Here is a 57,039-nt window from a genome sequence, read left to right as displayed (position 1 = left end):
TCTCTTTCTCATCATCAGAGAAATATGCTTCACCTCGCCCTCCAACGCCTTTGTTGAAGCGCACTTGGTCTGTTATACTGAGGGTCTTGTCCAAGGCCGCTTGAACTTTAGCGTCGGTATAGGAGTAAATGGGGTCAAAATGCTTGACTAGGGCTGCCAACAATTTCTCTGACGTTTCGGAAAGATCCCTGAACGTCATCCAGAGCGGTGCGGTTTTACCCAATTCCTCACACTCCCTCGTATACCGCAACCACTTGCAATAAAAGCGGGAATACCAAATTGGCGCGACATGAACCAACGCGTATCGTTTCTCTTCCGCTGTCATATCCGTATAGAGTTTGCCTATGTCCATTACAAACTCAGAATTTGCCTCATCGGGCTCATTAGCCTCAAGCTTATTCATTGCGTTGATATAGCTTACAAGCGTAATCAATATGTTTCCCGTCTGAATACCGACACGGATATCAAACGTGTCTATCATATCCACAACAGGCCCATTGGGCTACATATGACAATGCATAACCGCTGCACGAGGCCGAGCTGCGGTACCAACATGCTGGTTGAAAATAGTTGGAAAATAGAGGTCTCGCGACTGTTCACAGCTGGCGTTTGGCGCGCGTTTGGGCGGCAAGCGCCCATGCCTCCTTATCCAGAATTCCGGCCTTGGGTTGCTGGGCGATGCCCTTTTCGGGCTTCAGCATCTCTACCGGCAAGGGCTTGTGATGGTCGTAACCGCGCGTGGCGAATTGCCATGGGAGGAGCCCCAGCATCACCACTGGGGGCAGAAGTCATTGACCGTTCTAGACGCCTTTGACGTCACTGTATTTGATTTTCAGGTTTTGGGCTGTGACTCTTTTTCCCTTGCGGCCCAGGTAGCGTTTTCGCAGGAAAAAGTAACCGCCGTTCTCATGCACAGGGGGAATGTCAGTGAATAGAGTTGAAGCGATCCAGTCCATTCAGGACAAACACCCCACTGCGGCCATCATATACAGTAATGGCCTGACCTCGCGCGAGGCCGCCCATTTCTGCCACCGCCCAGGAAATTATTATTTGCTGCATGGTATGGGCGAAGCCCTGAGCGTGGGAGTTGGCCTGAAACAGGCGCGCCCGGATATTGACGTTGTGGTAGTGGATGGAGACGGAAATGCCGCGATGGGCCTGGCCAGCAGTTGTATGCTGCCTTTGGAAGGCCTGACCTATTACGTCCTGGATAATCAGAGCTATGAAACGACAGGCGGACAACCCACTTTTTTCCTGGATGACAAAGTGCCCCAGGCAACCGTGATCAAAATCGCTACCGGCAAAGAAGACACTCCCAACCCACCCGCTCCAGAGCAAATTCAAGCAGAATTCAGCGCCTGGCTGGCCCGGAAATAGGCATGCCAGCTGCGCAACACCATTTGGAAAGAGCAAATCATGACCAATAAGATCTTTTCTATCGGCAACATTGACATGGGCGAAGGCCTGCCTTGCCATTTGATTGCGGAAATCGGGTTGAACCACAATGGCAGCGTTGATCTGGCCAAAAAGATGATTGACGCAGCCGTCTTGAGCGGCAGCTCGGTTGTAAAATTCCAGAAGCGCGAACCATCCGCGCTTGCCACCGCAGCCTTTCTTGATGCCCCTTTCCCCAAATGTCCTGCCTTTGGCAGAACGCAGCGGGATGTAAGGGAAAAACTGGAACTTGGGCTGGATGAATATATTGAGCTCAAGCGGTATGCCGAAAGTCTGGGCCAGATTTTCTGTTCCTCAGTATTTGACCTTGTCAGCCTGGAGTTCCTGCAAAAAGTCGACATCGACCTCATCAAGATTGCGTCTCACAGCCTGACGAATGCCCCACTTCTGGAAGCCATTGCCGATACCGGCAAACCGGTCATGCTTAGTCTTGGCGGCACTACCTGGCAGGAACGCGACAAGGCTGTTGAAATCCTGAAAGACAACCAACTGATGCTTTTCCACTGCGTCAGCGCCTACCCCACACCGGACAGCCAGGTAAAACTGGACACAATCCAAACCATCAAGGACCGCTATGGGCTGCCTGTCGGCTTTAGCGGCCACGAGGCTGGCACTGCCCTTTCCTTCGCGGCTGCAGCGCTTGGTGCTTGCGCAATCGAGCGCCATTTCACCCTGAACCGTGCCATGGTGGGGCTTGACCACACCATCAGCCTGCTACCGGATGAGTTTGCATCACTTGCCATGGACCTGAAGCGGTTGCATCAGGCGCGGGGAGTGGCTGAGCCGCTGCAAGCGGGCGAATTTGCTGCGCGGAACAACTATCATGTTTCCATCTGTTCCAGCCGGGCGCTAAAAAAAGGCCAGACAATCAGCGATGGCGACATTGTTTGCAAGCAACCCCTGACAGATGCAGCCGACTTTTTCACCGGCATGGAAGTTGACGCGATTCTGGGTCGTACGATGGTTGAAGACCTGCCGGCCGACACTCCGATCCCTCGCGCGCAGGTTAAATAAAAAGAAAGGTCGCGGAAACACCGCGACCTGTTGCATCAGCCTCTATATAGATAGGGGCGTGGCCTAATAAGTTGTTACGCGGTCATAGAGCTTCATTATGGAAGATGCTGGGATGCCGCGCGCAATGGCCAGCTCATAAATCTTTTCCTGCCCGCCATAACTGGATATCAACAGCCCCGTTTCAGCCCAGTCAAATTCTTCCAGACAATCAGGTGACCTTATTTCGATACCACGCCAAGTCCGTCCTTGTTTCATCTGATCTGAATCAACCGCTAGAAATTCAGCATCCCGAAAGCGTTCAAAGAAAGTAGTTCTTTGCAAAATATACTCGAGATGCATTCCCGCTCCCCAGATCGCGATCTGCGACATGGCCGGGAATTGCGAAATGCTTTTTTCCGCATCGATTAAAGCCTGGCTAAGGCTGGCCCTTACTGCATGAAGCCTGGAATAGTCTTCAAAATCCGCCGTAATCTCACCAACATGATCGTCCGGATAGGCAATGACACGATGCCCATTATAGTCCGCTGCATCCTGGCTTTCCGCGATACGCCAACCTGCCTGCATAAAGGTTTGACGAAGCGTATGCTTGCTGAAATGGGTCAGGTGCTGAGGCGAAAAGAACCCATGTATGTCGTTCGTAAATCCAAGTTCAAGCACAGGAACCTCGACAACAAGCGCAGTCTTTTCGTGGGAAAAATCCCTCAACACACGTAGAACGCCAACCGGATCTGGTAGATGCTCCAGAACATGGAACATTGTGAAAACATCCACCTGTTCATCCAAGCTGATCTCTTCAAAACGCCCCTGCAAAAACAGATATTCATCGCCAGGGTAATTCTTCTTCGCCCGTTCGATGGCCGGTCCGTCGAAATCAACCCCAATGAAGCGCCTGCCTACAGGAAGTTGTGCTAGGAACTGGCCTTCGTAACAACCGATATCCATATAGCTGAACGTCTCATTTTTCAGACCATTTTTGTCGAGCCACGCGATCTGTTCGTCATGACGGCCGCCACCGTCCCCGTACGATCTGCCGGCTTCTGAGAAAAGGACTTCAAACCCACGATCTGAATAGGCCGGGTTCATGAAAAGCGTAAGGCAATTGCGGCACTGAACCTGACAAACGTCAGCCTGCTTGGATACATCAGGATGATCTGTGAAAAACTGCAACCCAGGCAACGCTTCCACAGCGCGTGTCTGATCAGTGCTGCATACCGGGCAAGCACGTTCTGAAACATAGGTGCTGTCTTCCTTGCCCCAGCTGGCATGACTAAGTGCTGAAAACGACGCTTTCATGTCACGTCTCCCTTTTCTTTAAATATGCCTTCATGATGGACGTCACGGCTTCCCGGCCGCCATCATTCGTTAGCTTCCCGGTCGCGGTTTTGATCAGATGCTGACGCAAAGCGCTGTCGGAAATCAATTTCGATAGAACGGGGCCTATTTCTTCCAGGTCATCGACAGGCATTGCCACACCTGCCTCTTCCAAGGCCCGCCATTCGCCGTCGGACACCGTCCCCAAAGCATCATACACCACAGTCGGCAACCCGGCGTTTAGGCACTCGAAGAAACTGACACCATACGCCGCGACTGCCGCATCATAGGACGCGAGCTCACCGGCCAGATTTGGGGAGGCCTCCACAGGCTTCCAGTTTTGGTGGCCAAGCCCTTCAAGGGGATCAGCCGTACCGGGCCATATCACCCAGGAAACGGTGACGCTTCTGGGTAGTCCCGACATCAGTCCGGAAGCGAGCTGCTTCGCTCGTTCTCCGGCCAAGCCTGCGCCAGAAAGTACAATAACCCGCTTCACTTCACTCACCGTGTCTGGCCTCCGTACCACCCGCCTGAGCAGAAAATGATTCCACCCAAAGCTTGAAGGTTGAAAATCGGGTCGGCCGTTTACAAAGCTGGGCATCATGAGGAAATCTGGTTCAAGCCCAATGTCCGGATTGTCAATCGAGACAATGAAACAATCGCTATCGGCGTCTTTTTCTCTGTCTGCAAAATCGAAGTTGGCTCCCTTAAGGTCCTGAACCAAGATATCGGCGCCCTGAAGCTTGGAAAGCAATAGGCCCCTTACATCTGTGCCATCGGATATTCGAGCAACAGGAACACCCTGAAAATCCAGTTCCGGGAGTGCATCACATTTGACAAGGAATTCAAGCGATGCCGAATAGCAGTCCTGAAAAGCCCTTGCCAGAACAATCATGCGTGCCAGGTGACCAAGCCCTATGCCCTGCCCGGCTTCAACAACAAAGCAAACGGATGGCGGCTCTTCACCAACATGTTTTTGGTGCACATGGGCATTAATATCATGCCACCGCCCCTTCTGGAGCATGGAGATCACCCAAGATAAAGAGACAATCGTATCGCTGCTATGGCTTTCATACCAAGCATCATAAACAGCCTGCATAAACTGTAAATCTGAGTAGGTATCAATCGAAATGCGGTGCGTTACCGTCGCATATAAGGGATCTTCGGCAAAATAACAGATTCCGGTTGGGTCTACTTTGCCAGAATGATGGTAGGCGGACGCCAAATGTTCCTTTTCGTATGCTTCTGTCGAGGCCTGAGCAATCTTGTCCCAGAAACTCCGCCGATATACATCGAAGCCCTCATGAATATATCGGCCACCGTCGGGGGCGGGCGTCAATGTGACAAACTCGGCCCCAGGGTGCGCTAATAGTTCCTTGATCATACCGTCCAATGTCACAGGCTCAATCAGAGGGCAGTCTCCGCAGATATATACCAATAGATCCGGGTCATAGTCCCGCACAACGGCGTCTACCCGCCCCACGACATCATCAATGTCACCGCTATAAGAAAAGCAGTCGACACCCGCGCTTTCAGCCCACTCACGCAACTCGTCATTGAAAGTCTCGTCTGTGGTCGCAATCACAATTCCGGTGATATGGGGAACCGCTTGCAGCCGGCGGACGATATGACTGATCACCGGCTCTCCAAAGAGAGGACGAAGTTGCTTTTTCGGGAGCCTGCTGGAATTAAGCCTTGCACCGATAACAGCTAGGACTTGCTGGCCCATTGCGCCCTCACGCTCTTATTTGGCCTCAGGCCATCATCAGGGGACGCGCGCCAAGGTCGATCCTCGATCTCCGCAGCTGTAGGGGCCTTTTCCCCGCTGCCATCAATAAGTGTCCCCTGCCGATGGAACGCAATAACCGGGGCAATCTCCTCAGGCAGCCAGCAATGCCCTGTTTCATATTCTGCCCCTGCACCGTCGATATCCAAATGGAATTCAATGACACTGGCGCCCCATTTTTCAATCGCTCGAGATACAACAAGTGGATTGCGGCTGTGGTCTGACCACCCCACCTTACATCCAAATGCATCCCGCAGCGTGGCAATTGCAGACAGATTGCATTGTTCAAGGGGTGTTGGATAACCCGAAATGCAGTGTAACAGCGTCAGGTCACGGCCACCCGCTTGCTCAAAAACCTCAACTGCGTGTGCCACTTCCGCTAAATAAGCCATGCCGGTAGACATCACGAGAGGCTTGCCCGTTTGGGCACAGGCCCGGATCAGATCATCCCACGGCATTTCATAGGAAGCGATCTTGTAAAAGTCTACATAAGGCAACATTTCCTCGACCGCTTCCAAGTAGAAAGGCGTGCACGAAAACTGCATTCCCTTCTTGTGACTGCGCTCTGCCAACGGCTTTAGGAATTCAACAGGGAGTTCCCAATGTTTCCGGCGACGATGCTCTTCGCTGCATTTGAGGATTTCCGGAGCAAAAAGCTCATCGATCCGAAACAATTGGAATTTTACGGCATCGCAACCGATGTCAGCTGACACGTCGATAAAATCCATGCAGCGCTCAAGGCTCTGCGCATGGTTGCTGGACACCTCAGAGATAAATAATTCCTGGCTCAAAACGGCTATCCCAGGTTTCGACGAATGGTATCCGCCGCGAACTCTGCAACCTCCGCCCAAGAAACCCCACCTTGAGCGTCGATAAAGGTCGTGCCCGGCGCAAACGGAATCTTTTCCCGGTCACCAAAACACCACCATGGAGCAATCTGGGTCAACAAGACTGTTCTGGTTCCAATGGCTTGAGAAAAGATTGCCGGTGCACTTACCGCTGCAACAACAAAATCGCAATTGTTCATAATAGCCAGGTTAGCCTCAATATCCTTTTTCAAGTCCACGTCATCGAATTGAATAATGTCAACGCCGAACAACTCTTTTGCGCGCACCAATTCGTCAGCGCACTCCCCATACTGGAGATTTACGAAATCCACCTCATCTTTCAAAGCAAAGAGAGGACCCAACTCCTCAATACTGGCGTAGATTCCTGAGCGAAGGCCGGTCAGGTTACCACTTCGCCAGGCAATCCCAATCTTCGGTTTGCTGCCTGCTGCTGCCAATTTATCCTTGAATTTTTCATCCAGTTCAGGATCTGGTACCAGATACCCAGCCGGATGAGGTTTGATATTTGCAGTTTTAGTCCATTCAAAACGCGGGCAACTGGCGACCTCAATCGCATAGTCGATGGAAATTTCGCCTTTAGCCATATCCGATTCAATTTTTGGGAAAGACCGATAACGATAGTTGTGCGCAAAGGCATCCCGGTAGGCCTCGACAGTCGCGTTTGGAAAACGCCGCTGATAAATGGATACGAGCCTGTAGTCGCAACCAATATAAAGTTTTTCTACCTGCTCATAGAGGAAGGTCATATAGGTCCCGAACATAACTTCATCGCCAATACCCTGTTCCCCCAATATAAAGAGAGATTTTCCGGCCAGGTCCTGGCCTTTCCACTTCGGCACTTTATGCGTAAAGATTTGCGTTTGGTTCAGGCGGCGAGTGTGATCGAGCCTTCTGGTGTAATTATCCCAGGCTTTGTCAAGTTTACCAAAGTAAAACTGTAACTGTGCTGCACCAAGAAACGGTTCGGGATTTGAAGGATTAGCCCTCATGGCCCGTGCGTCCATTTTCAGCGCCTCCTCCAAACGCAGGTCAAAGGTCAATGACTGCGCGTAGTTGCTGAGGGCTTTATAATTGGTTGGGTCAACCCGCAGCGCCTCATCCAGAAACACGTAACTTGGCCCAATCCCGTCGCGAAAACGCACCATCGTAGCCAGGACATTCCATAAGTCGCCATGCTTTGGAAACCGCGGCAAAACAGCCTGCAACAGTTCTATACCCTCGTCATACCGTTCTGCGCCCGAATAGGCCGATGCGAGGTTGACGAAATGGGATGGGGTATCAGCATCCATCGCAATCAACTGGTGCCCGACTTTGATGGCAATGTCGTAAAATTCCATTTTTACCGCCAGCTCAAGCATGATGGCACAGATGTCAGGCGTAGGCTCATGATATTTGAGCGCCCGCTCTAACACTGCAATCGCCTTCTCGCGCACGCCCAGCTGTACCAGTGAGTGAGCCAGCAAAGTCAGGAGTCCCAAGTCGTTCGGTACCGCATCCCAGGCAATCAACAAATGCTTGGCTACGTTTCCCCAGTCCATCTTTTTAGCCGCCTTCTCGGCGGCCTTAAACGCCTTGATCGCCTCCGGCTTGGAAACAGTCTGAGGAGATTTCTGAATATTGAAATCCATCCCGAGTTGCTGCAGGTCTTCGTCATCCAGTTCAAGCCCGATATCGCTTGTATCAATTACAGGTAGCCCCTCCAATAGAGCGTCCTCTTCGGATTTCGTATTAGCTGGCACCGGCAAACTCCTTCTGTCTTTCCAATAGTCTGGCGATTGGCGTATTGATTATGCACCATCAAGTGGCGGATGCAAGCCAGGTGCCAATCAATTATTTTATGGCGTATTAAGATTAATGCCTTATGATATAGGCAGAAACTGTCCCTCTGGGTGACAAATAGAATACGACCATTGGGGAGGAATGAATGGCGTTAAAGCTTTCTTTAAAGCCTGATGAGAAACTGGTGATTAATGGCGCGGTAATTGCAAATGCCGACAGGAGGACGACGTTGATCGTCCACAACAAGGCCTCGATCTTACGAGAAAAGGATATTTTGCAGGAAGAAGACATTACGACACCAGCTCGGCGCATCTATTTCCCAATCATGCTGATGTATATGGATCAGGGACAAGTCGACAAATACTATGAAGAGTTTGTCGTACGCATGACGGAATTCATGAATGCTATCAGCACACCTGACGCTGTAGAACTTTGCGTTTCAATCAGCCGGGACGTAATGGAAAAGAACTATTATCGAGCACTAATGAACTGCAAAAAGCTGATCACTTTCGAGAAGACGAGACTTGGGGGAACGTGAGACAAGGTAGTAGAAGGTAGTAACGGAAAAGTAGATGTCATACCAAGCTTACCAGAAAGCTCAGCATTCGGCCGAAAACCCCAGCCAGGTGGAATATAGGCTTTTCGCTGAGGTCACCAACGCCCTTATCAAGGCTAAAGACCGAAACATCCGCGACAAGGAAATGGTAGAGGCGCTGGATTGGAACAGACGGATGTGGTCCGTACTATCGTCAGACTGCGGCACCGAAGGCAATGGCCTCCCCCCGCAGCTCCGCGCCGGTATCATCTCGCTGTCTATTTGGGTATCCAAGCATTCCTCCGCTGTTGTGCGCGGTGAAGAATCCATAGACGACCTGATCAACATCAATCGCACGATTATGGAAGGTCTTGCAGACCAGGCCAGGCTGCAACAACGCGCTCAAGAAGAAAACAATGATGCGCAACAGCAACCACAAGACCAAAAGCCAATCAACTCCCTCCTCTAGGCAACTTCTGCCCCATTCGGCAATTTTTGCCGAATTTTCATGACACTTTTTTCCTAGCCGGCATTTTTTGCCGCCCCACCCCAACAAGCCAGCCCGATACTTATCCGCACCGAGAAAGCTAAAAAGATAAGTATTTTCAATACTGTGGGCATTATTTTCCGAGCAATGGGAAAAATTGGCACACCCCATGCAATGTTGAATTTCGAAAGCAAAAGGCTTTCATGAGCAAAAGGCTCAAACGACATCTCAGAATGGAGAAACAACATGTCTTTTTCTGTTAACACCAATGCTGGTGCATTTGCAGCTCTGCAAAACCTCAACTCCACCACTAACATGCTCAACAAAACTCAGACCCAGATTAACACGGGCCTGAAGGTAGCGTCTGCCAAGGACAATGCGGCCGTATTCTCGATCGCGCAAAAACTGCGTGGCGACGTTTCCGGTTTGAATGCTGTGAAGTCCTCCCTGGACCGCGCGCTTTCTACCATTGACGTGGCCGTGGCGGCAGGTGAAGCAGTTTCCGACCTTCTCATTGAAATGAAAGAGAAGGCTGTGGCTGCAAAAGACGCTGGCCTTGACACTGCTAGCCGTACTGCCCTGAACGACGAGTTCACTGAGCTTCGCAGCCAGATCACATCGATCGTATCGAACGCTGAATTCAACGGCACCAACGCGGTTGACGGATCCAACGCAATTGTTGCGATCACTAACGACGATGGCTCCAACACGATCTCCATCCCTGCACAGGATCTGGCCCTCAGCGGCACCACTGTGACAGTATCTTCTGCAACGGCAATCGACACGTCCGCTAATGCATCCGCTGCAGTTGACCTCATCGAGGCCTCCATCTCCAACGTGAACACTTCGCTGTCCGCTCTTGGTGCTGGCGCAAAACGCCTGGAACTGCAGAAAGAGTTCGTAGGCAAGCTGTCTGACACCATCGAAGTTGGTATCGGTAACCTCGTTGACGCCGACCTGGCCAAGACAAGTGCGCAGCTGCAATCGCTGCAGGTTAAACAGCAGCTTGGTCTGCAAGCATTGTCGATCGCCAACCAGGCACCATCGACGGTACTCGGACTGTTCCGTTAAGCAGTTCCTCGAAATCACATTCTTTAAGGGGCCTCAGGGCCCCTTTTTTTATGCACACTTTTTGCCCTGAAACGGCAATCTTTGCCTGCAACTTCTGCCGCACCCCCTCCATCCGCGACTGAGAAATGCAAATTCTCCATAACTTTCAATGCATTAAAACTGGCACGCCCCTTGCGCTATCCAGAGCCAAGAGCAAAAGGCTCAGTTATTACTCTCAGAAAGGAGACCAGAGATGGCTTTTTCAGTTAACACCAATGCATCCGCCCTGTCCGCACTTCAAAACTTGAACAGCACAGATCGGATGCTCGGAAAAGTACAAACGCAGATTAACACGGGGCTTAAAGTGGCTTCATCGAAAGACAACGCAGCAGTATTCTCTATTGCACAGAGCCTTCGGGCAGATGTGTCAGGCTTGAATGCTGTGAAATCCTCTTTGGACCGCGCGATGTCGACAATCGATGTTGCTGTTGCCGCCGGCGAAGCCGTTTCCGACCTTCTCATCGAAATGAAAGAAAAGGCAGTGGCCGCAAAAGACGCAGGTCTTGACACTGCCAGCCGCACCGCACTGAATGACGAGTTCACAGAACTACGCAACCAAATCACATCCATTGTCGACAATGCGGAATTCAACGGAACAAATGCCGTTAATGGTAGCGCCGCTATCGTGGCCATTACCAACGACGACGGTTCCAATACAATTTCCATTCCTGCGCAGGACCTGGCCCTCAGCGGTACCACCGTGACGGTTTCCAGCGCCACTGCGATTGACACTGCAGCCAACGCGTCTGCAGCCGTGGATCTGATTGAAGCGTCGATCACAAATGTGAACCAGTCACTCTCTGAATTGGGCGCTGGCGCAAAACGTCTCGAACTGCAGCAGTCGTTTGCCAACAAGCTTTCAGATACGATCGAGGTCGGTATCGGCAACCTCGTTGACGCAGACATGGCAAAAGCATCTGCACAGCTGCAAGCGATGCAAGTGAAGCAGCAGCTGGGCCTGCAGGCGCTTTCAATTGCCAACCAAGCACCTCAAGCTGCCGTAAGTCTTTTCCAATAAAGCCATATCAGACATCCGGGCCGGCCTTTGGGCCGACCCGGCATTTTTTTCCCCTCCACTAGGCAAAAAGTCACCCCACTTCTCAAATGTGGAAAATTTTGCCTACCTATAAATTATACCTAAAATTGACCAAATCCAATATTTTCCATTGTTTACAAATAGTTAAATAAGTTTCCATTTTCCACCTAAGTGGCACTAATATTGCAAGTTAAGCGCTAGGACAAAAGGTCCTTAGGGCAAAATGCCCGTTAAATAACTCCAAAAAGGAGAAGCAAAATGGCTTTTTCGGTAAACACTAATGCGGGCGCGTTTGCTGCCCTGCAAAACCTTAATTCTACGAGTAGTAACCTCAATACGGTGCAAAGCCGTATTAATACGGGTTTGAAAGTAGCTTCTGCAAAAGACAATGCTGCCGTATTCTCGATCGCGCAAAAACTGCGTGGCGACGTTTCCGGTTTGAACGCTGTGAAGTCCTCCCTGGACCGCGCGCTTTCTACCATTGACGTGGCTGTGGCTGCAGGTGAAGCAGTTTCCGACCTTCTCATTGAAATGAAAGAGAAGGCTGTGGCTGCAAAAGACGCAGGCCTTGATACTGCCAGCCGTACCGCCCTGAATGACGAGTTCACTCAGCTTCGTGCCCAGATCACATCGATCGTATCGAACGCCGAATTCAACGGTACCAACGCGGTTGACGGCTCGAGCTCAATCGTTGCAATCACTAACGACGACGGCTCCAACACGATCTCCATTCCTGCACAGGACCTGGCCCTCAGCGGCACCACTGTGACCGTTTCCTCTGCTACGGCAATCGACACGGCTGCTAACGCATCCGCTGCGGTTGACCTCATTGAGGCATCCATTGGTAACGTGAACACGTCACTGTCTTCACTTGGCGCTGGTGCGAAACGTCTTGAGCTGCAGAAAGACTTCGTTGGCAAACTGTCTGATACCATCGAAGTTGGTATCGGTAACCTCGTTGACGCGGATCTGGCCAAAGAATCTGCAAGCTTGCAAGCACTGCAAGTGAAGCAGCAGCTTGGCCTGCAGGCACTGTCGATCGCCAACCAGGCGCCTTCGACCGTACTTGGGCTCTTCCGTTAATTTGAGCTGATCGGTGGGCCGCCATCCGGCACCCAAGGCGGCCCACCCTTCGCCCAGGCAAGAGCATGAACGTTAACGAAACAATGAAAACATCCATTGTTTCAGGAGTGGACCGATGACTGAGATTGGAAAAGTAGGCGGCAGCGCTCAGGTCCTAGACCTGCAAGGCGCAAAATCTGCCAAGCCAGCCTCGAATGACGTCGACCGCTATACAGGCATCAAGCCCCAAAGCGGGCCAACGTCAGGAGTTGAACCTCTTTCCGCTGTTGAGAAAAAGGTTCAGAATGCCAATGCTACACCGCTGGAGCGGGCGGCTGAGGCACTGCAAGGCTTCCTTCCGGAAGAGGAGCAGGCTCCGAATACGCGGCTGCGTATCGATAAAGACGACGAAACAGGACGGTTTGTTTACAAGAATATCGACACCGAAACCGGTGACGTAATCAAACAGTTCCCACCAGAATCGATCCTGGAGTTTCTGTCTTACTATCGGCATGTCGCTGGACTGGCAGTAGACGATAAAGCCTAGGCTTGAGTTAACCCATTTTAAACGGTTGATGCGCTAGCATTACTCAAGCCTAAGCTGAAGATGAATAGTTCTCCTGTATCTGCCCCAATGGGTGCGGAACAGGCTTTTTGCGTTTTCTCAAAGCTTGTCGTCCCCTCCCCCTTCTTCAAAAGCTTGGGCTGGACATCGAGAGCATATGCGCTACGTAAGTAGCAATTCGATTTGTCTGTTTCAGGAGTAGAAAAAATGAAATTTGCTGGCACCGAAAATTACGTCGCCACCGATGACCTCAAGGTTGCCGTGAATGCGGCTGCGACGCTAAGGCGCCCTCTCCTTATCAAAGGTGAACCAGGAACCGGAAAAACCGTTTTGGCTAACGAAGTGGCGGAAGCCTTTGGCTGTCGGCTTATTGAATGGCACATCAAATCCACCACAAAGGCGCAGCAGGGCCTTTATGAATATGATGCCGTTTCCCGCTTGCGAGACAGCCAGCTCGGCGACGAAAAAGTCAAGGATATCAATAACTACATCAAGAAGGGAAAGCTCTGGGAAGCCTTTACCTGCGATGAGACACCTGTCCTTCTCATTGATGAGATTGACAAAGCGGATATCGAATTTCCAAATGACCTCCTTCTGGAACTCGACCGAATGGAGTTTCATGTCTATGAAACCGGCGAGACTGTGAAGGCGAAAAATCGCCCCATCGTGATCATCACGTCCAACAACGAGAAAGAGCTACCAGATGCCTTCCTGCGTCGCTGCTTCTTCCATTTCATCAAATTTCCTGATGCGGAAACCATGAAAGATATCATCGCGGTTCACTATCCGGACATCCAGCAAAGTCTGGTCAAGGAAGCCCTGAATGTCTTCTTCGAGCTCCGGGAAGTCCCGGGCCTGAAGAAAAAACCATCAACCAGTGAGCTCCTGGACTGGCTCAAGCTCCTGATGGCCGAAGACCTGCCGCTGGATGTGCTAAAATCGAAAGACCCGAAAACCATTATCCCGCCGCTTCATGGTGCACTTCTCAAGAACGAGCAGGACGTGCATCTGTTTGAGCGACTTGCCTTCATGAACAGGCGCCAAGGGGCTTGACGGCCATGTTCAACAGCTTCTTTTACGATCTGAAAAACGGCGGTGTCCCGGTCAGCATCAAGGAGTATCTGACGCTTCTTGAAGCCATGAAGGCCGGCTGTGCAAACTACAGCGTGGAGGATTTCTACTATCTCGCCCGTTCAGCCTTCGTGAAGGATGAAAAGAACCTGGACAAGTTCGACCGTATCTTCGGCAAGACATTCGAAGGGATCGAGTTTATCGGCGATGAAGCTATGGAAATCCCTGAAGAATGGCTGGAAAAACTTGCTGAGCTCTATCTTTCGAAAGAAGAAATGGAGGAGATCAAGTCCCTCGGCAGCTGGGACGAGATCATGGAAACGCTGAAAAAGCGCCTTGAAGAGCAACAGGAGCGCCACCAAGGCGGCAACAAATGGATTGGTACTGCCGGCAGAAGCCCTTTCGGCGCCTATGGTTACAATCCCGAAGGCGTTCGGATCGGCCAGGACAAAGGCCGCCACGGTCGTGCTATCAAGGTCTGGGACAAGCGCGAATACAAGAACCTTGACGACAGCGTCGAACTTGGCACCCGCAATATCAAAGTAGCTCTCAGGAAACTTCGGCAGTTTGCCCGCGAAGGCGAAGCAAGCGAGCTGGACCTGGACGGCACCATCCGTGCGACAGCGCACCAGGGCTACCTGGACATCAAGATGGTTCCTGAACGGCACAACTCGGTAAAAGTGCTGCTGTTCTTTGACGTTGGCGGATCAATGGATCCGCATATCAAAGTGTGTGAGGAACTGTTTTCTGCCGCCAAGGCCGAATTCAAGCATATGGAATTCTTCTACTTCCACAATTGTCTTTACGAAAAGGTTTGGAAGGAAAACAGCCGCCGCTTCAACGACTTCATCTCCACTTTGGATGTCCTGCACACTTATCCGCACGACTATAAGGTCATTTTCGTTGGTGACGCTTCCATGAGCCCCTATGAGATCACCTATCCAGGGGGCTCGGTTGAGCATTGGAACGAAGAGTCCGGCGAGGTCTGGATGAACCGCCTTACACAGGTTTATCAACGGGCCGTATGGCTGAATCCCATCCCGGAAACGCACTGGGATTATTCACAATCTATCCAGATCATGAAAACGCTGATGGAAGACCGAATGTTCCCTCTGACCGTAAGCGGTATCGACCGCGCAATGCGCGAATTGCGCCGCTAACGCCCCTATCCCTCAAAAATAGCTTTAAACTTTAGATTGCGCTTATTAAATCTAAAGTATTATTTTGCAGATAACATATACTTTAGTGTATATGTGACGCAATTGGTATTTGATTTGCTTTGATTTCAACTAGAAGAAATCAAAGGAGCTACCAAATGCAATCTACGCAAACGCTGTTGAACAAGCTTCAACAGATGGAAAGTGCGGCGAATGGCGACATCGCATATATCCACGACCTGGAAAACCTCTATGAGCAACTGGCTGGCCAAGGCCTTGAACTAAGTCAGGATTTTCTCAGGGCCCGAAATATTTTCCGGGTAAAAAATGCACACTTGATGCAGCAACCCCGCCCTAAAATACTTCTGGGCTTGATCAATTCAGAACATTTTCCAAACTTTCACACTGTGCCATTGATGCGCGTCGCTGACGTTGTGTCCATCACTACAACAGTGCCAAAGAGCAATGAAGTCGACCGCCTCCACCTCACAATAGGAAACACGTCACTAAGTGACGCTATTGATCGGCTTCCCAGCGGATTTGGCCCGGACCTCTATTGGGACCCCCAGATATGTGGCGCGAGTGTGCTTCCAATTGGCCTCGAAAAGCTGCCTTTTCCAACTGTCGGCGGGCTGTGCCATCAACACCTGACGCTATCAATTGAAAACTTTTCCCACTTCTATGATTTTCTTTGCCCGCTTTCCGCGCGTTATGTTGAGCTCGTCGGAAACGCCTTTCCAGATAAGATAATCTTGGACCTGCCTTTCGGTGGCAATTGGGGGTCATTTAAAGACATTATCCCCCCACTCGACGACACAGAACGAGACATCGATCTTTTGCTTAGCTTCAGCAACAGTTCTGAAGGGGCGTATGGGGCCTTTCGCAAAAAGACCCATACATTGTTCGAGGCGTTCAAGAAAAAATATGGGAGCCGCTATAACCTCGTGGCGATTTCCGGACTGACGAGGACAGAATATATTCAACACCTGAGACGCAGTAAAATTGCTCTCAACTCTGTTGGACAGCATGGCCCCTATAATTACCGCACCTGTGAGATCATGAACGCGGGTGCCGCCATGATGCAATATGATGCAGTGTTTCCAATCGGTGACTTGAAGCTGGACCAATATTTTAGAGACGGTACTGAGGCCGTCTTGTTTGATGAAGGAAACTTTGAACACAAGCTGCTGGATTTGTTGGAAAATCCTGAGAAAGCCAAAGCTATTGCGCAGGCCGGACAGCACAGAATGAACACTGAATACAGCTACGAGAGCATCTATCGCATGCTCATTCAACAGGTTCAGGACAAGGCAGCGTCCACAAAGCCCAGGACCTTGACACGCGAGCAAGCAGTAAATCACAGGATTGCGGGCCTGTTCCACGCTCCGCAATCACACAAAAAGCCATATGCGCTATATCATGCAATGCTTCACTCGCTGCAGACACAAACTTCGATGGAGCATGCGCTCCTGGCTCAGTTTGACCTTTTGCGGGCAGACATTTTCACACCTCTGCTAATGAAAATCGTCAGGGATGACGCTCTGACCACAATGATCCAGCAACAAACGCTTTCCGGCTTGGACGGCCTCTATCAACGCATAGCCGAACCCACTATAGTCGACCGATGGAACGTAGTAATGCATCGTTTGCGACTGGGTGTATGTGATAATGACATGCTGGCACAAATCAGGGATGACCTGAAAGGCAGCGACCAGGCAGAACATCTGCTGAATGCCACCTCGCTGATATACATTCCCAAGGTTCCACAACTCGACACAGAAGCAGCAGCAAAAGCCGAACTAAACCATCTTTCGACCCAGTATTTGCTTGCAGGAAACGATGCCTCGCAGAAAGACAAAATCCTAAAGGCTTACATGTGTGAGATTGCCGACCTCGCACTTGCATACACGGGCCAGCGGCCCAAACCTATCGAGGGGCTTCGCCTGGCCTAAACAAAAAAAGGGGCTGACCAGCCCCTTTTTCTTGCCTTTTAGATCACCTGAGTCTCGCCCAACCCATCAATCCGCACTTGCCGTTCTTTCGAACGATATGCTGGCGGTCAGAGGACCGCGATTGCCAGCAATCTCGCGACCGGTAACGCGGCCTTCTCGCATCAGATTGCGCTGTTCCATCGCAGACCCGGCCAGGGCGTAATTCAGCTGAAGTGAGAATGTCAGCTCCTTGCCATCAAAGTCTGCCGGTAGCGCCGGAAAGTCGGCACGTTCCACAACGCGCCTGGCCGCGGAATTCAAAAGTGGACTGTCTGTGCGCTGCAGCAGGTCGGACGCCACCACATCCCCTGCCCGGTTGACTGTAACACGGAAGCTGGCGTACCCCTGATCACCTTTGCGGGCTGCAAAAACCGGATATGTCATCACCTTGTCAACGCTGCTTCCTGCGCTTTCAGCCCAGGCGTTAAGCCCACTGTCATGGCCTGCCTGCGCCGCCCCGCTAAACATGGTCGCGGCGGAAACTGCAGCAGCGATAGCGGTCTTTTTCATGAAACGGATAGTCATTGTATTCTCCTCGCTTTGGATTGTGTGTCGCTTGTGTTTCAAGTCCGGCTTTCTCTCACGCTGTTTTTGCTTTGCGCCGGTAAGGAGAGATTGGCAGATCAGAGGCGGAACGCGATGCCTACACGACGAGCGGAGGAGAAAATGCGATCTTCCGATAAACTCTGAGACAGAAGTTTATATCCATTTCACCTGGCCGTGACAGATCACAGTCTTACTGTCACAATAAGTCTAAATTTGCCTTTTATAGCTGTCGTCGAGTTTGCTAAAAGAAGGGCGATGTGCGCCCACATATCATTTCGAGTTCCGGGAAGGACTTTATGAAAAACATTGGATTGAAATCTGTGGCAATCGCGACAACCGCCTTGGCCACCACATTGTTCACTGCAAGCGCGCAGGCTGAAGACACCGGCACAGCTGAAACGTGGCTCGAAGAAGGCGCACGGGTCGTCGCGGAAAAGGCCGCCGAGCCGGTAAACACAAAACGGGCCAAGAATGTCATCCTCTTTGTTGGTGACGGAATGGGTATTTCAACGCTGACGGCTGGGCGCATTCTGGAAGGCCAGATGCAAGGCAAGTCTGGCGAGGAAAACTATCTCAGCTTCGAACGCTTCCCATATACGGCCCTTGTCAAAACCTACAATGTCGACGCACAGGTGCCAGACTCTGCCGGCACAGCATCTGCACTCAATACCGGCTCGAAAACGCGTATTGGCGTTATCAACACAGCACCAACCCAGCCAAACGGCCAGTGTGCCGGGGCAATGGAAACTGCGCTGACGCCGCTCGCCCACTATGCTGAGAAAATCGGCATGGCGACCGGAATTGTCAGCACCGCGCGCCTGACACACGCGACACCTGCCGCGGTCTATGCTCACAGCCCAAGTCGTGGCTGGGAAAATGATGGCGAACTTCCGGAAGAAGCTGTGGCAAACGGCTGTAGGGACATCGCACAACAAATACTAAACCCGATCGGCGGGAACGGCCTAGAAGTGGCGTTGGGCGGCGGGCGTCGCAACTTCCAACCCTTGGGCACAGGGGAAGGTCGCCGCAAGGACGGACGCGACCTGACCCAGGAATGGATGGCAAGCGATAGCAGTGCCGCCTATGTGGAAAACGAGCAAAGTCTGGCGCAGGTCGATATAGCCAACACATCGCGCCTCTTGGGCCTGTTCGACAACTCCCACATGCAGTTCGAAGCCCAGCGCGGTGACGAGCAACCAGACCTCGCCGAAATGACCGAAGTCGCCATCAAGATGCTGCAGAAAAATGACGGCGGCTATTATCTCATGGTTGAGGCCGGGCGGATTGATCACGGCCATCACGGGGGCAGCGCCAAAGCCGCGCTCTATGACACGGTTGCTCTGTCCAAGGCTGTACGCAAAGCCATGGAAATGGTGGATCTGGACGAGACGATGATCCTTGTAACCGCTGACCACAGCCATGTTTTCACCATGGCTGGCTACCCCAAGCGTGGTAACCCGATTTTCGGCCTTGTAACCGGGCCTGGTGAAACGGAGCCGACGTTGGCAAAAGATGGCAAGCCATACACCACACTGGCCTACCAGAACGGTCCTGGCGCCGTGCAGGGTGAGCGTAAGCATCTGACGGAAGAAGACATCGCGGCTCCAGACTTCCGCCCGCAAGCCCTGGTACCAACCCGCAGCGAAACCCACGGCGGCGAAGACGTTGGGCTGTTCGCCATCGGCCCGAGGGCCCATATCGTGCGCGGCACCATCGAGCAGAATGTTATCTTCCACATTATGGATTACGCCCTGGATCTCAGGAAGCGAGCTTCGGAATAGTCCCAGTCATAGGAAAACAAAAAAAGGGACCGACTACCGGTCCCTTTTTTAATGCCTGGCCGAAAGGCCTATTTGTCATATTTGGCGATTGCCTGGTTAAGGCCATCAATCAGCTTCTCGCCGATCTCACCACCGCTTCCGCTGACGCGCCCACGGATCACAGCCCGCATGGCGTCCAGGTGCGCCTTGATCAACTCCACCTGGTTATCCGTAATCTCATCCCTGGAATAGGAAAACCCATACAGGGAATCTGCGATGGTCGTAATCAGTGGATAGCCAAAGGTGCCGCCCTGCCCCTTCATATCGTGTGCGATATGGTTGATGGCTTCCAGGCTTTCCCGGCGTTTTTCCGGGCTGTCCACACAGCGTCCGTGCTGTTCCTGCAGCTTCACAATCAGGCCGGACACCCAGTCGGGATAATCCTCTGCCATCTTCTCAAGCGCGGCCTCAGCAGCTTCAAGCGCTTCGGCGGAAATAGAAACCTTGCCCGGCGCGAGGCCCGCTGTCTTTTCCTTCAGCCGGTTCTTGAACCGGTAAAAGCGTACGATGACCTTCTTTTTATCCACGGATAATCTCCACGCCTTCGCTCTTGTCGGTCAGGACACGGCGTTCAGGGCCCTCAAATTCCAGCTTCTGGCGGCGCCGATCCGGGCCAAAGAAGTCTTTTGTGTGCACGAACTGGCGTGGCCGTTCGATAATCGAAATCAGCTTGTCGCCAATGTTCTTGATGGTGAAGGGTTTGGCCAGCATGTCCGTAACGCCCATTTCCCGCGCCTGCAGGACGCGTTCAGGCTCGGAATAGCTGGTGATCATCACGAAAGGCACGAAACGGTCCGGGCTATCCTTATGGCGTCGCACCCAGCGCAGGAACATCATGCCGTCAATCGGGTGCATGTCCCAGTTGGAAATAACAATATCAATCTGCTGTACCCCTACCTTCATGGGCTCGTTCTTTACACGCTGAAGGAAATGGATCGCGTCACCGCCGTGCTCTACGGCGAACACATTGCCGACGCCAAGAACTTTCAGGGAATTTACCAGCAAGGAGCGGATGAACGGGCTATCTTCCGCCAACAATACATTTACCCGGTCAAAATCATAATCGCTCATACATGTGCCTTATTTGTCCTGCCTATTACAGGTTGCTAAACTTTTTTACCGCTAGTTTTGGCGCCCGGTCAATCTTTCGGTCAATCTTTTCGCTTACAGATCACAAGTTTATCCGGAATTGATAGCTGCTGCCAATTCCCCCAATCGTTCTCTCAGAACTCCCAGAATCTTTGGCCGCCGAGGGTCATCCGCGGCTGGTTCTCCCATCATCTCCGCGCGCTCTGCGGCTCGCGCCATACGCCAGGCGCCGATACCCCGCGCAGCTCCCTTAAGCTTATGGGCTGACGAACGCCAGCCCTCCCCTTCCGCAGCTTCCAGCGTGTCCAGATATAGCGGTGCATTTTCCAGAAATATTTTCAAAACGTCGCGGGCGAGATATTCGTCGCCACCAGTGTACCCAACCAAGTGCTTTCGGTCGAGCACGACAGATTCGTCCCAGTCTGACTCGGCCATCTAGCGCTTTTCCTTGCCAAGAACAGCGCGCCCGGCGCTCGTCAGCTTGCACACAAGCCAGTCTGGCTTGATCGGGTTGCGGTACCACGGCTCGCACCAGCCCTTTGAGAGGCAAGACCTAATGGTCTTGTCCTTGATCCGTTGGCCGTCCTGATCGAAAAGGGGCAGCTTGCCGCCCGGCTCGGAAAGTCCGCGTTCAAGGTATCTGCGCTGAGCGCTGCTTGGCTTCGCCTTGGTAGCAGACTGATGTTCCATTAGATCGCTCATAAATCCCCTTCCCCGTCATGAAAACGATCACGAACCGTCATATTGCCATAATCTTCGTTAAAATTCTGCTTTTCCGTCAAGGAACAAGCTGGCACGTGTTGACGTTCTGGTGTTATTCATGAACTGTAACAATAGAGTAAGTTATTTCAATGGGTGGCGGTAACGCCGGGGGCGGCATGTCGAAAGCGGAAATGGATTTCCCTGAAACAACGGATCAGGAACCTGAGGGTGGCACTGGTGAAACGCCTGTCGCCGACAGCGAAAAAGCAAAGAAAGCCATTCGGTCGCGCAACACCCGCCGTCTGATGCCTTTCATGCTGGCCAGCGTTTCCTCGCTGGGCTGGCTCGGGGCCGGGGCTTATTATCTTTCCAATGCGGGTACAAACCTTGCCGCGATGGCGCCCGAAGGTGCGGCGGCCATTATTGGTGGCCTCACGACCCCTGTGGCCATTTTCTGGCTGATTGCGCTTGCCTTCCAGCGCACAGACCCGCTTCTAGAGCGCCGTCTGGCCATGGCGCAAAGCCTTCACAAGGCCGTGGCGCCTGTCGAGCTGGCAGAACAGCGCCTGGGACAGCTGAACAAAGCGCTCAAGAAAGAACTGACCAACATTGAGGCCGTGGCCGATCTGGCCTCCGACCGCATCGACAACCTGGAAAAACGCTTCCAGGAACAGATCAGCAATCTCTTTTCCGCAACAGCTGACACAGAAGCCCGCACCAGCAGTATTCGGGAGATTCTGGAACGCGAACGCAGCAGCATGTCTGAGCTAACAACGGAAATTGAAGGCCGCTTCAATAACCTTGAAGCGATAGTCAAGGCCATGGCAGCAGACCTTTCCGGCGCTGGGGAAAATGCCGCAGGCACCGCCATCTCCGCCAAGGAGAAGATTGATGAAAGCCTGACAGCTCTTCACGGCGCGACGGATAACATGGAAGCCCGGCTCGACAGTGCCAGCAGTCATATCTCCAAGAAGGCCAGCGAAGTGCAGGAATTGACGGTAGATGTGGAGCTCAGGCTGCAGTCGGTCACCGACAATGTTCTCTCCGGCATGGACCGCTTCCGCCACGATGTGGAAGGCCTTGAAGGCCGGTCAGCTGAACTGTCTGAGCACATGAAAACACAGGCTAATGTTCTTAATGAACTGGCACAGTTGGCAGCAGCCGAATCTGCCAAGATTGAAGAGGCGCTCCGGTCGCACGTGGGCGAAGTGCGCACAGCCGCCACCGATGCCCTCGCCCACACCGAAGAAGTATCCACAATCGTTTCCGAACGCGCCCAGACCATGTCCGAGAAGATGACCGAGGCCGTCAGCCAGGCCAAGGCGATGCTGGATGAGGCCGGCAAATCACTTGAAGAACACTGCGAGGCCGCCCTTTCAACCAGCAAGTCGGTGAACGAGAAAACGCTCGCAACCACCGAGGAAACAGGCAAGGCCGTGCTTGAGCATGCCCGGCAGGTAGACCGCGTGTTGGATGACGGGCTTGAGCGCGCGCGCCGGGCACTGGATGAAACGATGGCCTCCATCACCAGCCATAGCGACACCGCAGCCGCCCAGGCCGAAGAAGTGGCATCACGGACACTGCAACATATCCGCCAGCTGCGCGCTGGTGTTGAAGAACAGCTTGAGGAGCTTGCCAAAGCTGGCGAAGCTGCAGGCACCCAACTTGGGGCCTCTGCTGACCAGATCGGCGCCAAAGCGGATGAGCTGACCGAAAAAGCTGGCGCCACCAGCCAGGAACTTGCGGGCGTACAGGATCAAATGAGCGCCCAGAGCCAGCAGATTGCAGAAGTGCTGAACGATACCCGCATGAAGCTGGCACGCTTGGAAGAGGATCTTTCGGCGCAGCGGGATGCGCTGAACAGTGCCTCGAACGATGCTGCCGAACGTGTGATTGAAGCAGCAGAACGGTTTGCAGCCCAGGGCAAGGAGCTTCAGGAAGCCGCAGAACGGGTTGGTGAAGACCTTGAAGGCAAGTCAGGCAACCTGGTGTCGATGGTTGAACATATGCGCGAAACGGGCAGCCAGACGGCTGAGAGCCTGTCGGCAGCATCAGACACGCTCAAGGAGCGTAACACAGACCTGCGGGCCGAACTGAAGGAATCAAGCGAAGCGCTTGGCACAGCCGCAGAGGCCTTCTCGGGCGAGCGGGCGCGCATCAAGGACGAAACCGAAGGTGTGGTGAAAAACCTCAACGAAGCCACGGATACCATGAGCAAAGAGGTAGATCGCTTCGCCATGAGCTCCATGGAAGCAGCGGCGCGGCTTGATGCCGCAAGCCAGTCACTGATGGACCAGACGGAACGGGCACAGACGGAAATGAAATCGTCCGTGGACGAAACGCGCACCGAACTGGCTGCCAGCATGGATGAAATCTCAAACAAGGCTGCCGAACGTATTACCTACCTGCGCGAAGAGATGCAGGCCACCCTCGCCCGCGTGCTGGAGGAATATCAGGACACTGCCGAACAGGCAGAAAAGGAAAGCGCGCTGCTTGCCATGCGCATCGGCACAGAGGCCGACAAGATCGCCAAACAGGCCAACCAGTTCATGGACCATACGGCAGAGATCGAAAAACGCATCGCCAGCGCAACCAAAAACGACTTCGCCCGCACATCCACGCTGCTGATGGAAAGCCTTCAGTCGACATCAATCGATATCAACAAGGCCATTTCCACCGACCTGCCGGACGATGTCTGGGAGGCCTATCTGGCCGGTGACCGGTCTGTCTTCATGCGACGCTCGCTCAAGATTGCGGACCGCAGCACACGCAAGACCATCGCCGACAAATTCAAGACAGACCCTGAGTTCCGAGAGGCCGTGACGCGATACTGTCGCGATTTCGAAGGCATGATGGAACGCGCCATGCTCGGGGACCGCGGCAGTGCCATGTCTGTCACGCTGATTTCATCTGATATGGGCAAGCTCTATATCCTCTTGGGCCAAGCGCTCAAGAAATTCAGCTAAACCCTTATAATTAAAGCGAGTACGGGAGGGGAGCCTATGCGCGCGCACATCATTGCGGCACTTGCCAGCTGCAGCCTTTTGGCAGGTTGTAGTACTGAAGAAGCCAAGGAAACAACCGCCGCTGAGCCACTTGAGAAAATCGAATGGCGGATGACCAGCACCTACCCAAGCACCCTTATTCAGCTTGGCACCATGGGCAAAAGGCTGGAACGGGAGCTGCATGAGATATCGGGCGGCAACATTACGCTCAAATTCTATGAGCCCGGTGTTATTGCTCCTCCCTTCGAGACCTTCGATGCCATCAGTTATGGCGCCATTGAAGCTGGCTGGTCCACCCCCGGCTACTGGGCAGGCAAGGACAGCGCCCTGCAGCTGTTCTCAAGCGTTCCCTTCGGCCCCTCGGCCCCGGAATATCTGGCCTGGATCGATTATGGCGGCGGACGTGAGCTGTTTGAAGAGGTCTATCACAAGCATAACATCCACAGCATCCTGTGCGGCATGACGCCGCCAGAAGCGTCCGGCTGGTTCAAGAAAGAGATCACCAGCATGGAGGATTTCAAGGGCCTCAAGATTCGCTTCTTTGGCCTTGGCGCCAAAGTGCTGGAAGAGATAGGCGCTTCCCCGCAACTGATCGCAGGCGGCGAGATTTACCAAGCGCTGGAACTGGGCACCATCGACGCCACTGAGTATGCCATGCCGGCCGTTGACTACCGCATGGGCTTTTACCAGGTGGCCAAGCATTACTATTTCCCCGGCTGGCACCAGCAATCCACCTTCTTTGAGCTGATGATCAACCTGGATGCATGGAACAGCCTCTCGCCGCTGCATCAGCGGCAAATCGAAGCCACTTGTTCCTCGAACATCCGCTACGGCATTTCGGAAGGCGAAGCCCTGCAGGCGGACGCCATGACCGCGCTGGAAGCGGAAGGTGTGCAGATCCACACCTGGCCGCCGGAAATCCTGGCTGAACTTGAAAACGCCTGGAACAAGGTGGCTGCCAACATGGCGCAAGAAGACCCTGAGTTCGCTCGTGTGTGGGAAAGCCTTCAATCCTTCCGCAAAAAATACAAAGCCTGGTCCGACCGCGGCTACCTGAAGGATTGAGGTTTATGGAACGCCTTTTATCCTTCTCTGCAAAGCTGGAGCGCGTCAGCAGTGCCATAGGCCGATTGTCGGCCTGGGCCATCATCGCGCTCATTCTCGTGATCATGTCTGATGTGGTCCTCAGGCGCTGGTTCGTCATCGGCTCGACGAAACTGCAGGAACTTGAATGGCACCTTCATGGTTTCCTGTTCCTGATGAGCCTTGGCTGGGCCTATACGAGAAACGCGCATGTGCGGATTGAGCTCGTCAGCGAACGGCTGCAGGCTCGCACGCGCGCATGGATCGAACTTTTCGGCTGCCTTCTGTTCCTTTTGCCCTATGTAGGTGCCGTGCTTTGGTTCGGGTATGACTATGTCAGCTACAGCTGGGCCTATAATGAAGCCTCGGCATCCCCCACCGGCCTGCCCGACCGCTGGATCATCAAGTCCGCGATTGTTGTGGGCTTCGGCGTTCTCGGCATCGCTGCCTTGGCACGACTTGCGCAGGCAATTGTCTTTCTGTTCGGTCGCGCAGATCAGTCCGAACGAACGCCTTTCTCCCATGTTGAACCACATTTGGGAGACAGCTGATGGATATGCTGATCGAATTCCTACCGTTCCTGATGTTCCTGGTGCTGACGCCGCTCCTGTTCTCCGGCTACCCTGTGGCATTCGTTCTGGGTGGCGTCGGCCTTGCTTTCTGGCTTCTGGCCGTGGCCCTGGGGCTTGAAAATGAAAACAGCTTCTTCCTGATCATCGGCCGCATCTTTGGCGGCGTGGTGAACAAGCAGGTTCTGGTGGCGATCCCCATGTTCATCTTCATGGGAACGATGCTGGAGAAAAGCGGTGTGGCCCGGTCCCTGCTTTACACGCTGCAACTGATGACCCATCGCATTCCTGGCGGGCTGGCGCTATCCGTTACGCTTCTGGGCGTGATCCTTGCGGCGACCACGGGCATTATTGGTGCAAGTGTGGTGATGATGACCCTTCTGGCGCTACCGGTAATGATCGAGCGCGGCTACGACAAATCACTCGCGTCAGGCACAATCGCAGCTTCCGGCACGCTGGGCATCCTGCTGCCGCCATCCATCATGCTTGTGGTGATGGCGGACCTTTTGTCCACATCTGCGGGTGGCCTGTTTATGGCGGCAATCGGCCCGAGCCTCCTGCTCGCCCTCCTTTACATGGGCTATATCCTGATCCGCACCAGCCTGAACCCCGCGCTGGCACCGCCGCTAGGTGCAGAAGCAGCTAAGGGCCAGCTTACATTTGGGCTTGTCGCCAGAAGCTTCGTGCCGCCGATCCTGCTGATCATCGCGGTGCTAGGCTCCATCTTCGGCGGCTTTGCAACACCAACAGAAGCTAGCGGCGTCGGGGCTGCGGGCGCCCTGTTGCTGGCTGCCTTCAACCGCAAGCTCACGCTGGGCACGCTCAGGGACGTAGTTGAGCAGTCGGCCCTCACTTCAACTATGCTGTTTGGCCTGTTTGTCGGCGCGACAGCCTTTTCATTCGTTTTCGCGCTTCTGGGTGGCCACGACCTGATCCTGCACCTGATGGAAGCCTCGGGCGCTGGCCCATGGCTCATCCTTGGCATATTGATGCTGGCGGTGTTCGTCCTTGGTTTCTTCTTCGACTGGATCGAGATCACGCTCATCATCCTGCCGGTTTTCGCACCTGTGATCAGCCAGCTAGATTTCGGCAGCCATTTGGCCGACCCAACCCAGGTATTGCCCTGGTTCGCGGTGCTGATGGCGGTAAACCTGCAGACCAGCTTCCTGACGCCGCCCTTCGGCTTTGCGCTTTTCTACATGAAAGGCGCTGCACCGGCGTCCGTAAAGCTGACAGATATTTATCGCGGCATTGTACCCTTCGTCCTGCTGCAGCTTCTGGGCCTCGTGATGCTGTTGATCTGGCCGGAAATAGCGCTCTGGCTACCGTCAGAGCTTGGGAAATAGCAACGAAAAAGGGACGCCTCCTAGCGTCCCTTAGGTCTGTATCCAGAGTGCAAAACGAATCACTTTGAATCAGATTCTATCGATTCGGAATCATCTACCCGTTGAAGCTTGCCGATCAGATAATCCAGGTTTTCGGTATCCACATCATTCTCAACGGCCGTCAGAACCCTTTCGATCATCAGTTGGCGATACATCTCTCTGTTATCGCCGCCCGTTTCCAGCATCTCGTCTGCAACTTCAAGGGCCGCGCGTGCCATGGGCAGGAACTGGGGCGGCATCTTGGCCACCTCGAACAAACGCTTCAGCCCCAGCTCGCCTTTGTCATGAACAAGCTGATAGGCGTTGCTCACGGGGATGCCAACCTTCTTGGCCAGCGCGACCTCAAAGAAAGTCGTGTCGCCCATGCAGAGCGCCCGCAGCATCAATGTGGGTGTCAGGCGGCCATGTTCCGCCAGCTGATCCACAAGTTCCTGAACAGTCGCTGATTTCTGACCGCCTTCAAGCAGCGATACAGTTGCCTTCTCTCTGCTTTCCAGCAAAAGGTCCGCCGCCATGCCGGGCGAAACCTCATGGTGGGTCATGATATGGTCGCGAATCTTTTCGGAAACCATGGCAACAAGCCGTTCTGCCACGCCAATGGGCAGCTCACCGCGCAGCGCCATCGGCGTCTTGACCGCGTCGCTATCGGCATATTTCTCAAGCACCTTGTCGTAGGTCTTTTCTGCGATCTGGGCAGTTTCATTGCTCACCAGGGTCGCGACGACCTCTTCGTTGCCGGTGTCCGCCAGTGCGTCTGCCACATCTTCCGACACGTCCTTGCGGCCAGCCACAGCTTTCTGGACTGATGCACCCTTCGTGCGGACGATCTCAATCAGGTCCTGATCCGTCAGAACACTGGAAAATTCAACGACAGGCAGCGCGACCTCATCAACGTCCTTCGCAAGCGACGTCGCAACATCATGCGGCACATCGGGGTTTTCCTTAAGGCTTTCAGCCAAAGCGTGCCGAACCCGGACCGACGCATCCTTCAGCATGACGCGGAAAATGTCCTCCGCGATCTTGCGTTCCCCTTCCGTAAGCTGAGCGTCACCAAAAGTTGTCGCGACCTTGGCGGCGGCTGCAGCCCGGTTCTCAACATTTGGATCCTGCAGCAGTTTCGCGACATCGGCGCTGGAAAGCTTGGTACTGTCTGACAAGGCCTTATCCCCACACAAGTAATTTCATATGCACGCTACGGTAAACAAGTTAAGCGCCCGTTAAAAGGCTGTCTCCTGTCAAATCACCCAAAACCACGGTCCTCCCCTATTTTTGACCATAGTTTCCTTGAGCCCATGCCGTTTAGCGGCTAGCATGCGCAGCAATTTTAACCGGACGACCATACCGTCCCAAGAATATTTTGTCTGGGCAAGAAAATAATAACACGCCCGTCAACAGGGGAAGCTTTGAGTTATGTACAAACGATTACTGGGAGCCCTGGCTGCAGTATTCGCCGTTAGCGGCACAGTCTATGCGGCGGCTGAAAAATCATCCTTTCAACAGTTTCTGGATGATTTCTCCATGATGGTAAACGATGCCATATCGCCTTTCACAACGAAATTTTCTGAAGTCATTTTCTATCCAATTCCCATGGATTGGCTAGCGGAAGGCGCTCCTGGGTTGCCTGTCATTGTACTTTGGCTTTTTTCTTTTGCGCTGTTCTTCACCATCTATATGGGGTTCATCAACCTACGTGGATTCACGCAGGCCATTCGTATCGTAAAAGGTACTTATGACAATCCTGACGACCCGGGCGAAGTGACCCACTTCCAGGCCCTGACAGCCGCCCTTTCGGCAACGGTAGGCCTTGGAAATATTGCGGGTGTCGCAATCGCTATCTCTGTTGGTGGTCCTGGTGCCACTTTCTGGATGATCCTGGTGGGTCTTTTCGGCATGACCAGCAAATTCTGTGAGGTCGCGCTGGGCCACAAGTACCGAGATATTGACGAGCACGGCGTGGTGTCTGGCGGCCCGATGAAATATCTATCCAAGGGCCTCGCAGGCCTTGGTATGCCCAAGTTTGGTAAAGGACTGTCTGTCCTATTTGCCATGATCTGTATCCTTGGCGCCTTCGGCGCGGGCAATATGTTCCAGGCAAACCAGGCAACTTTCCAGCTGGCGGCCATCGCTGCTGAACTGACTGGCGGCGCCGACAGTTTCTTTGCCGGCAAAGCCTGGATCTTCGGCATCATCTATGCGGGTTTGCTCTCCTTCGTAATCGTGGGCGGCATTCGCGGCATCACACATGTGACAGAGTTTCTGGTGCCAATCATGGCCGCGATTTACGTCATCGCAGCCCTGGCCATCATAGGCGCGCACATCACAGAAGTTCCTGCAGCATTCGGACTGATCCTCAAAGGGGCCTTTACAGGTGAAGGCGTTGTCGGTGGCATCCTTGGGGTGCTTATCATGGGCCTGCGCCGTGCGACCTTCTCGAACGAAGCTGGCCTCGGCACAGCCTCAATCGCTCACGCCGCAGCCAAAACCAACGAACCCGTTGCTGAAGGCCTTGTTGCCCTGATCGAGCCATTCATCGATACGGTCGTAATCTGCACCATGACGGCGCTGGTGATAATCCTCACAGGTGCTTATCTGGAAGCAGGCGAGTTTGACGGTATCGGCCTGACATCCATGGCGTTCGACAGCTTCTTTGATGGCTTCCGCTATGTACTGACATTGGCGGTGCCGATGTTCGCCTTCTCTACGACCATCACATACTATTATTATGGCGAGCGGGCGCTGGATTACCTGACCAAAGGTGGTCACAGGCAAGCAACCAACATCTACAAGATGTGCTACCTGCTTGCCATCATCGTGGGGTCTGCGATGCAGCTGACCGCTGTGATGGACTTTGCCGATGCAGCACTGCTGGCGCTCGGGTTCCCGAACCTGATCGGTGTGTTCCTGCTGCGTAAGGAAGTGAAGGCCCTGCTGAACGATTACTGGGGCCGCCTGAAGGCAGGCAAAATCAAACCTTATGTTCCAGGCGCAGACAAGGGCGGCAAACTGCCACAGGAGACTTGATCTCCGTTCATGTGCTATTAAGTAAGGAACTGAAATATGTGGCGGGGGGTTCCCCGCCACAACGCTATTTGGAGCTTGTGTAATGAATAAGACTTTTGCCACCCTTGCGCTGGTTGCTGCGCTCACCTCCTTCACCGGCCCTGCGACGCTTGCCGATGACGACCCGACGTCGACTGCGATTTCGGCTGGTGGCGACGCGACCAAAGGCAAACGGCTCTTCAACCGCTGCAAAGCCTGCCATAACCTGACGGCCTCCGAACGGTCCAAACTGGGCCCCAACCTGGATAATCTGTTCGGTCGCCAGGCAGGTTCTTCCGAAGGCTTTACGCGCTACTCGAAAGCGCTTTCCGAAGCAGGGTTCGTCTGGACTGAAGAAAAACTGGATGCGTGGCTGACAAGCCCGAAAACATTCTTGCCCGGTAACAAAATGACATTTGCCGGCCTGAGGAAAGAACAGGACCGCAAAGACCTTATGGCCTATCTGCGGGACGCGACAACAGGCGCAGAATAAGATATATCGGACCATCTGCGGCCGACATGTGAGGACAAATTATAATGAAACGCCTACTTGCAACATTATCCCTGCTACTGGTGATTGTTGCCCCGACATATGCACAGGATGATCGGGCTGTTGACGATGCCCGAGGGGCCATCGACTTCATCCAGCGAATTTCTGACGAAACCATTGCTGTGTGGAGTGATGCAAAAATGACGGAAGTGGAGCGCTACAACGCTTTCCGCGCCATTTTCGAGGAAGCAACCGATATTGAACTTCTCGCCCGCGGCATGCTTGGGCGCCACTACCGTACTGCAAGCAGCGCACAGCGTGATGCTTACATGACGGCCATGGGTGACTATATCATTTCAGAATTCGACAAACGCATGGCCCAGATCGGCTTCAAGACACTGGTTGTCACAGGTACCAAAGCCGCTTCCGGCAAACATGGCCACCTGTTCGTGCGCACTGAAGTAGAGCGTGAAGAAGGAGAACCAATCCTGGCCGATTGGCGCGTCCGCAAGAAAGATGGCCGTTTCCAGATCGTGAACCTGGAATTTGAAGGCATCAACCTGATGATTACTAACCGCGATGTGTTTGCGTCCAAGGTAAAGGATGAAGGCATGGACGGATTGATCGATTGGCTGAAAGCCCAGAACACGGCTCCCGAGGCAACTTCGGGCGGCCAGAGCGCAAGCTCCGAGTAAGAAACCTAGCTTACCGCCTCGAGGCTGCACTCGAGGCGGAGGCTCCCTGCAGTGTTATACAGCGCTGCCTCAAGTGCCCCTTCCCTGCCCTTTGGTACATTCACAGCAAAGCGTGTGCGATAGTCATACGACCCATCGTCAAGTGGCACGCGGCGGCTGCTCATCCGGACAATATTTGCGTCATAGTCTACCAGCACTTCACTGATACGTGCCACAAGGCCAGGACGATCCCCGCCCTTGATTTCGACAAGATGCGTGATCTCGCCACTGTCGCTGCGCTCAAGGTCATAGCCAAAGGCTGAAACGGTGATTCTGGCACCCGCGAGCAATTCAAGGGCTGCTAGACCCTTCTCCAGCTCGCCTTGGTCGGCCTCTGCATCAAAGGTGGCAACGCATGAAAATTCAAAGGCTTCCCCTAAAACAGCGAACGAGCTGTCTGCCAAATTTGCCCCAATTTCAAAGAGATAGCCCGTTACTTCAGACACAAGCCCAGTTTGATCACGACCGATGATTGAAATGAGGAAGGAAGTCGGGTTTTGAGCCGTCACGGTGGTACTCCTAGAAAAAGGTGGTGTTTTGCTGCGAGTTTGCTAAATAAACGCCGCGCGCACAATCAATGTTTTCACATTGCTGACTGCAGAAAAATTTTGCAACGAGTACGGCAGGATCGTTGCCCGAGCAAACGCAACAGGATGGTAACTTATGGCTGAACAACAACTTCTCCACCTTGTCTTCGGCGGACAGGTGACCGACCCTCAAAAACTCGAGTTTGCGGACCTCAATAAGGTCGACATCGTGGGTATTTACCCAAGTTACACGGAAGCAGAAGCCGCATGGCGCAGTGTCAGCCAGGCCAATGTTGACGATGCGATGACCAAATATGTGGTCGTGCACCTGCACAAGCTGTTGCAGCCCGAAGAGTAAACTCCGGGCTTATATCAGCAGATTTTCTGTAAATCTTGGGCCCTGCATGAAAGTGGGGCCCTTGAAGGTTGAAGGCATTGGGATCGCCTGTGGCGATCAACCGGCCTAAAGCGCGGCTGCCGCGCCGTCGAAATAGGCGCGAACGCCTGCTTCAATCACATCGCCCTGGCGGTCATAGACCCCCAAACGGCCGATCATTTTGTCGTACGCTTCCTGGCGGGACGTGGGATGCATCCGCTTCAGTTCATGTGCGACCAGCCTGTGAAGGCCTTCATTATTGATGGTATTATTCATTCTATCTTCCATTCATTCACTCGCTTTCAATTCTTTCTATTGTGCTCTCCTGTATATCGCAGCTTGAAGGCAGTTTTTTGACAGCCGCCTTACAGCTCCGTGACGTGACACTTATAGAAACGGCGGCACCACAGACGTGGCACCGCCGCAAGAGATAGTCCCTATATGGGGACTAATTTCAGGATTTCAATGACTTAATCCAGGCGTCCACATTCTCCTCAAGGATCGAAAGTGGAACCGCACCATTTTCAAGCACCACCTGGTGGAAGCCAGCAAAGCTGAACTTGTCGCCCAGCTCATCCATGGCCTTCTGGCGGAGCTCCATGATTTTGAGCTTGCCAACCATATAGGCAGTCGCCTGCCCCGGCATCACGATATAGCGCTCGATTGCCGCTACGGCGTCGCCCCGTGGGTTTGGCGTGTTCTCAACAAGATAATCAATCGCCTGTTCACGGGTCCATTTCTTTGAGTGAATACCTGTGTCCACAACCAGACGGCAGGCACGCCATAGTTCCATTGCCAAACGACCAAAGTCAGAATATGGATCTTCGTAGAAGCCCATGTCCTTGCCCAGTTCCTCAGTATAGAGGCCCCAGCCTTCGGAGAAAGCCGTGAAACGCGCAACACGCTGGAACAGCGGCACGCCTTCAAGTTCCTGACTGATGGTGATCTGGAAATGGTGTCCTGGAATGCCCTCGTGGTAGGCAAGCGCTTCAAGCTGGTAGATCGGCATGAAGCTCATGTCTCGCAGGTTGGCATAGAAGATACCCGGGCGGGAACCATCCGGCGCGCCGCGATTATAGAAAGCCTTGCCGGCAGATTCCTCGCGGAACTTTTCAACCGCCCGCACTTCCATCGGGCCTCTTGGTGTCAGGCTGAAATACTCAGGCACCTTGGCGCGCATGCCGTCGATAATATCGCGGGCCTGCTGCAGATACTGCGCCTTGCCTTCTTCTGTGTTCGGATAGAAGAACTGCTCGTCAGTACGCGTGAATTCAAAGAATTCCTGCAGCGTACCTTCAAAGCCAACCTTGTCCATGATCTCGCGCATGGCCGTATGGATCCGCTCCACATTCTCAAGACCCACATTGTGAATCTCGTCGGCGGTCATGTCGGTGGTTGTCATATTCTTCAGTGCCTGCGCGTAGAAGGCATCGCCGTCAGGGAACTTCCAGGCACCATCATCGGTCGTGGCTGTTTCCTGAAGCTTTTTGAGCTCCATGACCAGCGCCTCATAGCCAGGCTTCACACCCGCCAACAGGGCGGCTGATGCTTCATCAACCAGTGCGGCCTGCTCGGCTTCTGAAATCTCAAGGTCTGCCACCTTCTTGCGGAAATCGGCCAGCAGCACGCTGTCTTCGCCGCTGTCATCAAAAGGCGTTCCTTTGAGCAGGTTTTCAGACGCTTCAATCACATAAGGATAAACAAACTGCGGCGCCTGAATGCCCATGCCTGCCCGTTTTTCAAGTGATGTAACAAGCTGGCTCATCAGCGTGTTCACACCATTGAGGCGCGCGATGTAGGCCTTGGCGTCATCCACATTTGTGATGCGGTGCACAGTCATCAGGTGGCTTGGGATGCCTGTCTGCCAACCGAACATCTGGTTGACGGGGTAGCCATAGTCACGCCAGCGGTCGTTTTCGATCGAACGCTCGGCCGTGATCTCGAAAATCCGGTAGCTGAGCTGGTTTTTCTCGTTCAGGCTGTCGAAATTGAAGGTCCTCAGCGTGGCCAGTTGATCCTTGATCAGTTGCAGCTGTTCGTCTTCAGCCGCGTCGGTCAGTTCCGGCCATTTATCGTTGTTGCTGCGATCGCCCAGACGTTCAGCCATCAGTGGGTTGAGCGCCAGACGAGCCTTCATGGCTTCGTCAAAGAAAGCTGTGATCTGCGCATTGACGTCCTGGACCTGTTCAGTGGCCTGACCTTCCTGCGCGGTTTTAGTGTCATTCGCGGGTTCGCAGGCCGTCAGCGCCAGCAGAAGTGCGAAAGATGAAACGGTATTACGAAGCATGATACCTCCCTATTGTTATGTTCACGCTGCCCCAATAAAAAACGTAAATTTCTTAGGGCTTGGTAAGCTTTTGCCAACTTCTGTGCGCTAGAGTGACCCCCGCGTGCGATAAATTGCAAGCTTTGTTGACAAAGATGCTTGAGATGCCTATCTGACGCTTCAGTAAAGGAGTCGTAAGCTAAAATGCAGCATGATCCAAAAGTAACGAAAAACCCTCTGTTTACGATCGGCCAGGTGGTTCGGCACCGCTATTTCCCGTTCCGTGGCGTGGTTTTCGATGTGGATGCAGAATTTTCCAATTCCGAGGAATGGTGGGAATCCATTCCAGCGGAGATCCGCCCGGCCAAGGAACAGCCCTTCTATCACCTGTTCGCGGAAAATGAGGATTCGAGCTATGAGGCATATGTCTCGCAGCAGAACCTGGTCGCAGACGATTCAGATGAGCCTGTCAATCACCCGGATGTTGGCGAGCTGTTCGGCCACCTTGAAAAGGGGCAGTATGAGCTGAAGGCTATTCCTCGCCACTAAGGAGGCCATCAAGGCCAGGCATAAAAAAAAGCGGCCATCTGGCCGCTTTTTTATTGGGTATGGCTCACGCCTTAGGCAACGAAGGCCGCCAGAAAGATCATCAGCACAACGACAGCAGCAGTACCCCGTACCATTGCTTTCATGAAACCATCGAAGGTGCGTTCCTGTTCGTTGATATCCATCATTGTATCTCGCTCCAATTGACTGGCACTGTCCCGGTGCCCTTAACAAACCATCTCGACCGCTCTATAGCGCAACCAGCGCCCGAGGCCAAGCCCTATCCGCGACCTTATGTCACGCTTCTTTCAAGACACGCCTGAAGCTGAGCTGGTTCGATATTACCACCACTAATCACCACCACCGTGGTCTTGTCTTTGGCCTCAAACTTGCCAGACAGAAGTGCCCCAAGCGACGCAACGCCGCCCGGCTCGCCCACCAGCTTCATGCGAATGGCTGCATAGGCCACAGCGTCCAGCGCCTCATCGTCCGACACGGTAATTCCCTTCAGCCCGAGGTCTTTCATGATCGGGAACGTCAAGTCGCCCGCACTTGGCGTCAACAAGGCGTCGCACACGGACCGCGCACCAAAATCCACCTGTTCGATCGTGCCGCTTTCAAGCGACCGTGTGACGTCATCGAAGGCTTCGGGTTCAACCACATAACCGTTCAGTTCAGGAAAATGCTTATAGAGCGCCATATAGGCCCCTGAGCACAAACCACCACCACCGCAGTTGATGACCGCCTGGTCCGGCGTCACGCCCATGGCCTCAAGGTCCTGGGCAATTTCCAGCCCCACAGTGCCCTGGCCGGCCATGATGAAAGGGTCGTTATAGGGGGGCACAACGGTCGCGCCGCTGTCGCCCACCACACGCCCGGCAACCGCTTCCCGGTCTTCGTTATAGCGGTCATAAAGCACTACTTCAGCGCCAAAGCCGCGCGTGTTGGCAAGCTTCAGCTCGGGTGCATCCTTAGGCATGACAATCGTTGCTTTAATGCCCAGCAGCTCTGCCGCGTGCGCTATCCCTTGCGCGTGGTTCCCACTTGAAAAAGCCACAACACCACAGGCTTTTTCTGCATCCGTCAGGCGTGAGAGGCGATTGTAGGCACCACGAAACTTGAAGGCCCCTACGCGCTGGAGGTTCTCCGGCTTGATGAACACTCTGCCGCCTACACGGTCGTTGAGCGCAGGGCTCTCTATCAGGGGCGTTCGCACCGCCACACCAGCTATCTGGTTGGCAGCACTTAGAATATCGTCATAGCTGATCGCATATGTCATTCAGGTGTCTCCTCGCTTTTCTTTTTTTGCCTTTTCTTGTGGTTGGCCTTGCGCGTTTGCCACCAACGCCCGAGTCTAACTTCCTGGTTCCGCCGAAACCGGCGAACCGCCGGGAAATCAACCGAAAGCACGAGGAAACCAAGCGGGATCATCCAGAAGCCAAGAACAGGCAAAAAGCCCAGCACGCCGCCGATAATAAGAAGAATGCCCACCACAATGCGTCCGATGCGCGTGGCGGGCATTACCCTTTTGACATGTTTTCTGACCATGAAATCTCGCGATACTAACCAACCTCGTTGATGGTTTTCCGCATGATTTCACCGATCTTGTCAATATCTGATTTGGATATATTGAGCGGCGGTGCGATCGCGATATGGTCGCCGCTCATCCGAACCTTCAGGCCATTTTCATAAGAACGCTGGAAAATCTCGCCAGCCCGCTTCATCGGCGTACCGTCCTTATGGGCGAATGTAATCGCGCTCATGAAGCCCAGGTTGCGGGCATCCGTGACCGTATCGGCAGAGGCAAGATCATGGACCATGTCCTCGAAATAGCCGCTGAGCGCACGGACGTTTTCATAGACGCCCTCTTCCTTAAAGGCCTTCTGCGTGGCAATAGCCGCCGCCACCGCAAGCGGGTGGGCAGAATAGGTATAGCCGTGGAACAGCTCCACACCGGCTTTGGTCTCGTCCATAAAGGTATCGTAGATTTCCTTTTGCACGGCCACTGCCCCCATCGGCACAGCGCCGTTGTTGATGGCCTTCGCTGTGGTCATCAGATCAGGCTCAATCCCGAAACGCTCGGATGCAGAAGCATAACCAAGACGCCCAAATGCAGTGATCACCTCATCAAAGATCAAGAGGATGCCGTGCTTCTTAGTGATCTCACGCAGCCGCTCAAGGTAACCCTTCGGTGGGATATAGACGCCACAGGAACCAGCAGCCGGCTCAACGATCACGGCCGCAATGGTGCTGGGGTCATGAAGGCCGATGATATTCTCAAGCTCGTCCGCCAGATGCATGCCGCCTTCAGGCTGGCCCCGGCTCATGGACATGGTATCCGGATTATATGGGAACGGCAGATGGTCCACGCCCGGCAACAGCGAGCCGAAGAATTTGCGGTTATTCACCATGCCGCCAACGGAAATGCCGCCGAAGCCCACACCGTGATAGCCGCCCACCCGGCCGATCAGCCGCGTGCGCTGGCCTTCACCACGCAAGCGGTGGTAGCCAATTGCGATCTTGAGCGCGGTATCCACCGATTCAGAGCCCGAGTTGGTGAAAAAGAAATGATCCAGGCTGCCCGGCATGGTGTCCCGAAGCATGTTGGCAAGTTCGAACGCACCCTTGTGCCCGAACGCGAAGGCCGTGGAATAATCCAGCACCCCGGCCTGTTCCCTGATGGCTTCCACTACCTTCGGGTGGTTGTGGCCAAGCGCACAGCACCAAAGGCCGGATGATCCGTCGATCACCTGGCGCCCGTCGCTGGTTTTATAATATAGCCCATCCGCGCTTTCCAGAATGCGCGGGTTGGCCTTGAAATCCTTGTTTGGCGTAAATGGCATCCAATAGGCGGCCAAGTCGTCATTCACTCGTTTACTTTGGTCATTCATGACACACCTCATCTGAAAGGAGAGGCCCGCAGGCCTCTCCAACAAAATGATACTCTTTTAATTACAACCAGTTAGGCGTCAGTCCTAGCTGCCGAAGCGATAGGTAAACCGGGCGCCGAACGTCCGCGGACGGCTGATACCGAAACCATGACCAGGGAAGAAATCCCCGCCTTCGGCGGTGCCGTCATAATACATGCGGTTAAAGATGTTCTCTACATAGGCCACAACTTGCCAGCCGCTGTTGCTTTCGTAGCCCACGCGAGCCGAGAAGTCAGACCAACCTTCTTGGGCATAGAGGTCGATGTTATCGAGACCGCCATAGGTCTTGGTCTGGGTCCGCCAGTCGATGGACGCGTTGATCTCACCATCGTCACCAATCGGCTGGTGGTAAGACAACAGGCCTGCGAAGGTGAACTTCGGCGTGCCCGGCAGCGTATTGCCGTCGACACCTTCAGCAACAACCGGATCAACATTGCTGATCTCATTATCGTTGTAGGACGTTGACAGGAACAGGTCGAAGTTCTCGCTCAGGATCGCCTGAACAGTACCCTCGATACCGGTCGCCTTCACTTTACCCACGTTGGTTACCCGCGTGCCCTTGTCGAAATAGTTCAACTGCAGGTCTTTGTAGCGATAGTGGTAAACGCTCATGTCCATGCGGATACGGCGGTCGAACATGTCGCCTTTCACGCCTACCTCATAGGACCAAACGGTTTCCGGATCGAACTGGTTCAGCGTCGCGTTTTCGGCCACCAGATCATCATTTACATCGTCATCGTCCGCTTCAACGGCGAAGCTGCCGAAACCGCCTGCCTTAAAGCCACGCGTGGCACTGGCATAGATCATCCAGTCGTCATTCGGGCGATAGCGCGCTACGAAGCGTGGGGTGAAATCATCCCAGGAATGCTTGCCAGTCACGAAGCCGTCAGTGGTAACACCGAATGCCCAGAACGGTCCGAGCTCACTTTCCACTGGCAGGATGTTGTTGCCAAATTCCTTGGTGTCCTTGCTGTAGCGCAGGCCCATACCTACTTCGAACTTGTCGCTAACAGCATAGGTCAGGTCAAGGTATGCGCCCCAACCTTCATAGCTGCCGGTAACATCGTTCGATTCCAGAAGGCCAACAGCGTTTGGCGTGAACTCGCCCCACTCATAGTAGGCAAACACTTCAGAACAGCTGTAGTAATAGTAAACAAGGCACATGACTTCTTCGTCAGCACGCTGATCGAAGTGCGCATCGATGTTTTCCTTATAGTAAGAAACACCGGCATACCAGCTCAGCGGGCCGTCACCATTCGATACGAGACGCAGCTCCTGCTCGAAATAGTCACCGCTCTGGATCTGGCCATAGTCGTTGAAGCCAATCGGCATGCCGTCGAAATCTTCGGCATACTCATAGTCGTGGTCCTTGTATCCCGTCATGGATGTCAGGGTGGCAAACTCAAGGTCCACGTTGATCTCCGCGCTCAGCGACAGGACTTCACCGCGGTCATAGTTGCCAAGCTTTTGGTCGGCCCCCACATCGCGTTTGTTGCCGCCCGGCAGCACATTCTCTTCACCCAGTACATTTTTCAGGTGCTGGACGATGGAGAAACCGTCATTCTCCGGCACGTCATCGCGGATAAGACGGTAGATGGAACCAGATTGGTCACGGTCCTCATATTCCGCCATGACAGTGGCATCCCAGCTCTCACCGCGCATAGCAGCCGTCGCCCGGAAGGCAGACTTGTCATGGGCTACAAGCTTGTCGTCATTTGGCCTGGCCGTGTTATCGACATAGCCGTTCTCTTCGCTGTGGTAAGCCGCGAGACGAAGGGCAAAATTGTCTGACATTGGCAGGTTAATAGCGCCTTCAGCTTCAAAGATGCCACGCTCGCCAAGCCCAACTTCTACATAACCGTCATTATCGTCGAAATTCGGCTTTTGCGTATGCAGGCTGACAGCGCCACTGATGGCGTTACGGCCGAACAGGAAGCCCTGCGGACCGCGCAACACTTCCGCGCGCTCCATATCGAACATGGAGGTTACAACCACACCGTTCCGACCTTGATAGAGACCGTTCTTGAAGAAGCCAACGGATGGATCGCCGCCAACGCCGAAGTCGTTCGTGGAGATACCGCGAATGTTGATATAGTCGATGAAGCTGTCTTTACTGTCGCCGGAAAAACCAGGCGCAAACTTCACCAGATCCTTCACATCATCCAAATTCACACGCTTTGTGAAGTTGGCATCAAAGGCCGTGATGGAAACAGGTACATCCTGCGTGGACTGGGCACGTTTTTGCGCCGTTACCACAATCTCCTCAAGCGACAATGTATTGCTATCGGAATCCTGTGCAAATGCGGCACCGCTGGCAAGCAGGATTGCGCCAAGTGACGCACCTGTGGCCAAGGCCCGATTGCGGGTTCGATGGACAGTTTTCATTTTCTGCTCCTCCCCTAAGGAATTGCCCGACGGGGGTCGGGGTGTGTTAAGCAACATGTTCCGTCTCCAAACCTGTTGCTCTCATGTTTAACCTAAGGTGCGCTTGCGGCCCCATTGCCGCGCTGCCACCCAGTTTCAAATGGGCTCCACTTCAAGCCCGGCGTTCTTGAGCTCATTCATCATTGGGCTCAGATTCTTTTCAAATTTCCTCCACCGGCCAACAGACCGGGTATGGGCCTTTTCGCGCACCTGCGCGGCACTTGCGGTCGTCACCGCAGCATCCTGTTCGTGGAAATCCACACAGGCGTCTTGCCAATCAAGGCCCAGAAAATCGATGATGCGGCGAGCGTTCGGCTCCAGGTCCTGCACCACGTCCTCATAGCGCACATCCAGGATGCGCTCACCAAGCAGGTCGCGCCAGCGGTCCATCAGCCTGCGGTATCGCACATGGTGGCGCGCCATCTCTGCCTGGTCATAGGAATGATAGTAGGCCTCGGCAAACAGCTGCTTGTAGCTTGCAAAACAGCTGTCCATCGGGTCGCGCACAATATGAATGATTTTTGCGTTCGGTAGTGCCGCGGCAATCAGCGGCAAATACATATAGTTGACAGGCATCTTGTCGATGAACCGCTTGGTATCTGGCTGCACAGATTTGGTCGTCTCCAGATACAGCTCTCCAAGGGCCTTTGCGTCCAGCTTCGGTGTTTCCCTGATGATGTCGGCCGTCATCGGCTTGGGCGAGCTCATCTCAAGCTGGCGCTTGATCCCCATGGCAAACTGTTGCAGCTCACCCGCTGAATCTACATCGCTGTGCGCTGTGATGATCCGCTCCACAAGCGTGGTTCCGGTCCGTGGCTGGCCAACAATGAAAATTGGGGCATCAGTTGACGCCCCCTCACCCACACTGCTGAGCCATTCTTCATCAAGGGTCTGCTCCAGGGCTTCAAAAAGCTCAATCTCAGCCTGTTCATCGTATGGAACAGACGCGCGGCGCGCCCGGGCTCCTGCATCGTAAGCCGCGAACGCTTCGTCCCAGGCTTCCAGGTCTTCATATTCCTTGCCGATGGCATAGTTCAGGAACGCGTGGCTCGGGTGTCCGGTAGGCAGGCGATCTGCTATTTCTTTCATGGTCCTGGCGTGGCTGTCGTCAGCCGCCTTGTCCAGACGCGCCAGCATCCAGTGCGCCATACCATCATCAGGCTTTTCTGCCAGCACTTTACCAAGAGATTCTGCCGCTTCCTCAAGCCGCCCAAGGAATGTCAGGGCTTTCGCGCGGCTCAACTCAAAGAAGGCGGAACCGGCACCCGCCAGTGCCTTGTCGAACCACTCCAGCGCCGTTTTCTGATCGCCAAGAATACTGTGAACATTGCCGATGACGTCCAACACCAGTGGGTCCTTGGGGGCGTTCTCTTCAGCGTGGCGGACAGCCTTTTCCGCCATGGTAAACTGGCCCATCTTTGCACAGCAGCGCGCAAACTGGGCCCAACCAGCGGCGTGTTTGTCATTCAGCGAAACAACATTCTTGAAGGCCCGGCGCGCGGTTATCCAGTCACCGCTTTCAATCCCAACAAGTCCAACCAGGAAATGGGCTTCTAAAAGCTTGGGATGGTATTTCAGAACCAGATTGCAGCAACCACCGGCTTCCTTGAAATCCCGGCGCATCAACGCCTGATACCCCCGGCGCAGGAATTTAGCCACATCCGCCTGCCCCATCTCGCGAGGGGCAGCGCCTGTTGGTTTCATTCCAATGGTGCCGGTGTTTGAAGCCATGACTTTATCCCAATGCGTCCTTCATGCGGTAATAGGCCATACCAATAGCCTGCAGGGGCTGGGCAAACATTTGCCCCCCAGGGAATGGAGGATGCTTGATTTTTTCCATGATATCAAAGCGTTCGAACTGTCCTGCAATCGCCTCGGCGATCAATTTTGCCGACATGTGCGTTGCTGCCACACCATGGCCGGAATAGGCCTGGGCAAAATAAACATTCGGATTCAACCTGCCAACCTGCGGGATACGGTTCAGGCCGATGCCCATATAACCGCCCCAGCTATAGTCGACCTTCACGTCTTCCAGCTGCGGGAACACCTTCAGCATATTGGGCTTCACGGCTGCAACGATGTCACGCGGGTGGCGCCCCGAATATGTCGCAAGGCCACCAAACAGCAGTCGCTTGTCGGCCGAAAGGCGGAAATAATCCAGCGCCCAGCGCTGGTCGCACACAGCGTAATCTGATGGCAAAATGCTTGCCACCTGTTCATCGCTGAGCGGCTCCGTTGCGACAATATAGCTGCCGGCCGGCAGCACGCGTGACGCCAGCTTTGGCACCAAACGACCCAGGTAGGCATTGCCGCCCAGCACCACGATATCAGCGGTGATGCGGCAAGTACCCATGTCAATGATGGTGTGGCCTTCCTGAAAGTCCATATTGGCGACACGCGCGTCCTCAAAAACCTTTACGCCGAGCTTTTCGGCAGCCCGAGCTTCACCACGCACTAGATTAAGCGGGTGGCAATGCCCCCATCCCATGTTGGTGACACCGCCGATATAGCGGTCAGAGCCTACGATGTTCTTTACTTCGTCGGCACCGATCACCTTTTGCTCCGGCTCATAACCAAAGCCGACCAGCGTATCCATGGCCTCCTTCAGTTCGTCCATTTCGCGCTCTTTCATCGCAGCGTCGAAATAGCCCCACTTCAGGTCGCAGTCGATATCGTATTTGGCAACCCAATCCTTGATGATGTCGACACATTCAACACCCATTTCCCAGGCTGCGCGCGCGTTATCCTTGCCAAAAACCTTCTCGATCTTGGACAGGTTAGACAGCTCCGGCCCATAGCCGCCGATAACCTGGCCACCATTGCGGCCAGAGGCGCCCCAGCCAATGCGGTTCTGTTCCACGAGCGCAACCTCGAAGCCCCGCTCGGCAAGGTGGAGCGCTGCGGCAACGCCAGTGAAACCGCCCCCGACAACACACACATTAACCTTCATATTGCCTTCTAGGCGGCTAAAAGGCTCAAGGTCATTGCAGGTCGCCGTATAATAAGATGGCGGCAATTGGTCACTATGGATGGAATCGCGAATACGCATAAGGCCTCTAGATAATTCTCAAATACTGTTCATAATCGGCGGTGCTGATCTGACGGTGGAATTCCTCCTCCTCCGACCGGCGCACCTGCAGGTACAAATCTACGAAGTCATCGCCCAGATAGCGGCGCATGATCTTGCTTTTCTCCAGCACATCCAGCGCAATGCGCCAGCGTGGCGGCAGAACCCCGTCAAAATCTACCAGATCAAACTCGCCAAGAGGCTCTCCTGGGTCGGTTTCGTCCCGAAGTCCGTGGAAAGCACCCGCAAGGATTGCTGCCACCACCAGATGCGGGCACACATCTGCGCCGCAAACACGGTGTTCAAACCGGCGATTTGCTTCATCGGAAAGCGGCAGTCGCACGCTCAGGCGGCGGTTGTTTTCACCCCAGTTTGGCACCACCGGCGCAAACCAGTCTGGGTCGAATCTGCGGTAGCTATTGGCGTTTGGCGCAAAGAAAGCAGTTGCCTGCGGCATGGTGCGAAGAAGCCCCCCCACCGCATGCTTCAACAGTTCCTCACCATCTTCGCCCGCGAAGATATTGTTACCGTCCTCGTCCAGCACGCTTACATGCGCATGAAGGCCGTTACCAACTTCGTCAAAAATCGGCTTGGCCATGAAGCTTGCCAACAGACCGTGCTTCAGCGCCACCGCCTTAACAGCTCGCTTCAAAAGAAGCGCATCATCACAGGCCTTCTCTACATTTGACGTGTGCTGCAGGTTCACCTCGAACTGGCCATTGCCGTATTCGCAAACCAAACCAATGACATCCAGACCCTGGGCACGGCAATCATTCTCGATTTCCTGCATCAGGCCTTCGAAGTCATAATAGACGTCCATATTGTAGCAATTGGCGCCGCTTGCGGCCGCCATACCGTTCGGCGGCGACACTGGCACCGGCGGAATGGAACCCCGATCGAACAGGAAGAACTCATATTCAAGCGCAATAACCGGGCGAAGGCCCTTTTCGGCATAGCGCGCCAGCACCCGCTGCAGAACGGCACGCGGGTCCATAAAGAAAGGCGTACCGTCACTGTTCTGCATGGTGACCTGGATTTGAGCGGTCGGACGCGAAGCCCAGGGAACGCGTTTCAGCGTACCCGGCACCGGCATACAGATGCGGTCAGGGTCACTGCCGTATTCATCAAGCGTATATTCCGCATTCGAGCCGTTCGTAGTCAGGAACGTGGTGGTGATTGGAAACGGAACACCATTTTTTGCCAGTTTCTTGAGACCGGAGGCAGGCATCTGCTTGCCGCGGAAGATACCATTGATATCTGCAATCAGCACTTCCACTACTTCAATATCCGGATTGTCCTTCATGAAGGACTTTATTTCCTCACTAACTGGCATACTTACACTACTCACATTAAATTCCCGCCATGCAGAGATACTTCACTTCAACATAATCCTCGATCCCGTAGCGCGAACCTTCGCGCCCCAGGCCGGACTGTTTAACGCCGCCAAACGGCGCCACTTCTGTTGACAGGATGCCAGTATTGATACCGACCATGCCGTACTCAAGCGCCTCAGCCACCCGCCATACCCGCGACAGGTCGCGAGCATAGAAATAGGAGGCAAGGCCAAATTCCGTGTCATTGGCCTGGGCCACGACATCGGCTTCGTCATCAAATTTGAACACAGGCGCTACAGGGCCAAATGTTTCCTCGCGCGCGACTTTCATCTCGCGCGTGACGTCCCGCAGGATAGTCGGCTCAAAGAAGCTGCCGCCGAGCGCATGGCGTGAACCACCCGTCACCAGCGCAGCCCCTTTGCCGAGTGCATCCGAAATATGTTCTTCGACCTTTTCAATGGCCGCCTCGTTAATAAGCGGCCCTTGCACCACACCTTCTTCGGTGCCGTCGCCAACCTTCATGGCCGTGACTTTTTCAGCCAGCTTTTCAACAAATTCGTCATAGACACCGGCCTGCACATACAGGCGGTTGGCACACACGCAGGTCTGGCCGGAATTGCGGTATTTGGACGCCATGGCGCCCTCAACAGCGGCATCAATGTCCGCATCATCAAACACAATGAACGGTGCGTTGCCGCCAAGCTCCAGCGACACCTTCTTGATATCGTCCGCACACTGGCGCATCAGCACCCGACCAACTTCGGTGGAGCCAGTGAAGGTCAGCTTGCGCACCGTCTCGTTGGCACACATCTCACCACCAATATCGCGGGATTTCTTGCCCACAATGATATTCAACAAACCTTTTGGCAGGCCTGCGCGTTCTGCAAGCTCAGCGAGCGCAAGTGCAGACAGCGGCGTCTCCGCCGCAGGCTTCACCACAACCGGGCAGCCAACAGCTAGCGCCGGCGCAACTTTACGAGTAATCATCGCATTCGGGAAATTCCAGGGCGTAATAGCCGCCACAACGCCAATTGGCTGCTTCAGCACAATGATGCGCTTGTCGGCCTGGTGCTGCGGAATCACATCGCCGTATACGCGCTTGCCCTCTTCTGCAAACCATTCAATGAAACTGGCGCCGTAAGCGATTTCGCCACGCGCTTCCGCGAGTGACTTACCCATTTCGGCCGTCAGGATCTGCGCCAGGTCTTCCTGCGCATCCATAATGAGCTGATACCATTTTTTCAGAATACGGGAGCGCTCTGCAGCCACTCGGCCACGCCAATCTGCAAAGGCAGCCTCAGCAGCCTCGATTGCCGCGCGCGTCTCAACCGCTCCCATATTGGGAAGCGTTGCAATCACTTCACCCGTCGCCGGGTTTTTCACGTCGAATGTTTCACCACACTGCGCGTCCACCCAGGAACCGTCAATATAGCCCTTATCCTTCAATAAGGAATGATCACTCAGTTTCATTTCAAAATCCCACTTTTCTATACCCAGAGGAAGCGCCGCTGCCCGGCAACCTGAACGAATTACTCGGAACATTTTGTCCACGGTACCAGCAGCGGCAACTCTCTAGGCACGAGACAATGTGATCACAAAATGAGATTAGTGTCAACACGGCTGGGCCATTTTTACTCAATCAGCCACATTGAATCATGGCCATATCGGCTAAAAACCCCTTTATCCTGCTGTTTAAACGGGATTTTAAAAGTTCACTTGACCCATTTTCAAAAATGTGATCACTTTATTCGCAAGTTATCGGCCTAAGGGCCCAGTCACCCCTCTATGCTAACAGGTGTATTTGTGCAGCAACATACTGAACATACCGGCTCGTATTATGCCGCGACCGCTAATGATACGAAGAACCGCCCCGCCCTTGAAGGCGACATCGAAGCGGATGTCTGCATCGTTGGCGGCGGCTTTACAGGCATGGTTACAGGCCTGACGCTCGCTGAACTCGGTTATGACGTTGTGATTCTTGAGGGCGCCAAGGTTGGCTGGGGTGCCTCGGGCCGAAACGGCGGACAGATCATCAACGGCTTCAGCCGTGAAATCGAATATATTGAAAACACCGTTGGCCCAGAAGGCGCGACAGCACTTGCATCCCTGGCGCTTGAAGGCGGCAACGTGATCCGCGAGCTTGTCAGCCGTTACGGTATCAAGTGTGACCTTAAATACGGTTCCGTGCTTGCTGCATGTTCCACAAAGCAGTTGCGCGGCATGACCGAAGTGAGGGACATGTGGGCGTCACGCGGCAGGAACGGCATTGAAATTCTGAACAGCCACGCGATCCGCGATCATGTGGGTACCGATAAATATGTCGGTGGCTGGATTGATCACAAGGGCGGCCATATCCACCCCCTTAATCTGGTACAGGGCGAAGCCAAGGCTGCTGAAGGCTTGGGCACCCGCATCTTTGAACAAACACGCGTAACAGAAGTGGACCACCAGTCCGCTACTCCTGTTGTGCACACGGAAAGCGGCTCGGTCACCAGCCGATATGTCGTGCTTGCAGGTAATGCTTATCTCGGAAAAACCGTGAAACAGCTCTACCCCAAAATCCTGCCTGCCAGCACGCAAATCATTGTGACCGAGCCGCTTTCCGATAAAATGGCAAATGACATTCTGCCGACTGATATGTGCGTCGAGGATGCCAACTATGTGTTGGATTATTTTCGCCTGACAGCCGACAAGCGCCTGTTGTTTGGTGGCGGCACAGTTTATGGCGGCGAAGATGTCGCCGACGTTGAAAAAGCATTGCGCCCGAACATGGAACGCCTGTTCCCGGCGACAAAGGATTTGAAGGTGGACTTTGGCTGGCAGGGCAATATCGCACTAACTTGGTCGCGCCTGCCGCATGTTGGCCGGCTTGGCAGCGGGACGTATTTCGCCCATGGTTACAGTGGTCACGGCGTCACCAGCTCCCATATGATGGGACGTCTTGTCGCCCATGCACTGCACGGCGATGCGACACATTTCGATGTGTTTGCAAGCATGCCCGCAAGAAGCTTCCCCGGAGGACAGCTTCTTAGTGTACCGTTAAGCACCCTTGGCTGCTGGTGGTATTCGATGCGGGACAAACTCGGTATATAGAAAAGGCTTAGGTGGGAAGTGGGGAATTTATCAATGACCGCAGAGCGACGGATATTGGGGTTGAAGCCAGAAACGCTGTTTCAGGTGTTCAAATATACCATCTACACGCTCATTTTTATCAATCTCGTTTATTTCATGCGCGAAGAGTATATCGCCGCTGCCGTTCGCTTCCCTGATGGGGTTGGTATTGGCATCCTGGTCGATGCCTTCTCCCAGTCCACGGACAGTTTCGCCTGGCTGGTACTGCTGCTGACCTTCGAGCTTGAGACCTATATCATCCCCGATGAAAAGCTGAAGGGCCCTGTAAAATGGGGCCTCAATTTAGTCGCCGGCGTCTGTTATGTGCTGATTACACAGGCCCTTCTTGGGTACATAAACCATATGAATGAGGTCATGAACTTCATGCCATATGCAGCTGGAACCGCCTGTCAGGCGGTTGGCACTGTATCGTCGCTGGCGCTTGATCTTTATGAGTTTGTCGAACTGACAGCGCAAAACTGCGGCAGCATCGATTCATCCACACTCTTTTTCCACGCCGACTATAACGCGCTGACAGATAAAGAAAACCTCCTGTACCTTGAAGAACTGGCCGTTACTGACGTGATAAACGCGTCAACCTGGCTTTTGATTGTGCTTGTGCTTTGGGTGGATATCTTCCTGCAGCTTCGCGGCGAACTGACGGAAAAGCTCTATAAATGGAACGGTATCCTGAAGGCTGTTCTTTATCTGACGCTGATTGCCTGCTGTACCTATTGGGCATTCCTTGGTGATTTCATGGGCTTTTGGGACGCCTTCCTTTGGATCCTGGCCTTCTTCTTCATCGAGCTGAACCTCTTCAAATGGCATGAAGCCCATCCTGCAGATGAAGATGAAGAAGCGCATAATAAAGGAGAAGCAGCATGAAGCCGGTTGTTGCCATCGTTTGCGATACCAGCCAGCAAGGCCCGCATGTCTACCACCAGGTGGGGGACAAATACATCCAGGCCCTGGTGCGCTGCGCTGACGTCACCCCTGTGCTGATCCCGGCACTTGAAGACCCGATCGCTGCGGCAGACATCTTTGCCATCGCGGACGGTATTCTGTTCACCGGAGGCTACAGCAATATCCAGCGCCACCATTATGGTGAATCAGCAGCGCCTGACGGCGAACATGAAGACCCACGGCGCGACAAGAACACGCTTGCCCTTGTTGGCGAGGTGCTGAAGGCTGGTGTGCCCATGCTGGGCATCTGCCGCGGTTTGCAGGAACTGAATGTGGCGTTGGGTGGCACGCTTTACCCGCGCGTCCACGAGATTGAAGGCCGCATGGATCACCGGGAAGACAAGAACGCCCCAGTGGAAGTCCAGTATGGCCACGCGCACTCTGTCTCAACCACCGAAGGTGGCCTGCTGGCCCGTGTTACCGGCGAAAGCCAATTCATGGTCAACACAGTGCACGGCCAGGCAATCCGCGACCTGGCACCTGGCCTGAGCGTCGAAGCCCTGGCCGATGACGAAACAATCGAAGCCGTCTCCGTTGACGGCGCAAAAGCTTTTGCCCTGGCAGTCCAGTGGCACCCGGAATGGAAGGCCTGGGAAGATGCGCCTTCCACCAAAATCTTTAACGCGTTCGGCAATGCCGTTCGCGAGCATAAGACCAACAGAACCTTATAGAGAAGGACACGGCCCAGTAATGGGCCCTGCATAGGTGATCTATGTATGATGCAAAGCGCATCGAAGAGCTGGACAACTGGCTCAAAGCCGAAAATATCGACGATATCGAATGTATGGTGGCAGATAACGCGGGTATTGCCCGCGGTAAATCCATGCCGCGCGTCAAATTCATCGAGGGCCTCAAGTCCCGTGGTTTGAAGCTGCCAGAAACTGTGTTCGGCATGACCATCACAGGCGACTATGCCTTGAATGATCATTTGTCTGAGACCGAGCGGGATGTGATCCTGATGCCGGACCTGGACACACTGTGCATGACACCGTGGCAACCTGAACCCACTGCCGCCGTTATCTGCGATGCAGAGCTTGAAAACGGCGACCCTTGCGTGTTCTCGCCGCGCCAATTGCTGAAGCGCGTCCTCAAGCTTTATGAGGACGAAGGCTGGCAGCCAATCGTCGCTCCAGAGTTCGAGTTTTACTTGATCGATCGCCAGGAAGACGTTGAATCACTTCCGATTTCTCCGGTTGGCGCTTCAGGGCGTCGCGATGTGGGCTCCGCCCCATATTCGATCGACAGCCTGGATGAATATGCGGCCTATTTCGATGACGTGTATGACGCTTGTGAAGCTCAGCGCATTGATGTGGACGAACTGATCCACGAGGCTGGGCCAGCCCAGTTCGAGTTCAACGTGACCCATGGGCCTGCCCTTCAGGTTGCTGACCAGTCGTTCCTGTTCAAGCGCATCCTCAGGGCCATCGCCATCCGTCACAACATGTTCTGCACTTTCATGGCAAGCCCCTACCCTGACAGCTATGGCAGCGCCATGCATATCCACCAATCTGTGGTAGACATCAAGACAGGCAAGAACATCTTCGCCAATGAAGATGGCAGCCATTCCGACCTGTTCCTGAGCCACATTGCTGGCCTGCAGAAATACCTGCATGAAACCATGCCGCTGTTCGCACCATTCGTGAATAGTTATCGCCGTTTCTCCATGGCCTGGTCGGCACCAACGAACACGCACTGGAGCCGTGAGAACCGCTCAGTGGGTCTTCGTGTGCCGGGTGGCCCGAAGGAAGGTCGCCGCGTCGAAAACCGCATCGCCGGTTCTGACGCCAACCCTTATTTCGCCATCGCGACATCGCTGGCCTGTGGTTATCTGGGCATGAAAGAAGGCCTGGAGCCATCGGCGGAATTCAAAGGCTCTGCCTATGAAGCGCGCGGCAAGGCCCTGCCAAGGCACTTCCTTGAAGGCATGAAAAACATGCGCCGGAGCAAGGCCATCCGCGACATCTTCGGCGAAGGTTTTGTGGAAACCTATCTCGACGCCAAGGAAATGGAATACGACAGCTATTCATCGGTTCTGAGCCCTTGGGAAACGAAATACCTCCTACTGACGGTGTAAGTTATGACTGAATTAAGCAATCGTACCAAGTTCTGGCAAAGCCAGGACGCGGAACACCACCTGCATCCCTTCACCGCCCACCCGGGCCTGCGTGAACGCGGTGTGCGCATGATCACAGGTGCCAAGGGCGTGTATCTGGAAGACAGCGAAGGCCAGAAAATCCTGGACGGCATGGCTGGCCTTTGGTGCGCCCAGATCGGTTACGGTAATGAAGAAATGGTTCAGGCTGCAGCAGAAGCCATGCGCGGTCTGAGCTACTATAACCTCTTCTTCATGACGTCGAACCCATACGCGACCGAGCTTGCGGCCAAGATCGCCGAAAAGACGCCGGGCCATATCAATCAGGTTCTGTTCGCCTGCTCCGGCTCCGAAGCGGTTGATAGCGCATACAAGCTGGTGAAATACTATTGGAACCTGAAGGGCCAACCAAACCGGAAGCAGTTCATTGCACGTGAGCGGGCCTACCATGGCTCCACCACTGTTGCGGCATCGCTTTCAGGCCTGACGGGCATGCACCCGCAGTTCGACCTGCCGATCGAGGGCATCCACCATGTGGGCCCGACACCGCACCACTATAAGTTCGGCGGCGATCTGAGCGAAGAAGAGTTCTGCGACCAGTGCGTCCAAGCCGTTGAGGACAAAATCCTTGAGATTGGCCCTGAAAATGTGGCCGCCTTCGTTGGCGAACCAGTAATGGGCGCAGGCGGCATGATGCCGCCACCGGAAGGCTACTGGCCGCGCATTGAAGCCCTGTGCCGCAAGTATGGCATCCTCCTGTGGTGCGACGAAGTCATCACCGGCTGGGGCCGCACAGGCGAATGGTTCGGCTCCACTTACTATGGCATCCAGCCAGACATCATCACCATGGCCAAGGGCCTTTCTTCCGGCTATCAGCCGATTTCAGCTGTGGCGATGGGCGGCGACATTGCCCATGAAATCGCCAAAAGCGATGAAGAAATGGTGCATGGTTTCACCTACTCCGGCCATCCTGTGGCCTGTGCCGTGGCGCTCAAGAACATCGAGATCATGGAACGCGAGGGCCTTGTTGGCACAGACGAAGCCAAAGCCCGCATCGCATATTTCCGTGAAAAGCTGGAGACACTGTCTGACCATCCGCTTGTCGGCCAGATACGTACTGTGGGCCTCTTGGGCGGCATAGAACTGGTGAAAAACAAGGAAACCAAGGAACTGTTCCCTGATGAACTGGATGTTGGTTTCAAGTGCCGTGAACACTGTTTCAATAACGGCCTTGTCATGCGCCATGTGGGCAATTCGATGATCCTGTGCCCACCTTTGATCATCACCAATGATGAGATTGATGAATTGGTTGAAAAGGCGCGCCTTGCGCTGGACCTGACAGCCAAAGAAATCGGCGTAATGTAAGGAGTTTTACCATGACAGATAAAACACTCGGATACTGGCAGGCGAAAGCCAAGGACGCCAGGATCCACACCCAGGCCTATATCGACGGCAAGCGCGTAGACGCGGCCTCAGGCGAGACGTTCGAGACCATCAACCCTGCAACAGGCAAGGTCCTGGCCAATGTCGCTTCATGCGATATGGCAGACGTGGACATGGCTGTAGCCGCTGCCCGCAAGGCATTCAAAAGTGGCATTTGGGCGGATCTGCACCCCACAGAGCGCGGCAAAGTAATGATCCGCTGGGCGGACCTGATTGAAAAGCATGCGGATGAACTGGCGGTTCTTGAAACACTGGATATGGGCAAGCCCATCTCTGACGCGACGAGCATCGACATTCCGGCCTCTGCCAATTCGATCCGCTGGTACGGCGAAGCCGCCAACAAGGTTCTGGATGAAATCGCCCCAACCGATCCTGGCGCCCTTGCCATGATCACGCGGGAGCCAATCGGGGTCGTCGCGGCCGTGGTGCCTTGGAACTTCCCGCTTCTGATGGCCTGCTGGAAACTGGGCCCAGCGCTCGCGACCGGTAACTCAGTAGTACTGAAGCCAGCCGAACAGTCCCCCCTGACAGCGCTTCGGATCGCAGACCTTGCTGAAGAGGCTGGCATCCCGGCTGGCGTCTTCAACGTGGTGCCAGGCCTTGGCCACACCGCAGGCAAGGCGCTTGGCCTTCATATGGATGTGGACGGGTTGGCCTTCACCGGCTCGACCCAGGTTGGCAAATATTTCATGGAATATTCCGGCCAGTCGAACCTTAAGCGTATTGCGCTTGAGTGCGGTGGCAAAAGCCCGCACATAATCATGGACGATTGCCCTGATCTGGACGCTGCGGCACAAGCCGCTGCAGGCGCGATCTTCTTCAACCAGGGCGAGGTCTGCACTGCAGGCTCCCGCTTGCTCGTTGACAGGAAGATCAAGGACGAGTTCATGGCCAAGGTGCTTGAAGCCGCCAAAGGCTGGGTGCCGGGCGATCCGCTTGACCCCAAGACCAACCTGGGCGCCATCGTGGACGACAGCCAGTACAGTCGTGTCCTCAGCTATATCGAGACCGCAGGCAAGGATGGCGGCAAGCTCGCGACCGGTGGCGCGGCTGCCCGTACTGAGACCGGCGGCTACTTCATTCAGCCAACCATCTTTGACGGCGTGACGCCAGAAATGACCATCGCCAAGGAAGAGATTTTTGGCCCGGTTCTGGCTGTGATCGAGTTCGACGGCGAAGAAGAAGCCATCGAGATCGCCAACAACACCATCTATGGCCTCGCTGCCGCCGTGTGGAGCAAGGATATCAGCCGCGCTCACCGCATGGCTCGCGCCCTACAGGCCGGCACCATCTGGGTGAACTGCTGGGATCCGACCGGGGACCTGTCAATCCCGTTCGGCGGCTATAAACAAAGTGGTTTCGGGCGCGATAAATCGTTGCATGCGCTTGATAAATACACCAACCTGAAAACAACCTGGGTGCAGCTATAAGCAAACCATAGTGGGCGTAGCCAACAGGCTGCGCCCTACTTTTTTGGAGAGACGATTAAATGGAAACAGCGGCAGACCTGAGCCATCACGGCATACTCACGCTGATCCCCACACTTGTGGTTCTTGTTCTGGCAGTTACCATCAAGCGTCCGATTGAAGCGCTGATCATTGGGGCTGTCGTTGGCATCATCATGCTGAACGGTGGCGATTTCGTCACTGTCACCGCCGAAACAACCATGCGCGTACTTGCAGACGATGACCTGATCTGGGTTATCCTGGTATGCGGGGCCATGGGCAGTCTGATTGGTCTCTTCATCCGAACCGGTGCACTAGCTGCCTTTGTCGACATCGTCACCAAACGGGTCACCAGCCGTTTCACGGCCATCATGGCAACCTGGGCGCTGGGTGTGGCGCTGTTTGTCGATGACTATCTCAATTCCATTACCGCAGGCGCCGCCATGCGCAAGATCACGGACAAATACCGCGTCAGCCGCGAGATGCTGGCCTATGTGATCGACAGTACAGCCGCCCCGGTAAGCGTGCTCATCCCCCTTTCCACGTGGGGAGTGTTCTTCTCTGCTCTCCTGGTTGATACAGGGTTGGCAGCCGAAGGCGAAGGCATCTGGACCTATATTTCAGGCATTCCTTACATGCTTTATGCATGGATTGCGCTTCTGATCGTGCCGCTGGTGGCTGCGGGCAAGTTCCCGCTGATCGGCCCCATGAAAAAGGCTGAATACCGGGCGCAGGAGTTTGGTCAGTGCGTGCCGCCAGGCGCGGAACATATTCAGGCATCAAACGAATCCATTGTGGAAAAGGAAGGCGTAATCCGAAATGTGTGGCTATTCATCATGCCGCTCGCCGGGCTTGTGGGCTTCACCATCTATTATGATATGGAATTCCTGCCCGCCACCTATGCCACACTGGCGCTTCTGACGCTGGCGATAATCGGGCTCCGCATTCTGGATCACCACGACACCTTCAACACCATCATCGACGGCTTCAAAACGATGATCGAGGCACTGGCGATCATTTTCGCGGCTTATATGCTGAAGGATATCAACGACCAGCTTGGCCTCACTGACTATATCCTTGAGCTGACAACGCCCTTCATGACGGCATCAACCCTGCCGTTCATTGTGTTTGGCGTGATGGGGCTGATTGCCTTCGCGACCGGGTCCAGCTGGGGCATGTTTGTGATCGCGCTGCCGGTTATCGCCGAACTGACTCTGGCGACAGGCGCCCATGTGCCGCTCGTGATCGGGGCAACGCTTTCTGCCAGCACTTTCGGCAGCCACGCCTGCCTCTATGCGGACGCAACGGTCCTGACAGCCCAAAGCTGTGGCACCACGCCCATCCAGCACGCCCTGTCGCAATTGCCGTTTGCAGTGGTCGGTGCGCTATTATCCTTGATTGGCTTTGCCATTCTTGCGTAAGAAGGAGCCTATGAGCAAAGACGACTTCAATTTCGACTGGCTGGACCGCGTAGATAACGAAACAGCGCAGGAATGGGTTTATCGCGCGCTTCGGTTCGCTGTGATGTCCGGCCAGGTGCAGCCTGGCCGTGCCCTGACCATCCGCGGCATCGCCCAGATGCTAGATGTATCAGCCATGCCGGTTCGCGAAGCCCTAAGGCGGCTCACGAGCGAAGGCGCGCTGGAATTGAAGTCAAATCGCCGCATCACCGTGCCTGACCTGACGCCAGCCAAGCTGGCGGAATTGCTGGAGCTTCGGATCATGCTTGAAGTGCATGCGGCCGAGCGTGCGCTCCCATATGTGACAGACGAGCGGCTTGAGCTTCTCAAGGAGCTCAATGAAGAGCAGAACCAGGCGTTCGAAGGCCCGGACCCACAAGGCATCATCCTTGGCAACCAGGCCTTCCACCGGGCGCTATATCTCGCGCACCCGCACCCCGTGACCATGCCGATGATCGAGCGTGTCTGGCTGCAACTTGGGCCCCTTCACCGGCTGGCGCTCGCCAACCTTGAAAAACATTATGTGACCGACCGTCATGTCGAAATCATGAAGGCGATCGAAACCCGCAACCCGTTTGGCCTGAAGGCCGCGATTGAGGCGGATATCCGCGACGGTGCAGGCTATATGACCCAAACGGAACTTCTGGAACGCTATACCCGCGACGAGGCCGAAAACCTTGCCATGCCCGGTAAGGCATACATGCGCCAGCTTGCCAAAACCGTTTAGTCAGTCAGCTGACGCGTTCCCTGGTGGAACAGCACCTTCCAGACACCCTCTTCCATGCGCCAGATACTGCTTCTGAGCGACGCGGGTTTCTGTTTGCCCGCCACCCAGCGCGGCGGGATGCGGTAAGTCGCAAGTGCTGTGTCTGGCCCAAGCCTTGTCACTTCTAGTTCTTCAACAAAATAGCTATCCCCATCTGGCTCATCCGCCAGAAGGCCAAGGATCGTTTTCTTGTCGAAAACGCGCCCGGATGCGCCGAACTCACGAAAATCGTCAGACAAAAGCGAAGCCATCGCATACCGTGACGCCCGCACCTCCGGGTCTGCCAGCGCTTCTTCAAGAAGCTGCAATTGTCGTTTCAATTTGTCATCTGACATAAAAACCTCACTTCACGGGAGCGGCGAAATAAGTATCTGGAGATCAAAAGCCCCTGTAAAGGCGCAGGAAGGCCACAAGGGCGCCATTTCCACAGAACACTGTCGGGCTGCAATAGTCATCAAGATACGCACCCTGCCCCCTTTAAAACCGACCTCTGCCTGCCGAACCGAGCCTGAAGGCACAGAACCCGCGCCAAAATACAAAAAAGCAGCGGTGTTATGTGTCAAGCGCGGCTGCATAGTGATCCCTCATTTTTGCGTTTGCGCGAATGAGGATTTTTCTAG

Annotated in this window: 54 protein-coding genes (1 of these 54 only partly in view); 29 read left to right on the top strand and 25 right to left on the bottom strand. The window is 54.2% G+C overall.

Going from position 1 to position 57,039, the window contains the following annotated elements; translation table 11 throughout:
* Together ACFO5Q_RS17595 and ACFO5Q_RS17590 are read right to left on the bottom strand one after the other, a co-directional pair.
* A protein-coding gene (locus tag ACFO5Q_RS17595; protein ID WP_156431888.1) for a hypothetical protein crosses the window boundary here: on the bottom strand, positions 1 to 487 show its 5' portion. The gene continues 62 nt to the left of window position 1, outside the view; only the first 487 of its 549 coding nucleotides appear in the window; it begins with the start codon at positions 485 to 487; its stop codon lies off the left edge, out of view.
* A gap of 109 nt (positions 488 to 596) precedes the next feature.
* Positions 597 to 770 carry a hypothetical protein gene (locus ACFO5Q_RS17590; RefSeq protein WP_156431887.1) on the bottom strand — a complete coding sequence of 58 codons (174 nt, stop codon included), beginning with the start codon at positions 768 to 770 and terminating at the stop codon, positions 597 to 599.
* 157 nt (positions 771 to 927) lie between these two features.
* On the opposite strand from ACFO5Q_RS17590, the gene ACFO5Q_RS17585 reads away from it, so the two are divergent.
* Together ACFO5Q_RS17585 and ACFO5Q_RS17580 are read left to right on the top strand one after the other, a co-directional pair.
* On the top strand, positions 928 to 1,377 hold the full coding sequence (locus ACFO5Q_RS17585) for a thiamine pyrophosphate-dependent enzyme (RefSeq protein ID WP_068144915.1): 450 nt from the start codon (positions 928 to 930) through the stop codon (positions 1,375 to 1,377).
* 39 nt (positions 1,378 to 1,416) lie between these two features.
* Positions 1,417 to 2,469: an N-acetylneuraminate synthase family protein gene (locus ACFO5Q_RS17580; RefSeq protein ID WP_068144911.1), complete on the top strand. Its 1,053-nt coding sequence runs from the start codon at positions 1,417 to 1,419 to the stop codon at positions 2,467 to 2,469.
* Between the two features lie 63 nt (positions 2,470 to 2,532).
* On the opposite strand, the gene ACFO5Q_RS17575 is transcribed toward ACFO5Q_RS17580, so the two are convergent.
* From ACFO5Q_RS17575 to ACFO5Q_RS17560, 4 genes are all read right to left on the bottom strand, one after another.
* Positions 2,533 to 3,762, bottom strand: a complete 1,230-nt coding sequence (locus ACFO5Q_RS17575) for a class I SAM-dependent methyltransferase (protein ID WP_068144908.1) — start codon at positions 3,760 to 3,762, stop codon at positions 2,533 to 2,535.
* A gap of 1 nt (position 3,763) precedes the next feature.
* Positions 3,764 to 5,509: a cytidylyltransferase domain-containing protein gene (locus tag ACFO5Q_RS17570; protein WP_082719732.1), complete on the bottom strand. Its 1,746-nt coding sequence runs from the start codon at positions 5,507 to 5,509 to the stop codon at positions 3,764 to 3,766.
* Positions 5,491 to 6,294, bottom strand: a complete 804-nt coding sequence (locus tag ACFO5Q_RS17565) for an N-acetylneuraminate synthase family protein (protein ID WP_156431886.1) — start codon at positions 6,292 to 6,294, stop codon at positions 5,491 to 5,493. Before ACFO5Q_RS17565 ends, ACFO5Q_RS17570 begins: the two co-directional genes overlap by 19 nt.
* Before the next feature lie 68 nt (positions 6,295 to 6,362).
* Positions 6,363 to 8,153, bottom strand: a complete 1,791-nt coding sequence (locus ACFO5Q_RS17560) for a tetratricopeptide repeat protein (protein WP_068144899.1) — start codon at positions 8,151 to 8,153, stop codon at positions 6,363 to 6,365.
* Positions 8,154 to 8,338: 185 nt separating this feature from the next.
* Between ACFO5Q_RS17560 and flbT the strand changes: the two genes are divergently transcribed.
* The 9 genes from flbT (at position 8,339) to ACFO5Q_RS17515 (ending at position 17,168) form a co-directional block, all read left to right on the top strand.
* Positions 8,339 to 8,731 (top strand): flagellar biosynthesis repressor FlbT, encoded by a 393-nt coding sequence (flbT, locus tag ACFO5Q_RS17555; protein ID WP_068144896.1) that lies wholly within the window; start codon positions 8,339 to 8,341, stop codon positions 8,729 to 8,731.
* A 34-nt stretch (positions 8,732 to 8,765) separates the two neighbouring features.
* On the top strand, positions 8,766 to 9,197 hold the full coding sequence (gene flaF / locus ACFO5Q_RS17550) for a flagellar biosynthesis regulator FlaF (protein ID WP_082719731.1): 432 nt from the start codon (positions 8,766 to 8,768) through the stop codon (positions 9,195 to 9,197).
* A gap of 264 nt (positions 9,198 to 9,461) precedes the next feature.
* Positions 9,462 to 10,286: a flagellin gene (locus ACFO5Q_RS17545; protein ID WP_068144888.1), complete on the top strand. Its 825-nt coding sequence runs from the start codon at positions 9,462 to 9,464 to the stop codon at positions 10,284 to 10,286.
* 232 nt (positions 10,287 to 10,518) lie between these two features.
* Positions 10,519 to 11,343, top strand: coding sequence for a flagellin (locus ACFO5Q_RS17540; protein ID WP_068144886.1), 825 nt, complete (start codon positions 10,519 to 10,521; stop codon positions 11,341 to 11,343).
* A 276-nt stretch (positions 11,344 to 11,619) separates the two neighbouring features.
* Positions 11,620 to 12,444 carry a flagellin gene (locus ACFO5Q_RS17535; RefSeq protein WP_068144883.1) on the top strand — a complete coding sequence of 275 codons (825 nt, stop codon included), beginning with the start codon at positions 11,620 to 11,622 and terminating at the stop codon, positions 12,442 to 12,444.
* A gap of 115 nt (positions 12,445 to 12,559) precedes the next feature.
* Entirely contained in the window at positions 12,560 to 12,970 is a 411-nt protein-coding gene (locus ACFO5Q_RS17530) for a flagellar protein FlaG (protein ID WP_068144880.1), read from the top strand.
* A gap of 225 nt (positions 12,971 to 13,195) precedes the next feature.
* On the top strand, positions 13,196 to 14,041 hold the full coding sequence (locus tag ACFO5Q_RS17525; RefSeq protein ID WP_068144876.1) for an AAA family ATPase: 846 nt from the start codon (positions 13,196 to 13,198) through the stop codon (positions 14,039 to 14,041).
* Positions 14,042 to 14,046: 5 nt separating this feature from the next.
* Positions 14,047 to 15,219, top strand: coding sequence for a vWA domain-containing protein (locus ACFO5Q_RS17520; protein ID WP_068144873.1), 1,173 nt, complete (start codon positions 14,047 to 14,049; stop codon positions 15,217 to 15,219).
* Positions 15,220 to 15,374: 155 nt separating this feature from the next.
* Positions 15,375 to 17,168 carry a glycosyltransferase family protein gene (locus ACFO5Q_RS17515; RefSeq protein ID WP_068144870.1) on the top strand — a complete coding sequence of 598 codons (1,794 nt, stop codon included), beginning with the start codon at positions 15,375 to 15,377 and terminating at the stop codon, positions 17,166 to 17,168.
* Between the two features lie 66 nt (positions 17,169 to 17,234).
* On the opposite strand, the gene ACFO5Q_RS17510 is transcribed toward ACFO5Q_RS17515, so the two are convergent.
* Positions 17,235 to 17,732 (bottom strand): energy transducer TonB, encoded by a 498-nt coding sequence (locus ACFO5Q_RS17510; RefSeq protein WP_068144865.1) that lies wholly within the window; start codon positions 17,730 to 17,732, stop codon positions 17,235 to 17,237.
* 317 nt (positions 17,733 to 18,049) lie between these two features.
* On the opposite strand from ACFO5Q_RS17510, the gene ACFO5Q_RS17505 reads away from it, so the two are divergent.
* On the top strand, positions 18,050 to 19,534 hold the full coding sequence (locus ACFO5Q_RS17505; protein ID WP_068144862.1) for an alkaline phosphatase: 1,485 nt from the start codon (positions 18,050 to 18,052) through the stop codon (positions 19,532 to 19,534).
* 68 nt (positions 19,535 to 19,602) lie between these two features.
* Here the strand turns inward: ACFO5Q_RS17505 and ACFO5Q_RS17500 are convergent, their stop codons facing one another.
* The 4 genes from ACFO5Q_RS17500 to ACFO5Q_RS17485 form a co-directional block, all read right to left on the bottom strand.
* Positions 19,603 to 20,100 carry an Hpt domain-containing protein gene (locus ACFO5Q_RS17500; protein ID WP_068144859.1) on the bottom strand — a complete coding sequence of 166 codons (498 nt, stop codon included), beginning with the start codon at positions 20,098 to 20,100 and terminating at the stop codon, positions 19,603 to 19,605.
* Entirely contained in the window at positions 20,093 to 20,644 is a 552-nt protein-coding gene (locus tag ACFO5Q_RS17495) for a response regulator (protein ID WP_068144856.1), read from the bottom strand. The genes ACFO5Q_RS17500 and ACFO5Q_RS17495 overlap by 8 nt, the downstream gene beginning before the upstream one ends.
* Positions 20,645 to 20,752: 108 nt before the next feature.
* Positions 20,753 to 21,097: an Hpt domain-containing protein gene (locus ACFO5Q_RS17490; protein WP_068144853.1), complete on the bottom strand. Its 345-nt coding sequence runs from the start codon at positions 21,095 to 21,097 to the stop codon at positions 20,753 to 20,755.
* Positions 21,098 to 21,364 carry a hypothetical protein gene (locus tag ACFO5Q_RS17485; RefSeq protein ID WP_068144850.1) on the bottom strand — a complete coding sequence of 89 codons (267 nt, stop codon included), beginning with the start codon at positions 21,362 to 21,364 and terminating at the stop codon, positions 21,098 to 21,100.
* 176 nt (positions 21,365 to 21,540) lie between these two features.
* Here ACFO5Q_RS17485 and ACFO5Q_RS17480 point away from each other — a divergent pair, with 176 nt between their 5' ends.
* The 4 genes from ACFO5Q_RS17480 to ACFO5Q_RS17465 are packed head-to-tail and all read left to right on the top strand — an operon-like array spanning position 21,541 to position 27,367.
* Positions 21,541 to 24,330: a coiled-coil domain-containing protein gene (locus tag ACFO5Q_RS17480; RefSeq protein ID WP_156431885.1), complete on the top strand. Its 2,790-nt coding sequence runs from the start codon at positions 21,541 to 21,543 to the stop codon at positions 24,328 to 24,330.
* Between the two features lie 36 nt (positions 24,331 to 24,366).
* On the top strand, positions 24,367 to 25,434 hold the full coding sequence (locus tag ACFO5Q_RS17475) for a TRAP transporter substrate-binding protein (RefSeq protein ID WP_068144845.1): 1,068 nt from the start codon (positions 24,367 to 24,369) through the stop codon (positions 25,432 to 25,434).
* A gap of 5 nt (positions 25,435 to 25,439) precedes the next feature.
* Positions 25,440 to 26,003: a TRAP transporter small permease subunit gene (locus tag ACFO5Q_RS17470; RefSeq protein WP_068144842.1), complete on the top strand. Its 564-nt coding sequence runs from the start codon at positions 25,440 to 25,442 to the stop codon at positions 26,001 to 26,003.
* Entirely contained in the window at positions 26,003 to 27,367 is a 1,365-nt protein-coding gene (locus ACFO5Q_RS17465) for a TRAP transporter large permease (protein ID WP_068144840.1), read from the top strand. The genes ACFO5Q_RS17470 and ACFO5Q_RS17465 overlap by 1 nt, the downstream gene beginning before the upstream one ends.
* Positions 27,368 to 27,426: 59 nt before the next feature.
* On the opposite strand, the gene ACFO5Q_RS17460 is transcribed toward ACFO5Q_RS17465, so the two are convergent.
* Positions 27,427 to 28,563 carry a DUF2336 domain-containing protein gene (locus tag ACFO5Q_RS17460; protein ID WP_068144837.1) on the bottom strand — a complete coding sequence of 379 codons (1,137 nt, stop codon included), beginning with the start codon at positions 28,561 to 28,563 and terminating at the stop codon, positions 27,427 to 27,429.
* A 253-nt stretch (positions 28,564 to 28,816) separates the two neighbouring features.
* Between ACFO5Q_RS17460 and ACFO5Q_RS17455 the strand changes: the two genes are divergently transcribed.
* The 3 genes from ACFO5Q_RS17455 (at position 28,817) to ACFO5Q_RS17445 (ending at position 31,630) form a co-directional block, all read left to right on the top strand.
* A complete protein-coding gene (locus tag ACFO5Q_RS17455) occupies positions 28,817 to 30,427 on the top strand; it encodes an alanine/glycine:cation symporter family protein (RefSeq protein WP_068144834.1) in 1,611 nt (536 codons plus the stop codon).
* A gap of 82 nt (positions 30,428 to 30,509) precedes the next feature.
* Entirely contained in the window at positions 30,510 to 30,938 is a 429-nt protein-coding gene (locus ACFO5Q_RS17450) for a c-type cytochrome (RefSeq protein WP_068144833.1), read from the top strand.
* A gap of 44 nt (positions 30,939 to 30,982) precedes the next feature.
* Entirely contained in the window at positions 30,983 to 31,630 is a 648-nt protein-coding gene (locus ACFO5Q_RS17445) for an MlaC/ttg2D family ABC transporter substrate-binding protein (RefSeq protein WP_068144830.1), read from the top strand.
* Positions 31,631 to 31,635: 5 nt separating this feature from the next.
* Here the strand turns inward: ACFO5Q_RS17445 and ACFO5Q_RS17440 are convergent, their stop codons facing one another.
* Positions 31,636 to 32,178, bottom strand: a complete 543-nt coding sequence (locus tag ACFO5Q_RS17440) for a glycine cleavage system protein R (protein WP_068144827.1) — start codon at positions 32,176 to 32,178, stop codon at positions 31,636 to 31,638.
* 154 nt (positions 32,179 to 32,332) lie between these two features.
* On the opposite strand from ACFO5Q_RS17440, the gene ACFO5Q_RS17435 reads away from it, so the two are divergent.
* On the top strand, positions 32,333 to 32,554 hold the full coding sequence (locus tag ACFO5Q_RS17435; RefSeq protein ID WP_068144825.1) for a DUF4170 domain-containing protein: 222 nt from the start codon (positions 32,333 to 32,335) through the stop codon (positions 32,552 to 32,554).
* Between the two features lie 105 nt (positions 32,555 to 32,659).
* On the opposite strand, the gene ACFO5Q_RS17430 is transcribed toward ACFO5Q_RS17435, so the two are convergent.
* Both ACFO5Q_RS17430 and ACFO5Q_RS17425 read right to left on the bottom strand, forming a co-directional pair.
* Positions 32,660 to 32,848, bottom strand: a complete 189-nt coding sequence (locus ACFO5Q_RS17430; protein WP_068144821.1) for a hypothetical protein — start codon at positions 32,846 to 32,848, stop codon at positions 32,660 to 32,662.
* A gap of 178 nt (positions 32,849 to 33,026) precedes the next feature.
* Entirely contained in the window at positions 33,027 to 34,859 is a 1,833-nt protein-coding gene (locus ACFO5Q_RS17425) for a DUF885 domain-containing protein (RefSeq protein WP_068144818.1), read from the bottom strand.
* A gap of 183 nt (positions 34,860 to 35,042) precedes the next feature.
* On the opposite strand from ACFO5Q_RS17425, the gene hspQ reads away from it, so the two are divergent.
* Positions 35,043 to 35,387, top strand: coding sequence for a heat shock protein HspQ (gene hspQ, locus ACFO5Q_RS17420; protein ID WP_068144815.1), 345 nt, complete (start codon positions 35,043 to 35,045; stop codon positions 35,385 to 35,387).
* Between the two features lie 71 nt (positions 35,388 to 35,458).
* Here the strand turns inward: hspQ and ACFO5Q_RS17415 are convergent, their stop codons facing one another.
* The 9 genes from ACFO5Q_RS17415 to ACFO5Q_RS17375 form a co-directional block, all read right to left on the bottom strand.
* Positions 35,459 to 35,572: an aa3-type cytochrome c oxidase subunit IV gene (locus ACFO5Q_RS17415; protein WP_082719730.1), complete on the bottom strand. Its 114-nt coding sequence runs from the start codon at positions 35,570 to 35,572 to the stop codon at positions 35,459 to 35,461.
* A gap of 104 nt (positions 35,573 to 35,676) precedes the next feature.
* The gene (locus ACFO5Q_RS17410) at positions 35,677 to 36,663 is read right to left on the bottom strand and encodes a threonine ammonia-lyase (RefSeq protein WP_068144812.1); all 987 of its coding nucleotides are present in this window, start codon (positions 36,661 to 36,663) and stop codon (positions 35,677 to 35,679) included.
* Entirely contained in the window at positions 36,660 to 36,932 is a 273-nt protein-coding gene (locus ACFO5Q_RS17405) for a hypothetical protein (protein ID WP_380084445.1), read from the bottom strand. The genes ACFO5Q_RS17410 and ACFO5Q_RS17405 overlap by 4 nt, the downstream gene beginning before the upstream one ends.
* A 14-nt stretch (positions 36,933 to 36,946) precedes the next feature.
* On the bottom strand, positions 36,947 to 38,275 hold the full coding sequence (locus ACFO5Q_RS17400) for an aminotransferase class III-fold pyridoxal phosphate-dependent enzyme (protein ID WP_068145159.1): 1,329 nt from the start codon (positions 38,273 to 38,275) through the stop codon (positions 36,947 to 36,949).
* A gap of 84 nt (positions 38,276 to 38,359) precedes the next feature.
* On the bottom strand, positions 38,360 to 40,699 hold the full coding sequence (locus ACFO5Q_RS17395) for a TonB-dependent receptor (protein WP_068144806.1): 2,340 nt from the start codon (positions 40,697 to 40,699) through the stop codon (positions 38,360 to 38,362).
* A gap of 135 nt (positions 40,700 to 40,834) precedes the next feature.
* The gene (locus tag ACFO5Q_RS17390) at positions 40,835 to 42,469 is read right to left on the bottom strand and encodes a tetratricopeptide repeat-containing sulfotransferase family protein (RefSeq protein ID WP_068144803.1); all 1,635 of its coding nucleotides are present in this window, start codon (positions 42,467 to 42,469) and stop codon (positions 40,835 to 40,837) included.
* 4 nt (positions 42,470 to 42,473) lie between these two features.
* Complete coding sequence (locus ACFO5Q_RS17385; RefSeq protein WP_068144800.1) at positions 42,474 to 43,787, bottom strand: NAD(P)/FAD-dependent oxidoreductase; 1,314 nt, start codon at positions 43,785 to 43,787, stop codon at positions 42,474 to 42,476.
* A gap of 7 nt (positions 43,788 to 43,794) precedes the next feature.
* Positions 43,795 to 45,153, bottom strand: a complete 1,359-nt coding sequence (locus tag ACFO5Q_RS17380; protein ID WP_156431884.1) for a glutamine synthetase family protein — start codon at positions 45,151 to 45,153, stop codon at positions 43,795 to 43,797.
* 1 nt (position 45,154) lies between these two features.
* Positions 45,155 to 46,609 carry an NAD-dependent succinate-semialdehyde dehydrogenase gene (locus ACFO5Q_RS17375; RefSeq protein WP_068144793.1) on the bottom strand — a complete coding sequence of 485 codons (1,455 nt, stop codon included), beginning with the start codon at positions 46,607 to 46,609 and terminating at the stop codon, positions 45,155 to 45,157.
* Positions 46,610 to 46,942: 333 nt separating this feature from the next.
* Between ACFO5Q_RS17375 and ACFO5Q_RS17370 the strand changes: the two genes are divergently transcribed.
* From ACFO5Q_RS17370 to ACFO5Q_RS17335, 8 genes are read left to right on the top strand one after another with little or no spacing between them, the layout of a single operon-like run.
* The gene (locus ACFO5Q_RS17370; RefSeq protein WP_231727127.1) at positions 46,943 to 48,232 is read left to right on the top strand and encodes an NAD(P)/FAD-dependent oxidoreductase; all 1,290 of its coding nucleotides are present in this window, start codon (positions 46,943 to 46,945) and stop codon (positions 48,230 to 48,232) included.
* Between the two features lie 33 nt (positions 48,233 to 48,265).
* Positions 48,266 to 49,135 carry a hypothetical protein gene (locus tag ACFO5Q_RS17365; protein WP_068144788.1) on the top strand — a complete coding sequence of 290 codons (870 nt, stop codon included), beginning with the start codon at positions 48,266 to 48,268 and terminating at the stop codon, positions 49,133 to 49,135.
* A complete protein-coding gene (locus tag ACFO5Q_RS17360; protein WP_068144785.1) occupies positions 49,132 to 49,884 on the top strand; it encodes a gamma-glutamyl-gamma-aminobutyrate hydrolase family protein in 753 nt (250 codons plus the stop codon). The genes ACFO5Q_RS17365 and ACFO5Q_RS17360 overlap by 4 nt, the downstream gene beginning before the upstream one ends.
* Before the next feature lie 41 nt (positions 49,885 to 49,925).
* A complete protein-coding gene (locus tag ACFO5Q_RS17355; RefSeq protein ID WP_068144783.1) occupies positions 49,926 to 51,287 on the top strand; it encodes a glutamine synthetase family protein in 1,362 nt (453 codons plus the stop codon).
* Between the two features lie 3 nt (positions 51,288 to 51,290).
* Positions 51,291 to 52,670, top strand: a complete 1,380-nt coding sequence (locus ACFO5Q_RS17350; protein WP_068144779.1) for an aminotransferase — start codon at positions 51,291 to 51,293, stop codon at positions 52,668 to 52,670.
* Positions 52,671 to 52,681: 11 nt separating this feature from the next.
* A complete protein-coding gene (locus ACFO5Q_RS17345) occupies positions 52,682 to 54,178 on the top strand; it encodes an aldehyde dehydrogenase (RefSeq protein ID WP_068144777.1) in 1,497 nt (498 codons plus the stop codon).
* Between the two features lie 59 nt (positions 54,179 to 54,237).
* A complete protein-coding gene (locus ACFO5Q_RS17340) occupies positions 54,238 to 55,614 on the top strand; it encodes a Na+/H+ antiporter NhaC family protein (RefSeq protein WP_068144774.1) in 1,377 nt (458 codons plus the stop codon).
* 10 nt (positions 55,615 to 55,624) lie between these two features.
* Complete coding sequence (locus tag ACFO5Q_RS17335) at positions 55,625 to 56,380, top strand: GntR family transcriptional regulator (RefSeq protein WP_068144771.1); 756 nt, start codon at positions 55,625 to 55,627, stop codon at positions 56,378 to 56,380.
* On the opposite strand, the gene ACFO5Q_RS17330 is transcribed toward ACFO5Q_RS17335, so the two are convergent.
* On the bottom strand, positions 56,377 to 56,754 hold the full coding sequence (locus ACFO5Q_RS17330; protein ID WP_068144768.1) for a nuclear transport factor 2 family protein: 378 nt from the start codon (positions 56,752 to 56,754) through the stop codon (positions 56,377 to 56,379). The genes ACFO5Q_RS17335 and ACFO5Q_RS17330 overlap by 4 nt on opposite strands.
* Positions 56,755 to 57,039: the final 285 nt, after the last annotated feature.

Origin of the sequence: Kordiimonas lipolytica (assembly GCF_042651265.1) — a bacterium.
GTDB lineage: Bacteria > Pseudomonadota > Alphaproteobacteria > Sphingomonadales > Kordiimonadaceae > Kordiimonas > Kordiimonas lipolytica.
The sequence above is the reverse complement of the archived record's forward strand: the minus strand, read 5'-3'. Positions and strand labels throughout refer to the sequence as shown.

Bases quoted from the DNA above. Each gene is read 5' to 3' on its own strand.
- ACFO5Q_RS17590 (WP_156431887.1), bottom strand. From the start codon at position 770: ATGCTGGGGCTCCTCCCATGGCAATTCGCCACGCGCGGTTACGACCAT.
- ACFO5Q_RS17580 (WP_068144911.1), top strand. From the start codon at position 1,417: ATGACCAATAAGATCTTTTCTATCGGCAACATTGACATGGGCGAAGGC.
- ACFO5Q_RS17575 (WP_068144908.1), bottom strand. From the start codon at position 3,762: ATGAAAGCGTCGTTTTCAGCACTTAGTCATGCCAGCTGGGGCAAGGAA.
- ACFO5Q_RS17570 (WP_082719732.1), bottom strand. From the start codon at position 5,509: ATGGGCCAGCAAGTCCTAGCTGTTATCGGTGCAAGGCTTAATTCCAGC.
- ACFO5Q_RS17565 (WP_156431886.1), bottom strand. From the start codon at position 6,294: ATGGATTTTATCGACGTGTCAGCTGACATCGGTTGCGATGCCGTAAAA.
- flbT (WP_068144896.1), top strand. From the start codon at position 8,339: ATGGCGTTAAAGCTTTCTTTAAAGCCTGATGAGAAACTGGTGATTAAT.
- flaF (WP_082719731.1), top strand. From the start codon at position 8,766: ATGTCATACCAAGCTTACCAGAAAGCTCAGCATTCGGCCGAAAACCCC.
- ACFO5Q_RS17545 (WP_068144888.1), top strand. From the start codon at position 9,462: ATGTCTTTTTCTGTTAACACCAATGCTGGTGCATTTGCAGCTCTGCAA.
- ACFO5Q_RS17540 (WP_068144886.1), top strand. From the start codon at position 10,519: ATGGCTTTTTCAGTTAACACCAATGCATCCGCCCTGTCCGCACTTCAA.
- ACFO5Q_RS17535 (WP_068144883.1), top strand. From the start codon at position 11,620: ATGGCTTTTTCGGTAAACACTAATGCGGGCGCGTTTGCTGCCCTGCAA.
- ACFO5Q_RS17530 (WP_068144880.1), top strand. From the start codon at position 12,560: ATGACTGAGATTGGAAAAGTAGGCGGCAGCGCTCAGGTCCTAGACCTG.
- ACFO5Q_RS17525 (WP_068144876.1), top strand. From the start codon at position 13,196: ATGAAATTTGCTGGCACCGAAAATTACGTCGCCACCGATGACCTCAAG.
- ACFO5Q_RS17520 (WP_068144873.1), top strand. From the start codon at position 14,047: ATGTTCAACAGCTTCTTTTACGATCTGAAAAACGGCGGTGTCCCGGTC.
- ACFO5Q_RS17515 (WP_068144870.1), top strand. From the start codon at position 15,375: ATGCAATCTACGCAAACGCTGTTGAACAAGCTTCAACAGATGGAAAGT.
- ACFO5Q_RS17510 (WP_068144865.1), bottom strand. From the start codon at position 17,732: ATGACTATCCGTTTCATGAAAAAGACCGCTATCGCTGCTGCAGTTTCC.
- ACFO5Q_RS17505 (WP_068144862.1), top strand. From the start codon at position 18,050: ATGAAAAACATTGGATTGAAATCTGTGGCAATCGCGACAACCGCCTTG.
- ACFO5Q_RS17495 (WP_068144856.1), bottom strand. From the start codon at position 20,644: ATGAGCGATTATGATTTTGACCGGGTAAATGTATTGTTGGCGGAAGAT.
- ACFO5Q_RS17490 (WP_068144853.1), bottom strand. From the start codon at position 21,097: ATGGCCGAGTCAGACTGGGACGAATCTGTCGTGCTCGACCGAAAGCAC.
- ACFO5Q_RS17485 (WP_068144850.1), bottom strand. From the start codon at position 21,364: ATGAGCGATCTAATGGAACATCAGTCTGCTACCAAGGCGAAGCCAAGC.
- ACFO5Q_RS17480 (WP_156431885.1), top strand. From the start codon at position 21,541: ATGTCGAAAGCGGAAATGGATTTCCCTGAAACAACGGATCAGGAACCT.
- ACFO5Q_RS17475 (WP_068144845.1), top strand. From the start codon at position 24,367: ATGCGCGCGCACATCATTGCGGCACTTGCCAGCTGCAGCCTTTTGGCA.
- ACFO5Q_RS17470 (WP_068144842.1), top strand. From the start codon at position 25,440: ATGGAACGCCTTTTATCCTTCTCTGCAAAGCTGGAGCGCGTCAGCAGT.
- ACFO5Q_RS17465 (WP_068144840.1), top strand. From the start codon at position 26,003: ATGGATATGCTGATCGAATTCCTACCGTTCCTGATGTTCCTGGTGCTG.
- ACFO5Q_RS17455 (WP_068144834.1), top strand. From the start codon at position 28,817: ATGTACAAACGATTACTGGGAGCCCTGGCTGCAGTATTCGCCGTTAGC.
- ACFO5Q_RS17450 (WP_068144833.1), top strand. From the start codon at position 30,510: ATGAATAAGACTTTTGCCACCCTTGCGCTGGTTGCTGCGCTCACCTCC.
- ACFO5Q_RS17445 (WP_068144830.1), top strand. From the start codon at position 30,983: ATGAAACGCCTACTTGCAACATTATCCCTGCTACTGGTGATTGTTGCC.
- ACFO5Q_RS17435 (WP_068144825.1), top strand. From the start codon at position 32,333: ATGGCTGAACAACAACTTCTCCACCTTGTCTTCGGCGGACAGGTGACC.
- ACFO5Q_RS17430 (WP_068144821.1), bottom strand. From the start codon at position 32,848: ATGAATAATACCATCAATAATGAAGGCCTTCACAGGCTGGTCGCACAT.
- ACFO5Q_RS17425 (WP_068144818.1), bottom strand. From the start codon at position 34,859: ATGCTTCGTAATACCGTTTCATCTTTCGCACTTCTGCTGGCGCTGACG.
- hspQ (WP_068144815.1), top strand. From the start codon at position 35,043: ATGCAGCATGATCCAAAAGTAACGAAAAACCCTCTGTTTACGATCGGC.
- ACFO5Q_RS17415 (WP_082719730.1), bottom strand. From the start codon at position 35,572: ATGATGGATATCAACGAACAGGAACGCACCTTCGATGGTTTCATGAAA.
- ACFO5Q_RS17410 (WP_068144812.1), bottom strand. From the start codon at position 36,663: ATGACATATGCGATCAGCTATGACGATATTCTAAGTGCTGCCAACCAG.
- ACFO5Q_RS17405 (WP_380084445.1), bottom strand. From the start codon at position 36,932: ATGGTCAGAAAACATGTCAAAAGGGTAATGCCCGCCACGCGCATCGGA.
- ACFO5Q_RS17400 (WP_068145159.1), bottom strand. From the start codon at position 38,275: ATGAATGACCAAAGTAAACGAGTGAATGACGACTTGGCCGCCTATTGG.
- ACFO5Q_RS17395 (WP_068144806.1), bottom strand. From the start codon at position 40,699: ATGAAAACTGTCCATCGAACCCGCAATCGGGCCTTGGCCACAGGTGCG.
- ACFO5Q_RS17390 (WP_068144803.1), bottom strand. From the start codon at position 42,469: ATGGCTTCAAACACCGGCACCATTGGAATGAAACCAACAGGCGCTGCC.
- ACFO5Q_RS17385 (WP_068144800.1), bottom strand. From the start codon at position 43,787: ATGCGTATTCGCGATTCCATCCATAGTGACCAATTGCCGCCATCTTAT.
- ACFO5Q_RS17375 (WP_068144793.1), bottom strand. From the start codon at position 46,609: ATGAAACTGAGTGATCATTCCTTATTGAAGGATAAGGGCTATATTGAC.
- ACFO5Q_RS17365 (WP_068144788.1), top strand. From the start codon at position 48,266: ATGACCGCAGAGCGACGGATATTGGGGTTGAAGCCAGAAACGCTGTTT.
- ACFO5Q_RS17360 (WP_068144785.1), top strand. From the start codon at position 49,132: ATGAAGCCGGTTGTTGCCATCGTTTGCGATACCAGCCAGCAAGGCCCG.
- ACFO5Q_RS17355 (WP_068144783.1), top strand. From the start codon at position 49,926: ATGTATGATGCAAAGCGCATCGAAGAGCTGGACAACTGGCTCAAAGCC.
- ACFO5Q_RS17350 (WP_068144779.1), top strand. From the start codon at position 51,291: ATGACTGAATTAAGCAATCGTACCAAGTTCTGGCAAAGCCAGGACGCG.
- ACFO5Q_RS17345 (WP_068144777.1), top strand. From the start codon at position 52,682: ATGACAGATAAAACACTCGGATACTGGCAGGCGAAAGCCAAGGACGCC.
- ACFO5Q_RS17340 (WP_068144774.1), top strand. From the start codon at position 54,238: ATGGAAACAGCGGCAGACCTGAGCCATCACGGCATACTCACGCTGATC.
- ACFO5Q_RS17335 (WP_068144771.1), top strand. From the start codon at position 55,625: ATGAGCAAAGACGACTTCAATTTCGACTGGCTGGACCGCGTAGATAAC.
- ACFO5Q_RS17330 (WP_068144768.1), bottom strand. From the start codon at position 56,754: ATGTCAGATGACAAATTGAAACGACAATTGCAGCTTCTTGAAGAAGCG.